Annotated in this window: 51 protein-coding genes; 21 read left to right on the top strand and 30 right to left on the bottom strand. The window is 72.1% G+C overall.

Annotated features, from left to right (window positions below; genetic code table 11):
- Positions 1–91: 91 nt before the first annotated feature.
- The 3 genes from ACFYUV_RS48100 to ACFYUV_RS48090 form a co-directional block, all read right to left on the bottom strand.
- Positions 92–490 carry an ASCH domain-containing protein gene (locus ACFYUV_RS48100; protein WP_387682112.1) on the bottom strand — a complete coding sequence of 133 codons (399 nt, stop codon included), beginning with the start codon at positions 488–490 and terminating at the stop codon, positions 92–94.
- A 9-nt stretch (positions 491–499) separates the two neighbouring features.
- Positions 500–1,522: a hypothetical protein gene (locus ACFYUV_RS48095; RefSeq protein ID WP_358298383.1), complete on the bottom strand. Its 1,023-nt coding sequence runs from the start codon at positions 1,520–1,522 to the stop codon at positions 500–502.
- Between the two features lie 95 nt (positions 1,523–1,617).
- Positions 1,618–2,625 carry a DMT family transporter gene (locus ACFYUV_RS48090; protein WP_387682108.1) on the bottom strand — a complete coding sequence of 336 codons (1,008 nt, stop codon included), beginning with the start codon at positions 2,623–2,625 and terminating at the stop codon, positions 1,618–1,620.
- Between the two features lie 253 nt (positions 2,626–2,878).
- On the opposite strand from ACFYUV_RS48090, the gene ACFYUV_RS48085 reads away from it, so the two are divergent.
- The 10 genes from ACFYUV_RS48085 (at position 2,879) to ACFYUV_RS48040 (ending at position 12,921) form a co-directional block, all read left to right on the top strand.
- Positions 2,879–4,282 carry a PLP-dependent aminotransferase family protein gene (locus ACFYUV_RS48085; RefSeq protein WP_387682105.1) on the top strand — a complete coding sequence of 468 codons (1,404 nt, stop codon included), beginning with the start codon at positions 2,879–2,881 and terminating at the stop codon, positions 4,280–4,282.
- 318 nt (positions 4,283–4,600) lie between these two features.
- Positions 4,601–4,753, top strand: a complete 153-nt coding sequence (locus tag ACFYUV_RS48080; RefSeq protein WP_387682102.1) for a CGNR zinc finger domain-containing protein — start codon at positions 4,601–4,603, stop codon at positions 4,751–4,753.
- A 164-nt stretch (positions 4,754–4,917) separates the two neighbouring features.
- Positions 4,918–5,406 (top strand): GNAT family N-acetyltransferase, encoded by a 489-nt coding sequence (locus ACFYUV_RS48075; RefSeq protein WP_352320766.1) that lies wholly within the window; start codon positions 4,918–4,920, stop codon positions 5,404–5,406.
- A gap of 12 nt (positions 5,407–5,418) precedes the next feature.
- Positions 5,419–6,294: a 1,4-dihydroxy-2-naphthoate polyprenyltransferase gene (locus tag ACFYUV_RS48070; protein ID WP_387682099.1), complete on the top strand. Its 876-nt coding sequence runs from the start codon at positions 5,419–5,421 to the stop codon at positions 6,292–6,294.
- Between the two features lie 252 nt (positions 6,295–6,546).
- Positions 6,547–7,896: a cytosine permease gene (locus ACFYUV_RS48065; RefSeq protein ID WP_364340261.1), complete on the top strand. Its 1,350-nt coding sequence runs from the start codon at positions 6,547–6,549 to the stop codon at positions 7,894–7,896.
- Positions 7,893–9,632, top strand: coding sequence for an adenine deaminase (locus ACFYUV_RS48060; protein ID WP_387682096.1), 1,740 nt, complete (start codon positions 7,893–7,895; stop codon positions 9,630–9,632). The genes ACFYUV_RS48065 and ACFYUV_RS48060 overlap by 4 nt, the downstream gene beginning before the upstream one ends.
- 2 nt (positions 9,633–9,634) lie before the next feature.
- Positions 9,635–10,633 (top strand): adenosine deaminase, encoded by a 999-nt coding sequence (locus ACFYUV_RS48055; protein ID WP_387682093.1) that lies wholly within the window; start codon positions 9,635–9,637, stop codon positions 10,631–10,633.
- A 101-nt stretch (positions 10,634–10,734) separates the two neighbouring features.
- The gene (locus tag ACFYUV_RS48050; RefSeq protein ID WP_387682090.1) at positions 10,735–11,457 is read left to right on the top strand and encodes a GAF and ANTAR domain-containing protein; all 723 of its coding nucleotides are present in this window, start codon (positions 10,735–10,737) and stop codon (positions 11,455–11,457) included.
- A gap of 7 nt (positions 11,458–11,464) precedes the next feature.
- On the top strand, positions 11,465–12,310 hold the full coding sequence (locus ACFYUV_RS48045) for an alpha/beta fold hydrolase (RefSeq protein WP_387682087.1): 846 nt from the start codon (positions 11,465–11,467) through the stop codon (positions 12,308–12,310).
- A 35-nt stretch (positions 12,311–12,345) separates the two neighbouring features.
- The gene (locus ACFYUV_RS48040; RefSeq protein ID WP_387682084.1) at positions 12,346–12,921 is read left to right on the top strand and encodes a helix-turn-helix domain-containing protein; all 576 of its coding nucleotides are present in this window, start codon (positions 12,346–12,348) and stop codon (positions 12,919–12,921) included.
- On the opposite strand, the gene ACFYUV_RS48035 is transcribed toward ACFYUV_RS48040, so the two are convergent.
- Genes ACFYUV_RS48035 through ACFYUV_RS48015 form a run of 5 tightly spaced genes read right to left on the bottom strand, consistent with a single transcriptional unit; the run spans position 12,918 to position 19,942 of the window.
- A complete protein-coding gene (locus ACFYUV_RS48035) occupies positions 12,918–14,666 on the bottom strand; it encodes an ABC transporter ATP-binding protein (protein WP_387682134.1) in 1,749 nt (582 codons plus the stop codon). The two genes, ACFYUV_RS48040 and ACFYUV_RS48035, sit on opposite strands and share 4 nt — an antisense overlap.
- A gap of 2 nt (positions 14,667–14,668) precedes the next feature.
- On the bottom strand, positions 14,669–15,511 hold the full coding sequence (locus tag ACFYUV_RS48030) for an ABC transporter permease (protein ID WP_387682081.1): 843 nt from the start codon (positions 15,509–15,511) through the stop codon (positions 14,669–14,671).
- Entirely contained in the window at positions 15,508–16,461 is a 954-nt protein-coding gene (locus tag ACFYUV_RS48025) for an ABC transporter permease (RefSeq protein ID WP_387682077.1), read from the bottom strand. The genes ACFYUV_RS48030 and ACFYUV_RS48025 overlap by 4 nt, the downstream gene beginning before the upstream one ends.
- On the bottom strand, positions 16,461–18,320 hold the full coding sequence (locus ACFYUV_RS48020; protein ID WP_387682075.1) for a prolyl oligopeptidase family serine peptidase: 1,860 nt from the start codon (positions 18,318–18,320) through the stop codon (positions 16,461–16,463). Before ACFYUV_RS48020 ends, ACFYUV_RS48025 begins: the two co-directional genes overlap by 1 nt.
- Positions 18,320–19,942, bottom strand: coding sequence for an ABC transporter substrate-binding protein (locus tag ACFYUV_RS48015; RefSeq protein WP_387682072.1), 1,623 nt, complete (start codon positions 19,940–19,942; stop codon positions 18,320–18,322). The genes ACFYUV_RS48020 and ACFYUV_RS48015 overlap by 1 nt, the downstream gene beginning before the upstream one ends.
- 72 nt (positions 19,943–20,014) lie before the next feature.
- On the opposite strand from ACFYUV_RS48015, the gene ACFYUV_RS48010 reads away from it, so the two are divergent.
- Positions 20,015–20,308 carry a glutaredoxin domain-containing protein gene (locus tag ACFYUV_RS48010; RefSeq protein WP_387682070.1) on the top strand — a complete coding sequence of 98 codons (294 nt, stop codon included), beginning with the start codon at positions 20,015–20,017 and terminating at the stop codon, positions 20,306–20,308.
- Here ACFYUV_RS48010 and ACFYUV_RS48005 read toward each other — a convergent pair.
- The 8 genes from ACFYUV_RS48005 to ACFYUV_RS47970 form a co-directional block, all read right to left on the bottom strand.
- Positions 20,295–21,833, bottom strand: a complete 1,539-nt coding sequence (locus tag ACFYUV_RS48005; protein ID WP_387682067.1) for a PucR family transcriptional regulator — start codon at positions 21,831–21,833, stop codon at positions 20,295–20,297. The genes ACFYUV_RS48010 and ACFYUV_RS48005 overlap by 14 nt on opposite strands.
- Positions 21,824–22,486: a TenA family protein gene (locus ACFYUV_RS48000; RefSeq protein ID WP_387682064.1), complete on the bottom strand. Its 663-nt coding sequence runs from the start codon at positions 22,484–22,486 to the stop codon at positions 21,824–21,826. Before ACFYUV_RS48000 ends, ACFYUV_RS48005 begins: the two co-directional genes overlap by 10 nt.
- Positions 22,487–22,495: 9 nt before the next feature.
- Positions 22,496–22,969, bottom strand: a complete 474-nt coding sequence (locus ACFYUV_RS47995) for a GNAT family N-acetyltransferase (RefSeq protein ID WP_387682061.1) — start codon at positions 22,967–22,969, stop codon at positions 22,496–22,498.
- A 146-nt stretch (positions 22,970–23,115) separates the two neighbouring features.
- Positions 23,116–23,853 (bottom strand): 4-hydroxy-tetrahydrodipicolinate reductase, encoded by a 738-nt coding sequence (dapB, locus tag ACFYUV_RS47990; RefSeq protein ID WP_357988077.1) that lies wholly within the window; start codon positions 23,851–23,853, stop codon positions 23,116–23,118.
- Positions 23,854–23,967: 114 nt separating this feature from the next.
- Entirely contained in the window at positions 23,968–25,275 is a 1,308-nt protein-coding gene (locus tag ACFYUV_RS47985) for a pitrilysin family protein (protein ID WP_358298418.1), read from the bottom strand.
- Positions 25,276–25,321: 46 nt separating this feature from the next.
- Positions 25,322–27,658 (bottom strand): polyribonucleotide nucleotidyltransferase, encoded by a 2,337-nt coding sequence (locus ACFYUV_RS47980; RefSeq protein WP_387682058.1) that lies wholly within the window; start codon positions 27,656–27,658, stop codon positions 25,322–25,324.
- A gap of 395 nt (positions 27,659–28,053) precedes the next feature.
- Positions 28,054–28,323, bottom strand: coding sequence for a 30S ribosomal protein S15 (gene rpsO, locus ACFYUV_RS47975; protein WP_090945762.1), 270 nt, complete (start codon positions 28,321–28,323; stop codon positions 28,054–28,056).
- 190 nt (positions 28,324–28,513) lie between these two features.
- Entirely contained in the window at positions 28,514–29,440 is a 927-nt protein-coding gene (locus ACFYUV_RS47970; RefSeq protein WP_358298422.1) for a bifunctional riboflavin kinase/FAD synthetase, read from the bottom strand.
- A gap of 102 nt (positions 29,441–29,542) precedes the next feature.
- Here ACFYUV_RS47970 and ACFYUV_RS47965 point away from each other — a divergent pair, with 102 nt between their 5' ends.
- Entirely contained in the window at positions 29,543–30,562 is a 1,020-nt protein-coding gene (locus ACFYUV_RS47965) for a TRM11 family SAM-dependent methyltransferase (RefSeq protein WP_387682055.1), read from the top strand.
- Positions 30,563–30,579: 17 nt separating this feature from the next.
- Here the strand turns inward: ACFYUV_RS47965 and truB are convergent, their stop codons facing one another.
- From truB to rimP, 8 genes are all read right to left on the bottom strand, one after another.
- A complete protein-coding gene (truB, locus tag ACFYUV_RS47960; RefSeq protein WP_387682052.1) occupies positions 30,580–31,452 on the bottom strand; it encodes a tRNA pseudouridine(55) synthase TruB in 873 nt (290 codons plus the stop codon).
- Entirely contained in the window at positions 31,434–32,471 is a 1,038-nt protein-coding gene (locus ACFYUV_RS47955) for a bifunctional oligoribonuclease/PAP phosphatase NrnA (RefSeq protein WP_364340294.1), read from the bottom strand. The genes truB and ACFYUV_RS47955 overlap by 19 nt, the downstream gene beginning before the upstream one ends.
- Positions 32,468–32,908: a 30S ribosome-binding factor RbfA gene (rbfA, locus tag ACFYUV_RS47950; RefSeq protein WP_358298430.1), complete on the bottom strand. Its 441-nt coding sequence runs from the start codon at positions 32,906–32,908 to the stop codon at positions 32,468–32,470. The genes ACFYUV_RS47955 and rbfA overlap by 4 nt, the downstream gene beginning before the upstream one ends.
- A gap of 39 nt (positions 32,909–32,947) precedes the next feature.
- Positions 32,948–33,244 (bottom strand): DUF503 domain-containing protein, encoded by a 297-nt coding sequence (locus ACFYUV_RS47945; protein ID WP_352320823.1) that lies wholly within the window; start codon positions 33,242–33,244, stop codon positions 32,948–32,950.
- Positions 33,245–33,364: 120 nt separating this feature from the next.
- Entirely contained in the window at positions 33,365–36,487 is a 3,123-nt protein-coding gene (infB, locus tag ACFYUV_RS47940) for a translation initiation factor IF-2 (protein ID WP_387682047.1), read from the bottom strand.
- Positions 36,488–36,612: 125 nt separating this feature from the next.
- On the bottom strand, positions 36,613–36,912 hold the full coding sequence (locus ACFYUV_RS47935; protein ID WP_352365338.1) for a YlxR family protein: 300 nt from the start codon (positions 36,910–36,912) through the stop codon (positions 36,613–36,615).
- Entirely contained in the window at positions 36,896–37,900 is a 1,005-nt protein-coding gene (gene nusA, locus ACFYUV_RS47930) for a transcription termination factor NusA (protein WP_387682044.1), read from the bottom strand. The genes ACFYUV_RS47935 and nusA overlap by 17 nt, the downstream gene beginning before the upstream one ends.
- 12 nt (positions 37,901–37,912) lie before the next feature.
- Positions 37,913–38,407, bottom strand: a complete 495-nt coding sequence (gene rimP, locus ACFYUV_RS47925) for a ribosome maturation factor RimP (protein ID WP_358298436.1) — start codon at positions 38,405–38,407, stop codon at positions 37,913–37,915.
- A gap of 284 nt (positions 38,408–38,691) precedes the next feature.
- Between rimP and ACFYUV_RS47920 the strand changes: the two genes are divergently transcribed.
- Positions 38,692–39,207, top strand: a complete 516-nt coding sequence (locus ACFYUV_RS47920) for a hypothetical protein (RefSeq protein ID WP_387682041.1) — start codon at positions 38,692–38,694, stop codon at positions 39,205–39,207.
- A 37-nt stretch (positions 39,208–39,244) separates the two neighbouring features.
- Entirely contained in the window at positions 39,245–39,721 is a 477-nt protein-coding gene (locus ACFYUV_RS47915) for a ferritin-like domain-containing protein (RefSeq protein ID WP_387682038.1), read from the top strand.
- A 261-nt stretch (positions 39,722–39,982) separates the two neighbouring features.
- Here ACFYUV_RS47915 and ACFYUV_RS47910 read toward each other — a convergent pair whose 3' ends face one another.
- The gene (locus ACFYUV_RS47910) at positions 39,983–41,725 is read right to left on the bottom strand and encodes a proline--tRNA ligase (protein WP_358298442.1); all 1,743 of its coding nucleotides are present in this window, start codon (positions 41,723–41,725) and stop codon (positions 39,983–39,985) included.
- A gap of 208 nt (positions 41,726–41,933) precedes the next feature.
- Entirely contained in the window at positions 41,934–42,605 is a 672-nt protein-coding gene (locus ACFYUV_RS47905; protein ID WP_387682035.1) for a hypothetical protein, read from the bottom strand.
- Positions 42,606–42,738: 133 nt separating this feature from the next.
- Here ACFYUV_RS47905 and ACFYUV_RS47900 point away from each other — a divergent pair, with 133 nt between their 5' ends.
- Positions 42,739–43,710 carry an acyl-CoA dehydrogenase family protein gene (locus ACFYUV_RS47900; RefSeq protein WP_387682032.1) on the top strand — a complete coding sequence of 324 codons (972 nt, stop codon included), beginning with the start codon at positions 42,739–42,741 and terminating at the stop codon, positions 43,708–43,710.
- 6 nt (positions 43,711–43,716) lie between these two features.
- Here the strand turns inward: ACFYUV_RS47900 and ACFYUV_RS47895 are convergent, their stop codons facing one another.
- Positions 43,717–44,190, bottom strand: a complete 474-nt coding sequence (locus ACFYUV_RS47895) for a hypothetical protein (protein ID WP_387682029.1) — start codon at positions 44,188–44,190, stop codon at positions 43,717–43,719.
- A 101-nt stretch (positions 44,191–44,291) separates the two neighbouring features.
- Here ACFYUV_RS47895 and ACFYUV_RS47890 point away from each other — a divergent pair, with 101 nt between their 5' ends.
- The 5 genes from ACFYUV_RS47890 to ACFYUV_RS47870 all read left to right on the top strand — a co-directional run bounded on the left by ACFYUV_RS47890 (position 44,292) and on the right by ACFYUV_RS47870 (position 50,577).
- Positions 44,292–45,359 (top strand): LLM class flavin-dependent oxidoreductase, encoded by a 1,068-nt coding sequence (locus ACFYUV_RS47890; protein WP_387682026.1) that lies wholly within the window; start codon positions 44,292–44,294, stop codon positions 45,357–45,359.
- Positions 45,356–46,432, top strand: coding sequence for a hypothetical protein (locus tag ACFYUV_RS47885; protein ID WP_387682023.1), 1,077 nt, complete (start codon positions 45,356–45,358; stop codon positions 46,430–46,432). Before ACFYUV_RS47890 ends, ACFYUV_RS47885 begins: the two co-directional genes overlap by 4 nt.
- Before the next feature lie 16 nt (positions 46,433–46,448).
- Positions 46,449–47,966, top strand: coding sequence for an AMP-binding protein (locus tag ACFYUV_RS47880; RefSeq protein WP_387682020.1), 1,518 nt, complete (start codon positions 46,449–46,451; stop codon positions 47,964–47,966).
- 173 nt (positions 47,967–48,139) lie between these two features.
- Positions 48,140–49,456: an FAD-dependent oxidoreductase gene (locus ACFYUV_RS47875; protein ID WP_387682017.1), complete on the top strand. Its 1,317-nt coding sequence runs from the start codon at positions 48,140–48,142 to the stop codon at positions 49,454–49,456.
- Positions 49,453–50,577: a DUF6986 family protein gene (locus tag ACFYUV_RS47870; RefSeq protein ID WP_387682015.1), complete on the top strand. Its 1,125-nt coding sequence runs from the start codon at positions 49,453–49,455 to the stop codon at positions 50,575–50,577. Before ACFYUV_RS47875 ends, ACFYUV_RS47870 begins: the two co-directional genes overlap by 4 nt.
- Positions 50,578–50,598: 21 nt before the next feature.
- On the opposite strand, the gene ACFYUV_RS47865 is transcribed toward ACFYUV_RS47870, so the two are convergent.
- The 3 genes from ACFYUV_RS47865 to ACFYUV_RS47855 all read right to left on the bottom strand — a co-directional run bounded on the left by ACFYUV_RS47865 (position 50,599) and on the right by ACFYUV_RS47855 (position 53,002).
- Complete coding sequence (locus ACFYUV_RS47865; RefSeq protein WP_387682012.1) at positions 50,599–51,279, bottom strand: copper homeostasis protein CutC; 681 nt, start codon at positions 51,277–51,279, stop codon at positions 50,599–50,601.
- A gap of 168 nt (positions 51,280–51,447) precedes the next feature.
- Complete coding sequence (locus ACFYUV_RS47860) at positions 51,448–51,984, bottom strand: GNAT family N-acetyltransferase (protein ID WP_358298461.1); 537 nt, start codon at positions 51,982–51,984, stop codon at positions 51,448–51,450.
- A gap of 265 nt (positions 51,985–52,249) precedes the next feature.
- A complete protein-coding gene (locus ACFYUV_RS47855; protein ID WP_352319883.1) occupies positions 52,250–53,002 on the bottom strand; it encodes a GntR family transcriptional regulator in 753 nt (250 codons plus the stop codon).
- Between the two features lie 138 nt (positions 53,003–53,140).
- On the opposite strand from ACFYUV_RS47855, the gene ACFYUV_RS47850 reads away from it, so the two are divergent.
- Positions 53,141–53,464: a hypothetical protein gene (locus tag ACFYUV_RS47850; RefSeq protein WP_387682008.1), complete on the top strand. Its 324-nt coding sequence runs from the start codon at positions 53,141–53,143 to the stop codon at positions 53,462–53,464.
- Positions 53,465–53,521 lie beyond the last annotated feature (57 nt).

Genomic DNA, 53,521 nt, shown 5'->3' with positions numbered 1-53,521 from the left:
GCTCCCACTCCGCGTTAGTTAAGTCACCTCGACCCATAGGCCAATCGTGACCGCCCAGGCACGATCAGTCAGCAGATCTAAGAAACAGCACCTAGGCGGGGAGTAGGCGGTAGTGGAGACAGACGATTGTGGAGGTGTCGTTCACCTCGTGGCCCAAGGATGACCAGTAGCGCTGGTGGACGTCCCGCCAGTGCTGGATCGAGGTGAATCCTTCGCCTTCCGCCTCGGCGAACTCCCACGGCACTTCGGCGAACGGCACCAGCGCCACTGAGGTGATCTCGATCGTGGCGGCCTTCTCGCCGGCGTCATCCACGAGGATCAGGTGTTCGCCGACGTGTTCGACCTCTTCGCCCTCCGCCTCGTAGTCGAGGGGCAGGAGACCGGCGGTGGCGGTCTTCGCGCCTGAGAGGGTGAGGTCGGTCAGCAGGGTGCGCACCTTGCCGGGCGTGCCGAGGACGAGGACTCTGCGTCCGTCGATGCGGGGCCACATACGCGCATCCTAGAAGACGGGGATGATCTCCTCCGGGTCGATGACGTTCACCTCGACGCCTTCCAGGTCCAGTTCGGGAATGGCGGGGAAGGCGATGCCCCATCGTTCGACGATCGCGCGGACCTTCGCCATGGCCACGCGCCAGTTCTCCTTCTGTTCCTCGTACGACAGCACGCCCAGTCCCGCTTCCCTGGCGTGGTCCATCAGGACGCGGTGGTTGTCGAGGAAGTAGGGCGGGAGTTCCCAGAAACCTTCCGGAGGCTCCCAGAGAATCATGGAGAGGAACACGAAACCGGCCCGCAGCTGGCGGGTGATGAGGCTGCGGGTCTCGTCGGTGAGGCCCGGCCATTCGTTCTCCAGAATGGTCATGCAGATTTGCAGATGACGGGACTCGTCGAGGCCGATGCGCTGGAACATCTCGCCGAAGACCGGATGCCGGGTGCCTGTGGCCATGCCTCTGAACAGCGTGGACGCGGCCATCTCGCCCATCATGAAACTCGTGAACAGGACCGGTAGCGAGTATCTTCCGACGGCGCTGGTGTAGCCGTTCCAGTAGCGGCCGCCGTTGTGGTAGAGCCAGCCGATGTTGTTGTGGGCGGCCTTTTCGAGATCGTCTTCAGGGGTCCAGTTCAGGGGGCCGCCGGGCCACAGCCGGGCTATGGTGCGCTGGCAGCACTCCTCATGGTTCATCTCGTCGCGGGTGATGGAGAAGAAGCACTTCCGGACCGGGTCTTCCTCGTGTTTCTCGAAAGCCTGGATGGTTGCGCGGGCGAACACGGCCGGGCCCGAGGCGTCGAAATTGGCGAGGACGGCGAACCAGTACATGATGCCCAGGCGTTGTTCGCGGGTGAAGTCGTCCGGGTCGAGGCCGTCCCATGGGAGGTCGGCCGGGTTCCAGAGTTTGCGCTTGGACTTCTCGTAGATGGCCGCGAGTTTCTCGGTCTCCACGCGCCATTCCATCGGATAGATGTTGGGCTGCGGGATCTCCGGCGCGGGCCAGAAGCCGCCTTCCGGGATCGTGAGGTCCGCCATGGTTGTGACACCTCCCCTGCCATCCTGCGTGGCGGCGTCACGCCATGCAAGCTTCGCCGCGGCTCGGTGCGCACGTCGTCGTGCCAGGTCTTTCCCTACGAGCGGGTGCGCTGCGTGACGGCGACGCAGGCCAGGACGGCGAGTGCGGCGGCCACGGTGGCCGGGCCGAAGCGTTCGCCCATCAGGACCCAGGCCCAGATGAGGGTCAGCAGCGGCTGCGCCAGCTGGGTCTGGCCGGCTCTGGCTATGCCGCCTCTGGCCAGGCCGGCGTACCAGGGGATGAAGCCGAGGAACATCGAGATCAGCGCCACGTAGGCGAAGCCGGCCAAGGCGGGGGCGGTCGGCGTGATGGGGGTGGTGAGGGCCAGGACCGCGGTGATCACGGCGGTCAGCGGGAGGGAGAGGACGAGGGCGTGGCTGATCACCTGCCAGCCGGGGGTCGTCCTGGTCAGACGGCCGCCTTCGGTGTAGCCGAGCGCGGCTGACAGGAGGGCGCCGACCAGGAGCAGGTCCGGCCAGGCGGCTCCGGCCTGGCCTCGGGTGAGGGTGAAGGCGATGATCGCGGCGGCGCCGGCGGCGCAGGCGGCCCAGAACAGGGGGCGGGGGCGTTCGCCGGCCCGTACGACGGCGCAGGCGGCGGTCGCGGCGGGGAGCAGGGCGATGACCACGGCGGCGTGGGAGGTGCTGGCGCCCAGATCGAGGGCGAGGCTGCTGAACACCGGGAAGCCGAAGACCACGCCCAGGGAGATCACGGCGTAGGAGGGCCAGTGGCGGCGTGGCGGGAGGAGGGGCAGGCGGGCGGCCTTGAGGCAGACCAGGGCAATGAGGCCGGCGACGGCGGCGCGGCCGATGGCGACCAGCCAGGGGTCGAAGCCGCGCATCGCGTAGACGGTGCCGGGGAAGCTGCCGGAGAAGGCCAGGACGCCCAGGAAGGCCAGCATCGTCCCTTGCCGGGCGCGGGCGGCTGCGCCGGTGCCCTTCAGGGCGTCGCGAAGGGTGGGGGCGCCGTTCGAGGTCGCAGCGCCGTTCGAGACCCCAGCGCCGTTCGAAGTCGTGGTGCCCTTGGAGATCTCGGCGCCGTTGGAGGTGGCGGGTCCCTTCAAGAGGGCCGGAGGGAAGGCGGGAGGGGCGGCGGGCTCCAGGACAGGAGCTGGGGAGGTGGAGGGTGAGGTGCTGGTCCTGTCGGACGGGCTGGAAGAGGTGGCGGGGTTCTGAGGGGTGGCTGGCTGGTTGAGGGTGGCGGGAGAGCCGGGGGCGGGAGAGCCCGGGGCGGGAGGTGGGGTGGGGGTTGTCTTGGGGCGAGGGGTAGGTGGGGGTGCTACTGCGTTTCGAGCGGTAGCGCTATCCTTGTCCTTCATGACCAACGATAGCAGTATCGCCCAGATTGCTGCGATATTGCGGGAAGAGGCCGCCCGTTTGGGGCCTGGTGCGCGGCTTCCGTCCAGCCGGGAGATCATGCGGCGGCACAACGTCAGCCCCGTGACGGTCTCACGCGCCATCGGCCAGCTCGCCGCCGAAGGGCGTGTGGTGTCGCGTCCGGGAAGCGGCGCGTTCGTGGCGCCGCGGCAGGTCGTGCAAGGTCAGGACCTTCTGGACCTGTCCTGGCAGACGGTCGCCCTCGGCGACCGGGTGGTGGACGACGGGCCGGTGGCGGCGCTGCTCGCGCAGCCGCCCGAGGAGGTGGTGCCGTTGACCGGCGGCTACCTGAACCCGGGGTTGAGGCCGGACAGGCAGCTCGCGGCGGCCGCCGCGCGGGCGGTGCGCCGTCCGGACGTCTGGGCGACGCCGCCGTTGAACGGCCTGCACGAGCTGCGCGGCTGGTTCGCCCGCCAGGCCGGGGGCGACGTGACGGCGGCGGACGCGCTGATCGTCAGCGGCGGCCAGGCGGCGCTGACGCACGCGTTCAGGGCGCTGGCGGCCCCCGGGACGCCGGTGCTGGTCGAGACGCCCACCTATCCCGGAGCGCTGGCGGCGGCCAAGGCGGCCGGGCTGCGGGCGACGGCCGTGCCGATGGACCGCGACGGCGTACGGCCGGACCTGCTCGCCGAGGCGTTCGCCGTCACCGGCGCGCGGGTGTTCTTCTGCCAGCCCACCCTGCACAACCCCACCGGCGCGACGTTGCCTCTGGAGCGGCGCACGCAGGTGCTGGAGGTGGCCAGGGCGGCGGGGGCGTTCGTGATCGAGGACGACTACGCCCGCTACCTGTCCCCCGCCGCTCCCCCGTCGCTGGCCTCCATGGACGCGCACGGCACGGTCGTCAACGTGGGCTCGCTGACCAAGATCCTGTCCCCCAGCCTGCGGGTGGCGGCGGTCGTGGCCCGTGGTCCGGCCGCGCACCGGCTGCGGGCCAGCCAGCTCGTCGAGTCGTTCTTCGTGGCGCGGCCGTTGCAGGAGACGGCGCTGGAGTTCGTGGGCTCGGCGGCGTGGGGCAGGCATCTGAACACCGTGCACGCCGAGATCGCGACCAGGCGGGACGCGCTCGCCGCGGCGCTGGCGGCCCACGTCCCGGGAGCGGAGGTGCATCTGCTACCGATCGGCGGCCTGCACCTGTGGCTGCGGCTGCCCGCGGAGGTGGACGAGAACGCCCTGGTCGAGACGGCCCGGCGGTACGGGACGCTGGTGAGCCCGGGGCGGATGTACTACCCGTCGGAGCCGCCGGGCCCGCGGATCAGGGTGACGCACATGGCCGCCGCCAACCTGACGGTCCTGGCGGAGGGGGTGCGGAGGCTCGGGCGGGCGCTGGACGCACAGGCCCGGTGATCGGACGCCCGGTCCAGTGATGGGACGCCCGGTCCAGTGATCAGATGCCGGTTCGGGCGACGCGGACGCGCCCGGGCCGCGCTCACCGCCGCATGGGCCGCCCCCGCCTCAGTCGGTGGGCGGGGATCGACACGCGCGGCTCGACACGCGCGGATGAGCGGGCGCGGATGAGCGGGCGCGGATGAGCGGGCGCGGACGGGCGGACGGGCGGACGGCGGGCGGGCGGACGGCGGGCGGAGGCTGGCGCGGCTGGGCGGACGGCGGCGGGCGGCGGCGGGCGGCGGAGGATGTTGGAGCGGTCGTCGTACGGGTGGAGGGATGTGTCGGTGGGTGTTCGGCGATGTGCCCGGGAATCGTTCGCGCTCATGGTGTTCGATCCAGGTATGCGGTGACAACACCAAGACACGCGCATACCGGGCGTGGAAGCGGGGTTCGCGTCATCTCCAAGGCTCAAACACCGATACGGTGTAACTCGTGCCTTGTGGCACGAACGGCAGGCGAAGGAGCGGGCCGAGATGGCAGACGTAGGCGTCCGGGCGGCCCGGCGCGAGGATGTTCTCCAGGTTGCGAATACTCAGATCCGCGCCTGGCGCTACGGATATCGGGAGTTCCTCCCGGAAGGCCCACTCGAGCAGATGACGGGGCCGGCGGCCGAGAAGATGTGGCTGCGTCAGTGGGACGAGGCGATCGTCGCCCCGCCCGGCCCCTCGCACCGGGTGCTGGTCGCGGTGGAGACCATCCTCGACACCGAGGGTTTCCCCGCGCTGGGTGCGGGCGGCAGCGCGGCGCTGACGACCCCGCGCGGCGGCGAGCGGGTGGTGGGGCTGGCCTCGCACGCCCCCGCCGAGGACCCCGACCTGGATCCGGGCAGGGTCGCCGAGATGCTGACGCTGCTGGTCGATCCCGACTTCGTCCGCCGCGGCCACGGCAGCCGCCTGCTCAACGCCACCGTCGACTACCTGCGTGAGGACGGCTTCCGCCAGATCGTCACCTGGGTGTTCGCCGACAACTACGCTGTGCTCGGTTTCCTGGAGTCGGCCGGCTGGGGCGAGGACATGGCCGAACGCGTCCTCGACATGGGCCGTCCGATCCGCATGGTCAGGCTCACCACGGATATCAGCTAGAGGTTCGACAGCATGGCAACCCCCGGTCAGTGGATCGCAGGCGCGCGCCCGCGCACGCTTCCCAACGCCGTAGTCCCCGTCATGGTCGGTACGGGCGTGGCGATCGGCGACGGCGGATTCGTCTGGTGGCGCGCGGTCCTGGCGCTGCTCGTGGCGCTGTCCCTGCAGATCGGCGTCAACTACGCCAACGACTACAGCGACGGCATCCGCGGCACCGACGACCAGCGCGTCGGCCCGATGCGGCTCGTGGGCTCGCGGGCGGCCACGCCCCGGCAGGTCCTGACGGCGGCGCTGGGCTGCTTCGCGGTCGCGGCGGTGCTCGGGCTGGTGCTGGTGGTCGTGACGCGGGCGTGGTGGATCCTGCTGGTGGGGGTCGCGTGCATCGCGGCGGCCTGGTTCTACACCGGCGGCAAGCGGCCCTACGGCTATCGCGGCCTGGGCGAGCTGGCGGTCTTCGTGTTCTTCGGCGTGGTCCCGGTGATGGGCACCGCGTACGTGCAGACCGAGCAGCTGAGCTGGACGGCCTTCCTGGCCTCGGTCCCGGTGGGGTTGTTGTCCTGCTCGATGCTGGTGGTCAACAACCTGCGCGACGTCCAGACGGACGGCACGTCGGGCAAGCGCACGCTGGCGGTGGTGCTCGGCGCCGAGCGCACCCGGGCCTTGTACGTGTTGTGCCAGGTGGTGCCGTTCGTGGTGGCGCTGGCGATGATCGCGGTCACGCCGTGGGCGGCGCTCGCGGCGCTGGCCGCGCCGCTCGCGGTCACGCCGATCAGGACCGTGCTGGGCAAAGCCGTCGGGCCGGCGCTGATCGCGGTCCTGCAGCAGACGGGCAAACTGCAGATGGCGTACGGCCTGCTGTTCGCGGTCGGCCTGGCGATCACCCTGTAGCCAGTCACAGCGGTCGGCCTGGCGATCACCCTGTAGCCAGTCACAGCGATCGGCCTGGCGATCACCCTGTAGCCAGTCACAGCGATCGGCCTGGCGATCACCCTGTGGCCAGGTACGGCAGTCGGCTTGACGATCACTTTGTAGCCGGGGCACAACTGGCTCCCAGCACGCTCGTATGTCCCGATAACTCCCCAGGTCACCCCCCTACGGTTCACTGTGTGCGCACACACCCAGCGACCCTCAGGAGGGGCCATGGAACAACGCGGGATCGAACTGGTCTCGGCCGGCGAAAGGTACGGCCGCCCGCGTGACCTGCTTTTCCTCTGGTCCGGGACGACGATGGGCATCTTCACCCTCGTCTACGGCATCACGATCGTGGCGGCGTTCCAGCTCAGCTTCACGCAGGCGGTCATCGCGATCGTCATCGGCAACCTGCTGTCGTTCCCGCTGGTCGGCCTGACCAGCCTGCAGGGCCCGGCCACCGGCACCTCCACCATGGCGGTCTCCAGGGCCGCCTACGGCCCCAAGGGCGCCCGCGTGCTCAGCTTCTTCGGCTGGCTCAACATGGTGGGCTTCGAGGCCGGCGGCATGGTGCTCATCACGTTCGCGGCGCTGTCGCTGCTGGAGCAGGCGGGGGTGAGCGACCAGGGGCTCGGGCTCAAGGTCGTGGTGATCCTGGTGGCGGCGGCGATCCAGCTCGTGCTGCCGCTGATCGGGCACGCCGCGGTGATGAAGGCGCAGAAGTACTTCACCTGGGTGTTCGTCGTGCTGTTCGGCCTGATGGCGATCCTGATCGCGCCCAAGGTGGAGCTCGGGGGCGGCGGCGGGTCGGCGGACTTCGCCACGTTCACGATGGCGATCGCGATGATCATGTCGGCGGGCGGGCTGTCGTGGGGGCCGCTGGGCGGCGACTACTCCCGCTACCTGCCGGCGAACTCCTCCAGGAAGGCGGTCTTCGGGTACGCGGCCCTGGGCGGGTTCGTGCCGTACGTGCTGCTGATGACGCTCGGGGCGGCCGTGGCGACCGTGGTCAAGGACAACACCGACCCGATCTCGGGGCTGCCGGGCGCGCTGCCGCAGTGGTTCGTGGTGCCGTACCTGCTGCTGGCGATCGTGTCGCTGTTCGCGGTCAACACCACCGACCTGTACTCCTCGGGGCTGAACCTGCAGGCGGCCGGGATCAAGGTCAAGCGCTGGGTGGCGGTCGTCGGCGACCTCGTGCTCTGCGTGCTCATCACGTTCGTGGCGGTCACCTCGAACAGCTTCAACACCATGCTCAACAACTTCCTCGCGCTGCTGATCATCTGGCTGGCGCCCTGGGCCGGGGTCTACATCACCGACTGGCTGCGCAGGAGGGGACGCTACGACGCCGAGGCGCTGTTCGACGAGCAGGCGCCCGGCCAGGTCCGGTGGCCGGCGATCATCGCGCAGGTCCTGGGCATGGTGGCGGCGGCCCTGTGGATCAACTCGGCCGTCTTCGTCGGGCCGCTGTCGGAGGCGACGGGCGGCAGCGACTTCAGCATCTTCGCGGGCTTCCTGGTGGCCGGTGCGGCGTACGCGCTGCTCGTGCCGCGGCCCGCCGTACGGACTGTGGAGGCATGATGGACCGCGACCTGCTGGACGTGGCGTACGGGCGGCGGCCCGCGGACACGATCATCACGAACGGCACGCTCGTCAACGTGCTGACCGGCGAGCTCTACCCGGCCGAGATCGGCATCGTGGGCGGCCGGATCGCCGCCGTCGAGCCGGTGCTGGAGCGCGGCCCGGACACCGAGGTGATCGACGCCCGCGGCGGTTACCTGGTGCCCGGCCTGATCGACGGGCACCTGCACATCGAGTGCAGCAAGTTGTCGGTCACCAGCTTCGCCGACCTGGTGGTGCCGTTCGGCACGACGAGCGTGGTGTCGGGGCTGGACCAGATCCTCGTGGCCGAGGGGCTGCCGGGCGTCCGGCGTTTCCTGGACGAGTCGGCGGCGACCGGCATGCGAATCTGGTGGGGTGCACCCGCCAAGGCGCCCTACACCGTGCCGGAGTCGACCGTCGGGCATCCGTTCGGTCCGGCTGAGCACAGGATCGCCCACGAATGGCCGGAATGTGTGGGGATCTGGGAGACCGTCCAGGAGATGGTGGAACACTCCGATCCTGCCGTCATGGAGGCCCTCGACCTGGCCCGGGAGCGGCGGCTGCCGGTGTTCGGCTGCGCGCCGCTGTCCGACCCGCGCCGGATCAGCGGGCTGGCGGCGGCCGGGGTGCGGCTCGACCACGAGTCGTACTCGCACGAGGAGATGCTGGAGAAGCTGCGCCGCGGCATGTACGGCATCATCCGCGAGTCCTCCGTCGCCCACTTCCTCGACGAGAACATTAAGGCCGTGGCCCTGGCCGGCGCCCGCAGGCTGGCGTTCTGCACCGACGACGTGCACGCCGCCGACGTGCTGGCGGGCGGCCACATGGACAAGCTCGTCCGGATGGCGGTCGCGGCGGGGGTCGATCCGATGACGGCGATCCAGATGGCCACGGTGAACTGCGCGGAGATGTACCGCATCGACCACCTGGTGGGCAGCCTGTCCCCCGGCCGGTTCGCGGACGTGCTGATCGTCGACTCGCTGGAGGACTTCCGGGTCCGCGAGGTGATCGCGGGCGGCGTGCCCGCCGCCCGCGACGGCCGGATGGTCACGCCGACGCCCGCCCCCGAGCGCGGCCCGGTCCGGCCGTTCCCGATCTCCCCGGTCACCGCCGGCGACCTGGTGCTGCGCGCCGAGGGCGAGCAGGCGACCGTGCTGACCCTCGGCTTCACCGAGCAGGTCTTCGTCCGCCGCAGGCGCGACGTGACCCTGCCGGTGACCGACGGCGTCGTGGAGCCGTCCGTGGAGCAGGACGCGCTGCTCGTCACGGTCGTCGAGCGCTACGGCAAGACCGGCAACAAGCCGGTCGCCATGGTCAGCGGCATGGGCCTGCGGGCCGGTGCGATCGCCACCAGCGCGGCGCCCGACGACAACAACATCATCTGCGTGGGCGCCTCCCGCGAGGACATGGCGCTGGCCGTCAACACCGTCGCCGAGCAGGGCGGCGGCCAGGCCGTGGTGGTGGACGGCGAGGTGCGGGCGCTGCTGCCGCTGCCGGTCGGCGGCATCGTCTCCGACCTGCCGGCCGCCGAGATGGCGGTGCTGGAGGAGCGGCTCGACGACCTGGCCCGCGAGCTGGGCTGCACGCTGCCGGCGCCGCTGATGTACCTGTTCTTCCTGTCGATCACCGCGATCCCCGACTACGCCGTCACCGACCTCGGGCTGGTCGACTGCGTACGGCTCGAGGTCGTCGACCCCATCCTCACGGAGGTTTGATCATGAAGGACTTCATCGCCGGTCTCCCCAAGTGCGAGCTGCACCTGCACATCGAGGGCACGCTGGAGCCGGAGCTCAAGTTCGACCTGGCCCGGCGCAACGGCATCGCGCTGCCCTACACGTCGGTCGAGGAGATGCGGGCCGCCTACTCCTTCGACGACCTCCCCTCCTTCCTCACGGTCTACTACGAGGGCATGCAGGTGCTGCGCACCGAGCCCGACTTCTACGACCTGGCCATGGCCTACCTGCGCAAGGCCGCCGAGCAGAACGTGCGCTACGCCGAGATCTTCTTCGACCCGCAGGCGCACACCTCGCGCGGGGTGCCGTTCGACGTGGTGATCCGCGGGCTGCGGCGGGCGCTGATCGACGCCGACCGGCAGCTCGGCGTGCGGGCCCAGCTCATCATGTGCTTCCTGCGCGACTTCCAGGCCGAGTACGCGATGGCGACGCTGCTGGAGTCGCTGCCGTACAAGGAGTGGATCGTCGGCATCGGGCTCGACTCCGATGAGAAGGGCAACCCGCCGGCCAAGTTCGCCGCCGTGTACGAGCGGGCCCGCCAGGAGGGCTACCTGCTGACCATGCACTGCGACGTCGACCAGGACAACTCGATCGAGCACATCCGGCAGGCGATCGAGGACATCGGCGTCGACCGGATCGACCACGGCGTCAACATCCTGGAGGACCAGCGGCTGGTGGACCTGGTGCTGGCCCGCGGCATCGGCCTGACCTGCTGCCCGATCTCCAACGGGTACGTCACCGACTCCATGAAGGCCGAGGGCATCCGCAAGCTCATGGAGCTCGGCGTGCGGGTGACGATCAACTCCGACGACCCGGCGTACTTCAACGGGTACGTGGGCGAGAACCTGGTGGCGCTGCAGGAGGAGCTGCAGCTCACCCGCGAGGAGCTGGCCCGGCTGGAGCGCAACGCGTTCGAGATCACCTGGCTGCCGCGGCACCTGAAGGACGCCTACCTGGCCGAGGTCGACGCCTACCTCGCCTGAGAAGTCCCGGGAAAACCTCCGGCGGGGCCCGCTTAGAACCCCGCTGGAGGGGCAGGCTGTCTGGTCGCAGGCGTGAGCCGCAGCCGAGCGCGAGGGATTTGTTGAACAGGACCGCTGTTCCGGCCGGAATCGACGAGTTCGAACGGGCACTGGCGCGGAGTGTCGTCATCGCCGCCCGGGCGATGCCCGACTCTCCGCTGGTCAGCGTGACGTTGTGCACCGAACGCGGCATCCGTTCGGCGGCGTGCGCGCACGCCCGCGCCGGGATGCTCGACGGCATGCAGTCGGCGGCCGGGCGGGGGCCGAGCTTCGACGCGATCGAGGCCGGGCGCGCGGTCACGGCGGCCGGCCTGGCGGCCGGCGACGCCCGCTGGGGGTCCTTCTGCCCGCAGCCGCACGGGATCCTCAGCCTGCACGCCGAGCCGCTGACCTCCCAGGGGCGGCTGCTGGGCACGCTCAACCTCTACTCGGCGGGCGCGGGCGGCTTCGCCGCGCGGACGCACGTCGCGGCGCAGGTGAGCGCCTCGACGATCGGCGTGCTGTTCGACGTGGCGATCGGCGCGGCCCGTACGCGAGAGGTGGCGGCGCAGCTGAAGGAGGCACTCGGCACCCGTCCGGTCATCGACCAGGCGATCGGGATCGTCATGGCGCAGCGCCGGTGCACCGCGCACCAGGCGTTCGAGATGCTGCGCAACGTCTCCCAGGACCGCAACCTCAAGGTGCACCACGTCGCGGCGACGATCGTCCGGTCGGTGAGCGGCGGCCCGCCGCAGCGGCCGCGGTTCGAGGATCCGCCGCCCGACGACCACGGGCACCCGGCATAATCGCCCCATGCCCTCCTTTCTCGCCCACGACGGGACCGAGCTGGCCTATCACGTAACCGGGACGGGCGAGCCGCTGGTGTGCGTGCCCGGCGGTCCGGGCCGCGCCTCCCGCTACCTGGGCGACCTCGGCGGCCTGCCCCGGCGGCTGATCCGGCTGGACGGCCGGGGCACCGGCGACTCGGCGACCCCGGCCGACCCCGGGACGTACCGGTGGGACCGGCTGGCCGAGGACGTCGAGGCGCTGCGGGAGCACCTGGGGCTGGACCGCATGGACCTGCTGGCGCACTCGGCGGGCGCGAACGTGGCCGTCCGGTACGCCGGGCTGCGTCCGGCCCGCCTGAGGTCGTTGTGCCTGGTCGCGCCCTCGCCGGTCGCCGTGGGTCTCACCCCGACGGAGGAGGACTGGCAGGCCGGTCTGGAGCTGCGCGCGCACGAGCCGTGGTACGCCGCCGCCCTGGCGGAGTTCCTGGCGGACGAGGGCGTGGAGCGCCACCGGTTCTTCTACGGCCCCTGGACCGAGCGCGCCGCGGCCCATTCCGCCGGGGCCGAGGAGGAGTGCGGCGAGGCCGCGGCGGACGGCTTCTACGCGCCGTCCCCGGTGACGCCCGAGGAGGTCAGGGCCGGGCTGGCCGCGCTGGACGCCCCGGCGCTGCTGCTGACCGGCGACCTGGACGTCCACCCCTGCCGCCTGCACGCGCGGCCCTTCGCCGCCCTGTTCCGCGACGCCACGCTGGTGACGCTGCCCGGCGCGGGGCACTTCCCGTGGGTGGACGACCTGGGCGCGTTCGTCTCCGCGGTGTCCGGCTTCCTGGACGAGCTCGCCGGACGAGACGGCCTGACGCGCAGGGCATGATGGGGGTGGACGCCGGGACAGGAAGGACTCACCACGTGCGGCAGGAACTCGCGGTCACCAACGGGCAGGCCGCCGGGGTGCGCGGCGCGCTGGCGGGCAACCTGCGGCGCACGCGGCTGGCCCGGGGGTTCAGCGTCCGCGAGCTGGCCGAGCTGACCGGGGTGAGCAAGGCGCTGATCTCACAGATAGAGCGCGGCGTGGCCAACCCGACGATCGAGGTGCTGACCCGGCTGGCGGGGGCGCTGGAGCTCACCTTCGCCGAGCTGACCCGTACCCGGCTCGCCGAGCCCGAGGTGCTGCGCAGGAGCGAGGGCCTGCCGGTGGCGGTGGGCGACACGACCGTGCGCGGCCTGTTCGCGGCGGCCGACCGGCGGCGGTTCGAGCTGGCCGAGGGCGAGCTGCCGCCGCTGACGCGCAGCGCCAGGAGCGCCCACGGGCACGGGTCAGTGGAGCACGCCTACGTGGTGTCCGGCGAGGTGACGGTCGAGAGCGACACGTGGTCGGTGCGGCTGGGCGAGGGCGACGCGGTGCGGTTCGGGGCCGAGGTCGACCACGTCTACGCAACCGGCGAGCGCGGCTGCCGGATGCTCACGCTGATCTCCTACGACTAGCCGGGCCAGCGGCTGCTTCCGTCGGGCACGCTGGCCAGCAGCTCGCGGGTGTAGGGGTGGGCGGGGGCGTCCAGCACCCGGTCCACGTCGCCGGTCTCGACGCATTCGCCGGCCCGCAGCACGTACAGGCGGTCGGCGAGCTGGCGGACGACGGCCAGGTCGTGGGTGATGAACAGCAACCCCATGCCCAGGCGTTCCTTGAGCCCGGCGAGCAGGGTGAGCACCTGCGCCTGCACGGAGACGTCGAGGGCGGAGACGGGCTCGTCGCAGACCAGCAGGCGGGGCTCGCCGGCCACGGCCCGCGCGATGGCCACGCGCTGCCGCTCGCCGCCCGACAGGCCGGCCGGGCGCTTGCGGGCGAGTGCGGGGTCGAGGCCCACCAGGCGCAGCAGCGCGCCGACGTCCGTGGGGCGTCCGTCGGCGGCGAGCGCCTCCTTGAGCGTCGCACCGACGGTACGCGCCGGGTTGAGCGTCGAGTACGGGTCCTGGAAGATCATCTGTGCCGTCCGGCGGGCCTGGCGCACCGCCTGGCGGGACATGCGGGTGGGGTCGGAGCAGTCGAGCCCGTCGAGGGTGACGACGCCCGCGTCGGGGCGTTCCAGGCCGGTGACGCAGCGGGCCAGCGTGGTCTTGCCCGACCCCGACTCGCCGACGACGGCCACGACCTCGCCCGGCGCCACGGTCAGGTCCACACCGGCCAGGGCCGGCCGCGACGCGCCCGCGTACGTCTTCCGCAGGCCCGTCACCGCCAGCAGGGGCGCGGCGGCGGTGCGCGGCGGCGACGGCACGCCCGGCGGGGGCGGCGGCGCCTCGGGCAGCGCGGCGGCCCGTACGCAGGCCGACAGGCGGACCTCCGCGCCCGGCACCGGAACCAGGGCAGGGACGCCCGCGCGGCACTCCTCCCCCGCGTGCGCGCACCGGTCGGCGAACCCGCAGCGCCCGGCCACCGCGTCGTGGGCCGGCACCGAGCCCGGCACGGACGGGATGACCGGCAGCCGCCGGTCGGCGGGCGGCTCGGCGGCCAGCAGCGCCCGCGTGTACGGATGCCGCTGCTCCTTGCGCAGCTCGGCGGCGCGCCCGACCTCCATGACCCGGCCCGCGTACATGACCACGACCCGGTCGCACATCGAGAACGCCAGCCGCAGGTCGTGCGTGATGAGCAGGAACGTCATGTCCCGTTCGCGCTGGATGCGGCGGATGAGGGCGAGCACCTCGCGCTGCGTGGTGGCGTCGAGGGCGGTGGTCGGCTCGTCGGCCAGCAGGATCCGCGGCGCGGCGGCCAGCGCGCAGGCCAGGCCCACCCGCTGCCGCATGCCGCCGGAGAGCTGGAACGGGTAGCGGCCCGCCACCTCGCCCGGCAGGCCCACCTCGGCCAGCAGCCGAGGCACCTCGGTCTTGGGGTCGGCGCCGTCCGGCAGGCCGTCGGCGATCTGCTTGCCGGCCCTGCGCAGGGGGTTGAGCAGCGTGAACGGGTCCTGCATGAGCAGCGAGATCGTGCCGCCGCGCTGCCGCCGCCTGGCCTTGAGGTCGTCGTCGACCCGCCGCCCGTCGATCTCGACCAGGCCGGTGGACTCCAGCCCGGCGGGCAGCAGCCCGAGCAGCGCGCGGACGGTCAGCGACTTGCCCGAGCCGGACTCGCCCACGATCGCCACCGACTCGCCGGCGGCGACCTCGAAGGACACCTGCGACAGCAGCGTACGGCCGGTGTCCGGCTGCCGTACGGTCAGGTCGGCCACCCGCAGCATGGTCACCGGGCCCTCCGCTCGAAGCGTTCGTGCAGCCAGTCGCCCACCAGGTTGAGCGCGGCGGCGGTGACGATCACGGCCAGGCCGGGCGCGATGACCGCCCACGGGTTGGCCAGCAGCTGGGTGCGGTTGTCGGCCAGCGTGCGCCCCCAGTCGGGCGATCCGGCCGGGACGCCCAGGCCGAGGAAGGACAACGACGACAGCGAGACCAGGGCGAAGGCGAAGTTCAGGAAGGCCGAGGCCAGGCTGACCGGGACGATGTTCGGCCAGATGTGCCGGGTCATGATCCGCCAGGACGACAGGTTCTTGAGCAGCGCCGCCTCGACGTAGGGCCGGTGCCGCTGCTCCAGGACCGCGCCGCGCACCACCCGCGTGTCGGTGGGCGCGAACAGCACCACCAGCACGGCGACGGCCAGGCCGTAACCGCCGCCCAGCACGCCCGCCACGACGATCGCGACCAGCAGCGCGGGCAGCGAGAACATCAGGTCGGCCCAGCGCATGACCAGGGTGTCCGGCCAGCCGCCGAAGTAGCCGGCGGCCAGGCCGAGCAGGTTGCCGATCAGCATGGACCCGGCGGCCACGGCGAACGCCCCCGGCACGGCGGTGCGGGCCCCCGCAACGAGCAGGCTCAGCACGTCGCGGCCCAGGTCGTCGGTGCCGAGCGGGTGGCCGGGGCCGGGCATGGAGATGCCGGTCATCAGGTCCTGGGCGGTGGCGCCGGGGACCAGCCAGGGCGCGAACGCGGCGGCGGCCACGACGACCACGAGCACGGCCAGCGCCAGCGGCACGGCGATCGGGAACCGGCGGATCACGGCACGCCCGCGCGTACGGGCAGGCGCGGTCACGACGGCCCCCCGCCGAGCCGCACGCGCGGGTCGGCCACCGAGTAGGCGACGTCCACCAGCAGGTTGACGGCGGCGATCAGGAGGGTGAGCAGCAGCGCGAGCGCCTGCACCACCGGCACGTCCTTGAAGGTGACCGAGTCGACCAGCAGCGACCCGAGCCCCGGCAGCGCGAACGTGACCTCCACCAGCACGGTCCCGGCGAGCATGCCGGTGACGACGAGCCCGGCCGCGGTCAGCACGGGCACCAGCGAGTTGCGCATGGCGTAGCCGAGCACGACGGGCGCGCTCAGGCCGCGGGCGCGGGCGAAGACCACGTAGTCCTGGTCGAGCTCGCGGACGAGCGCGGCCCTGCTGAAGCGCAGCAGCATCCCGGCCGCCCCGGCCGCCAGCGCGACGGCGGGCAGCGTCAGGTGCCACAACTCGCTCGCGAACCCCTCCCCCGTGCCGTAGACGGGGAACCAGCCGAGCCCGAGCGCGAACACCACGAGCAGCAGCAGGCCGACCGCGAACGGCGGCGCGCTCAGCCCCACCACCCCGGCGGTCACCACCAGGCGGTCGCTCGCCCGGCCCTTGCGCAGCGCGCCCAGCACGCCGAGCGGCAGGCCCGCCAGCGCGGCCAGGAGCGTGCCGTAGCCGGTCAGGACGAGCGTGCGCGGCAGGCGTTCGCCGAGCATCCCGGAGACCGGCTGGCCGGTCCTGATGGAGGTGCCGAGGTCGCCGCCGAGCACGCCGCCGAGCCAGCGCAGGTACTGGACGGCGACGGGGTCGTCGAGGTGGTAGCGGCCCCGCAGGGCGGCGATCGTGTCGGCGGTGGCCGGACGGGTGCCGAGCAGGGTCTGCTGGATGTCGCCCGGGGCCAGGTAGAGCAGGCCGAACACGCCGGCCGACAGCAGCAGCACGACGGCCGCGGTGCCCGCGGACCTGCGCAGCAGGAACCCGGCCCAGCCCATCACAACACCCCGCCCCCGGTCAGCCAGCCGATCACGCGCTCCGCCGCGTCCCTGCGGTGGGCGGGCTCGACCAGCTCGTGACCCTCCCGAGGGTAGAGGACCAGCTGAGTGCTCACGCCCGCCGCCGACCAGGCCCGATAGAGCTGTTCCGCCTGGCCGGGTGGGGTGGTGCGGTCGCGCTCGCCGTGCAGGATCAGGGTCGGGGTGGCGGCCTTGGCGGCGTGGTGCACGGGTGAGCGGGCGGCCAGGCGTTCGCGTCCCTCGCTGGTGGCCGGGTCGGCCCCGGCGTGGTAGAGCGGGTCGAAGCCGCCCGCGAGGTTGCTGGCGGTGGAGAAGCTCAGCCAGTCGCTCACGCCGGACATGACGACGGCGGCGCGGAAGCGGCTCGTGCGGGTGACGGCCCAGGCGGTCAGGTATCCGCCGTAGCTCAGGCCCATGACCGCGGTCCGGCCGGGGTCGGCGACACCCGCGGCGACCAGGTGGTCCACGCCGGCCAGCACGTCGTCCAGGTCCGCCGCGCCGACCTGGCCGATGACCGCGCGGGCGTAGTCCTGGCCGCGGCCGCTGCTGCCTCTGGGGTTCGGCAGCAGCACGGCGGCGCCGGCGTGCGCCAGCGGCACGGCGAGCTGGTTGGACTCGGCGGGCGCGAACGAGCTGGACCACAACCAGGTGGGCCCGCCGTGCACCATGACGACCAGCGGCCTGGGTCCCTCTCCGGCGCCGGGGGTGGTGAGCAGCAGGCCGCTGACCGGCAGGCCGTCGCGGCCCGTCCAGGTGATCTCCTCCTGGTGCGCCGCCAGTCCGGCCAGGCCGGCGTTGAGCGCGGTGACCGCACGCCAGTCGCCTTCCCGCAGGACGGCCACGGCGACCTCGGGCGGCTGCTCGGGGCTCTCCCAGCAGGCCGCGGCCACCGTGCCGGTGCGGTCCACGGACAGCGAGGGCTGGCCGTCGCGGCCGCCCAGCGTTCCCCGGGCCGTCCAGCGGCTCAGGACGCGGCCGTCGGCGGCGCTGAGCACCCCGCCGTGCACGCCGGTGCCCGACCAGCCGGTGAACCACAGGGTGTCGTCGTCCAGCCAGCCGAGGTCGGTGACGTCGTCCAGGTCGCCCAGGTAGGCGACCTGCCCCGTGACCAGGTCGGCCCGCAGGACGCGGCCCGAGACGATCGACAGCCCCTCGACCACCACGGCGGCCCGTCCGCCCGGGGCCAGCCGGGGCCGGGCGAGCTGCCAGGACGTGCGGTGCAACGTGCGCACCTCGCCGTCCTCGATCAGGTCGAGCCGGGGCCGGTAGTACCCGGCGGGCGTCTCGTCTTCCGAGGTCACGGCCAGGGCGCGGCGTCCGCGCCAGTCGGCGTCCCACACGGTCAGGCCGGGCAGCGCGAGCTCGCGCGGGCGGTCGTCGCCGATCTCGAACCAGGCCAGGCGGCGCAGCCGCCCGCCCGGCGTCAGGACGAAGGGGTCGGACGGGTCGTGCACGCGCAGGCCCAGGTGGCTGCCGTCGCGCTCGCTGCCGGGGTCGGCCAGCCGGACCAGGACGGTGCCGTCGTCGCCGGGGATCAGGTCCTCGATCTCGCCGTCGACGCGGGCCCGCCAGCCGTCGACGGCCAGCTCGGACGGCGACGGCGTGCGCAGCAGCCGCCCGTCGGGCAGCCAGCGGACCGGGCCGTGGCAGTCGCCCGCGGCCTCCATGGCGCCGTCGAGCCCGACGACGTACGCGACGCCGTCGATCACGCAGGCGACGCGGTCGCCGCCGGGGTGCAGCGACACCGACTCGGGATAACGCAACCCGGCCAGCGCCTGATGCACGTCGATGGGGGCGCGCGTGCCGGCCGCCCGGCTCGCGTGGATGGCGTCGGTCATCAGCGTGCGGCCACCTTCGTCGCCCACGGGCCGACGAAGAAGTAGGGACCGAAGCCCTCGGCGGCGACCGCCCTGCCGAACGCGGTGGCCGCCTCGCCCCACCACAGCGGCTGGTACGGCACGTCCGCCGCCGCCCTGACCAGCGCCTGGCCGAGCAGCTTGCCCCGGGCGGCGTCGTCGGTGCCCGCCTTGGCCTGGTCCAGCAGGCCGGTCACCTCGGCGTTGTCGTACTCGGCGATGTTGGTGCCGTTCTCGCCGGTGGCGCCGCCGTGCAGGAGCTGCTGGACGTACTCGGCGGGGTCGCCGGTGGTGGCGAAGTACCAGCCGAGGTAGACGCCGGAGCCGTGCTTGCCGAGGTCGGCGATCCACTGTTCGAGCGGCACCTCCTTGACCTCCAGCGTGATGCCGATGGTCTTGAGGTTCTCGGCCAGGGTGAGCGCCGCCCGCCCGAGCTGCGGGCCGCTGCTCGGGTACGTGAGCGTGTCGGCGAACCCCTGCGGCGTGGCCGACTTCGCCAGCTCGGCCTTGGCCTGGGCCAGGTCGAAGCCGTACTGGGGGATGGCCGCGTACAGGGCGGTGACCTCGGCCTCGTCCAGCACGCCGCCCCACTGGGCCGGGTCCGGGATGGCGGTGGCGACCTTGCCGTGGCCGCGCAGCACGCTCCTGACGATGCCCTCGCGGTCCACGGCGTGGGCGACGGCCCGGCGCACGTGCACGTCGTCCCAGGGCTTCTTGGCCGTGTTGAAGGCCAGCGTGACCAGCGAGCGGTCGGCGGCGGTCAGCACCTGCGCGCCGGGCACCGCCTTCCACTGGTCGATCTGCTCGGCCGGCACGTTGAGCGCGACGTCCACGTTGTCGCCGCGCATGGCCAGCAGCCGCGTGGACTCCTCGGGGATGAAGTCGATCCTGATCTGCCGGAAGGCCGGCTTGCCGCCCCGGTAGGCGTCGTTGCGCTCCAGCGTGACGTGCGAGTCGGGGGCGAACTCGGCCACCTTGTACGGCCCCGTCCCCAGCAGCTTGCCCTCCGGCGTGCCGATGCGCTCGCCGGTGGCCTCGATGAACTTCGCGCTGGTCACCAGCAGCGTGCCGGGCGTGGGCACCCACGCGAAGGCCGCGTCGGGGCTCTTGAGCTTGATCGTCACCTCGGCGTCGCCGGTGGCCTCGATCGTGTCCACGTTGGCGTAGGCGTAGGCGAAGGCGGTGGTCGAGCCCTTCTTGGCGTGCAGGTTCAGGCTGGCGACCACGTCGGCGGCGGTGAGCGGGCTGCCGTCGGAGAACGTCACGCCGGGGCGCAGCTTGTAGACGTAGGTGGTGGCGTCCTTCCTGGCCCAGGACTCGGCCAGGGACGGTTGGAGGCTGCCGTCCGGGCCGACGCCGACCAGGGACTCCTGCACGAGGAGGGCCACGACGTAGTTCATGATGCCCGCCTCCTTGGCCGCGTCCAGCGACCCGATGGAGGAGGGCAGCGCGACGCGCAGGACGTCGAGGCTCTTCTTGGCGGCCGTCCCCGCCTCCTGCTCGGCCGGCCCGCACGCCGACAGCAGGCCGGGCAGCACGGCGAGCGCCCCCGCGAAGGCGGCGGACCGCAGGACAGAACGCCGGGAGACAGGCAGATCGGTCACCGGGGACCCTACTTTCACACGACCGGTCAACCCGCCTAGCTGCAGTGTCTACCGGTAAACTCCAGTTGGCACATGAGAGTATTCGGCGTCTGCGCCACCAGTCAAACCCACCTAACGAATCGGAAATACATGATCACCGTGTACAGCGCTCCCTGGTGCGGTCACTGCCACCGGCTGAAGGCGCAGCTCTCCCGCGCCGGCATCCAGTACACCGAGATCGACGTGGACGAGACCCCCGGCGCCGTCGACCTCATCGCCGAGCTCAACGGCGGCTCCTGGCTCATCCCCACGGTCGTCTTCCCGGACGGCTCCGCCCTGGTCAACCCGGGTGTGGAGGAGGTGCGGGCGCGGCTCAGCGCATCCTGAGGGCCAGCATGAAGTCGACCCGCTCGTCCCAGGAGTTGAGCGACCTGCCGGTCAGCTCCTCGATCCGGCGCAGCCGGTAGCGCAGCGTGTTGACGTGCACGTGCAGGCGCTCGGCCGTGGCCGCCCACGAGCCCGACTCCTCCAGGTACGCCTGCAACGTCTCCAGCAGGTCCGTCTGGTTGGCCGCGTCGTACGACTCCAGCCGCCCCAGCAGCCGCGACCGGAACGCCCGGCGCAGCTCCCCCGGGATGGCGGCCAGCAGCGTGCGATGGGAGCTGACGTCGTCGCCGGTGATCACGCTGACCCGGTCGCCGCTCAGGCCGGCCAGCGTGAGCGCGTGCCTGGCCTCCTCGATCAGGCTGCTCAGCGCCGCCGGACCGGTCGTCACGCTGCTCACCCCGAGCGTGATGCGGCCCTGGCCGAGCCCCGCCTCCAGGGTGCGCGCGCCCTGGAGCACGTGGGCCGTCAGCTCGTCGGCCGTGTTGCCCGCCAGCGGGACGAGCGCGACCGCCTCGGCGGGGCCGGTGGCCGTGACGATGCCGGGCGCCAGCGGCCGCAGCAGCTCGTCCAGCACGGGCACGGCGACCTCGCCGCCGCCACCGTCGTCGAGCCGCGCCGACAGGGCGACGGCCAGCAGGCCGTGCTCGGTCTCCACGTGCAGCGTGTGCAGCCGCGACACCACGCCGGGCAGCGCCGCGTCGCCCGACTCCAGCAGCGTCAGGAGCTGGTCGAGCACCCGCCGCTCGATGCGCTGCGCCGCCTCCAGCCGCGAGCGCTCCAGCGCCACCAGCGCGGCCAGCTCGACGACCAGGTCCTCGTTCTCGCCCTGCACCTGCTCCCCCGCGTACGCCAGGAACCAGTTGGCGATGCGGTGGGGCGCCCCCTTGCTGACCGGGAACACCGACAGCGCCGTCCCGTCCTCCTGCGTCACCATCCCGGGCAGGAACCGCGCGGTCAGGAACGTGTGCGCCAGCCGCAGCCGGGCCGCGGCGTCCAGCGGCTGGGAGCCGACGACCACCCGGCCCGTGGGCGAGAGCACCCAGCAGGGCACGTCCAGCTCGCCCGCCACCGCCGTGACGAGCTTGGTGAGGCTGCCGCCGTCGACCAGGGTGCTGGCCAGCCGCCTGCGGGCGGCGTACGCGGGCCGCGGCGGCGTGCCCAGCTCGGCGATCAGGGCCCGCAGGACGTGCTCGGTGACCTGGCTGAACGGCACGTCCACCGGCAGGGTGAGCAGCGGCAGCCCGGCCTCGGCGCAGGCGTCGATCAGGTCGGCCGGCGGCACCTTGAGCGCGGTGCCGGCGACCAGCGCCGCCACGTCCCCGAGCTTGGCGACGAAGTCGCGCGAGGAGGCCGGGCCGGTGTGCCAGGTCAGCTCGGTGAGCACCAGCTCGCCCGCCTTGACGAACATGGCCGGGTCGGGCAGGTCGGTCGTGGCGACGCCGCGTACGCGCCGGTCGAGCAGATCATGCCCGGTCAGCACCTTCAGGGCGAGCTGGCCGGCCTGGAGGAGGTCCCTCAGCCGCATGGCCAGCCCTCCCGGCGCCAGGCCGCGTCCCAGAACATCCACTCGTAGCGGGCCGTGGTGAGCGCGCGGTCGAGCAGCCGCAGCCGCTCCTCGCCGGCCGGCGCCAGCCCGTCCAGCAGGTCGAGCACTCCCGCCACGGTCTCCTGGTAGCCCTCGCCGCCGTAGGTGTCGATCCACCAGGCGTAGAGCGGGTCGGGAGAGGACCGGCCGAGCAGGGTCTCGCCGACCCGGGCGTAGATCCAGTAACAGGGCACGATCGCGCCCAGCGCCTCCGGGAACGTGCCCAGCGAGCACGTGCGCACCAGGTACGAGGTGTACCCGACCGTCGTGGGCCCGGCGGGCGTCCTGCGCGCGTCGGCCTCGTCCAGCCCGAACGCGGCCAGCAGCTCCACCACGAGGCTGTGCTCCACCTCGACGGTCATGGCGGCGTCGCGGGCGAAACGCTGCACCCCGGACGGCTCCGGCGAACGCGCCGCGCACGCCGCCAGCGCCCTGGCGTAGTCGGGCAGGAAGTGCGCCTCCTGCACCACGTAGTGGCGGAACGCCTCCCGCGGCAGGGATCCGTCGGTCAGCCCCGACAGGAACGGGTGGGCCAGGATCTGGTCGTACACACCGCCGACGACCTGCCACAACTCATCACGAAACCGGCTCACCCGCCCAGGCTATCGGCGCATCACGACCCGCGGCGCCACCTCGATGCCCAGCTCGCGCTCGTGTTCCACCAGCGCCCGCAGCTCCGGCCCCCACTCGGCCTCGGGCAGCACCGCGAAGCCGTGCCGCTCGTACCAGGGGGCGTTCCAGGGCACGTCGCGGAACGTCGTCAGCGTGACCGCCGGCGCCCCGACCGCCCGCGCGTGGTCGGCCACCGCCTCCACCAGCCGCCCGCCGATGCCCTGCCGCATGTGGTCGGGGTGCACCGCGAGCTGGTCGAGATGCAGGTTGCCGTCGACCCGGCCGATCAGCGCGAACCCGGCCGGCGGGTCGCCCTCGACGAGCACCGAGGTCGCGTCCGTGACGTCCTCGACCATCGTCGTGCCCGCCGGGAAGACTATGCCGGCCTGCTCGAACAGCTTGTCGGCGGCCAGTTCCACAGAGATCAGCCCGGCCAGCTCGTCCGGGGCGGCCCATCGCACCATGACGACACGGTCTCATGTTTCGGGTGGACCACGCCGCTGGTATTAGTGTTGATGATCGTAGGCCCGGCTGTGCGGAGCCGGGACCCTCTCCTCACGACGTGCCCATGACCCCTGTCACATGCGGTCATGGGCACGTCGTGCAGCGGTCACAGGTCGAGCAGGGGCTCCAGGCCCACGGTGAGGCCGGGCAGCTCGCGCACCCGGCGCACGCCCAGCAGCACGCCCGGCGTGAACGCCGACCTGCTCATCGTGTCGTGCCGGATGGTGAGGATCTCGCCGTCGCCGCCGAGCAGCACCTCCTGGTGGGCGATCAGCCCGGACAGGCGCACCGCGTGCACGTGCACCCCGCCGACGTCGGCGCCGCGGGCGCCGTCGAGGGCGGTGCTGGTGGCGTCGGGCATCCCGCCGAGCCCGGCCTTGCCGCGCGCCTCGGCCACCAGCTCAGCGGTACGCCGGGCGGTGCCCGAAGGGGCGTCGGCCTTGTTCGGGTGGTGCAGTTCGATGATCTCGACGGACTCGAAGTGGCGGGCCGCCTGCTGCGCGAAGTGCATCATGAGCACCGCCGCGATGCCGAAGTTGGGGGCGATCAGGCAGTTGACGCCCGGCGAACGCTCCAGCCACCCGCGCACGGTCTCCAGCCGGCCGGCGTCGAACCCCGTGGTGCCCACCACCGGGTGCACGCCGTGGGCGATGGCCCATTCCAGGTTGCCCATGACCACGTCGGGATGGGTGAAGTCGACCACCACCTCGGCGCCTTCGAGCCCCTCGACGGGATCGTCCTTGTCGAGCGCGGCCACCAGCTCCAGGTCGTCCGCAGCCTCGACCGCCTTGCACACCTCGACGCCCACGCGACCACGCGCGCCCAGCACACCAACCCTGATCACGCCCCCAACCCTATTACGCCCGCCACCCCCTCCCAAGCACCCCCCGAACCGAGAAGGGGGAGAGCGGAATCCCGCTCTCCCCCTTCATGACAACCCCGGCCGGGGCGAACCCGGTCAGGCGATGGCCTCCGAGAAGTCCTTGTCCCCGTACGGCCCGATGACGGCCAGCGTGAGCGGCCGGTTCAGGACGTCACGGGCGACCTCCCCGATCTCGTCGGGGGTGACCGCCTCGATCCGGGCCAGCACCTCGTCGACCGACATCAGCTCGTCGTAGACCAGCTCGTTCTTGCCGATCCGCGACATGCGCGACCCGGTGTCCTCCAGCCCGAGCACGAGCCCGCCGCGCATCTGCCCCTTGCCGCGCATGATCTCGTCGGCGGTGATGCCCTCGGCCACCACCCGGGACACCTCGTCGCGGCAGATCTTGAGCACGTCGTCGATCTTCGAGGGCAGGCAGCCCACGTAGATCCCGAACTGCCCGGTGTCGGCGTAGGCCGAGGTGTAGCTGTAGGCCGAGTAGGCCAGCCCGCGCTTCTCCCTGATCTCCTGGAAGAGCCGGGAGGACATGCCGCCGCCCAGCGCGGCGTTGAGCACGCCGAGCGCGAACCTGCGGTCGTCGGTGCGGGACATGCCGGTCGTGCCGAGCACCAGGTTGGCCTGCTCGGTCGGCCGGTCCAGCACCCTGACCCCGGAACGGGTCTCGGCGCCCGGACCGCTGGTGCGCGGCGGGGCGAACTCGTAGGGGCCCTCCAGCGCGCCCGCCCGCTCGTACGCGCGGGCGACCAGCTCGACGACCTCCTCGTGCCGCACGTTCCCCGCCACCGACACCACCGTCGTACGCGGCCGGTAGTACCGGTGGTAGTACTCGGCGATGCGCTCCTGGCCCAGGGCGTTGATCGAGTCGACCGTGCCCAGGATGGGCCGGCCGATCGGCGAGTCGCCGTAGAGCGCGGCGGCGAACTGCTCGTGCACCACGTCGGACGGGTCGTCGTCGTGCATGGCGATCTCTTCCAGGATCACCCCGCGCTCGGACTCGACGTCCTCCTCGGTGATCAGCGAGCTGGTCACCACGTCGGCGAGCACGTCGACCGCCACGGGCAGGTCCTCGTCGAGGACCCGCGCGTAGTAGCAGGTGTACTCCTTGGCGGTGAAGGCGTTGATCTCTCCGCCGATGCCCTCGATGGAGGCCGAGATCTCCATCGCGTCCCGCGTGGGCGTGCCCTTGAACAGCAGGTGTTCGAGGAAGTGGGTGGCCCCCATGTGCTCGGGGGCCTCGTCACGCGAGCCGATGCCGACCCACATGCCGACCGCGACGCTCCGCACGGTCGGCATGGTCTCGGTCACCACACGGAGCCCGCCCGGCAGGACGGTGCGCCTGACGACCCCGGCTCCGTCCTTGCCGGGGTGCAGCGTGGTGGTCATCACGAGGCCTCCTGCTTCGGGGGTGCCGAGAACTGTGGTTGCCCGGTCACGAGTTGCGGTCGTCGCCCTCGTTGGGGCGGCTGGTGCGCACGCGGGTCCGGGTGCGGCGCGGCCGCTCCGGCTTGTCCTCGGCGGCGGCGGAGTCGGCCTCGGGCGCGGGAGCCTCGCCGTCCTCGGCGCCGGCCGCGGCCTTGGCCTCCTTCTCGGCGGCCTCCTTCTCGATGACCTCGACGGGCACGAGGGAGAGCTTGCCCCGGCCGTCGATCTCGGCGATCTCGACCTGGATCTTCTCGCCGACGCCCATGACGTCCTCGACGTTCTCGATGCGCTTGCCGCCGTGCAGCTTGCGGATCTGGGAGACGTGCAGCAGGCCGTCCTTGCCGGGCATGAGCGAGACGAACGCGCCGAAGGCCGCGATCTTGACGACCGTGCCCAGGTAACGCTCGCCGACCTCGGGCATGTGCGGGTTCGCGATGCCGTTGATCGCCGAACGGGCCGCCTCGGCGGAGGGCCCGTCGGTGGCGCCGATGTAGATCGTGCCGTCGTCCTCGATGGTGATCTCGGCGCCCGTGTCGTCCTGGATCTGGTTGATCATCTTGCCCTTCGGGCCGATGACCTCGCCGATCTTGTCGACCGGGACCTTGATCGTGATGATGCGCGGCGCGGTCGGGTTCATCTCCGCCGGGGAGTCGATCGCCTCCTGCATCACGTCGAGGATCGCCAGGCGGGCGCCCTTGGCCTGCTTCAGCGCGGCGGCCAGCACGGAGGCGGGGATGCCGTCGAGCTTGGTGTCGAGCTGCAGGGCGGTGATGACGTCCTTGGTGCCGGCGACCTTGAAGTCCATGTCGCCCATGGCGTCCTCGGCGCCGAGGATGTCGGTCAGCGTGACGTAGCTGCCGCCCTCGCTGATCAGGCCCATCGCGATGCCGGCGACCATCTCCCTGAGCGGCACACCGGCGTCCAGCAGCGCCATCGTGGACGCGCAGACCGAGCCCATCGAGGTGGAGCCGTTGGAGCCGAGGGCCTCGGAGACCTGGCGGATGGCGTACGGGAACTCCTCGCGCGAGGGCAGCACCGGGATGAGCGCCCGCTCGGCCAGCGCGCCGTGACCGATCTCGCGGCGCTTGGGCGAGCCCACGCGGCCCGTCTCACCGGTGGAGTACGGCGGGAAGTTGTAGTTGTGCATGTAGCGCTTGGTCCGCTCGGGGTTGAGCGTGTCGATGTTCTGCTCCATGCGCAGCATGTTCAGCGTGGTGATGCCCAGGATCTGGGTCTCGCCGCGCTCGAACAGGGCCGAGCCGTGCACCCGGGGCACCACGTGGACCTCGGCCGACAGGGCGCGGATGTCCTTGGTGCCGCGGCCGTCGATGCGGACGCCCTCCTTGACGACCCGCTCGCGCATGAGCTTCTTCATCACCGAGCGGAACGCGGCGGAGATCTCCTTCTCGCGCCCCTCGAACTCGGGCAGCAGCCGCTCGGCGGCCAGCGCCTTGACCTTGTCGAGCTCGGTCTCGCGCTCCTGCTTGCCGGCGATGGTCAGCGCGGCGCCCAGCTCGGTCTTGATCGCGGCCTCGACCGCGTTGTAGACGTCGTCCTGGTAGTCGAGGAAGACCGGGTACTCGGCGGTCTCCTTGGCGGCGACCTGCGCGATGCGGGACTGCGCCTCGCACAGCACCTTGATGAACGGCTTGGCGGCCTCAAGGCCCTGCGCGACGGTCTCCTCGGTCGGCGCGACCGCGCCGTCGGCGACCAGCTTGAGCGTGTCCTTGGTGGACTCGGCCTCGACCATCATGATCGCGACGTCGCCGTCGTCGAGCAGACGGCCCGCCACGACCATGTCGAACGTGGCCCGCTCCAGCTCGGGGTGCGTCGGGAAGGCCACCCACTGGCCCTCGATCAGCGCGACCCGCACGCCGCCGATCGGGCCGGAGAACGGCAGCCCGGCGAGCTGCGTGGACAGCGAGGCGGCGTTGATGGCGACCACGTCGTAGAGGTGGTCGGGGTTGAGCGCCATGACCGTGGCGACGACCTGGATCTCGTTGCGCAGGCCCTTGACGAACGACGGGCGCAGCGGCCGGTCGATCAGGCGGCAGGTCAGGATCGCGTCCTCGGACGGACGGCCCTCACGGCGGAAGAACGAGCCGGGGATGCGGCCCGCGGCGTACATGCGCTCCTCGACGTCGACCGTGAGCGGGAAGAAGTCGAAGTTCTCCTTGGGAGCCTTGGACGCGGTGGTGGCCGAGAGCACCATCGTGTCGTTGTCGAGATAGGCGACGGCGGAACCCGCCGCCTGGCGCGCGAGACGACCGGTCTCGAACCGGACCGTGCGCGTGCCGAAAGAGCCGTTGTCAATGACGGCTTCAGCGGTGTGGACACCCTCCACGGGGGACCTCCTTGTGGTCGGTCACCCGCGCCCTCTTTTCTCACCGGCACCCTCGTGCCTATGAAGGGACCCGCTCGTCAGACGGCCGCCCATCCGTCGTGCCCGGTGGCACGGCGGCGGCGATCCGTCAGCGTGTCCCCCATAGAAGGTGCAGCGCCGGTCTTCGATCGAAGCGCCCGGTCGTTCTTACCGGAAGCCACTACCGAGGACCGGCCCGCAGGCGTCGCGGGTCGCATGGTGCTGAATCGGACGCGGGGGCTGTGTGTCTCGGATATTCAGTTGTACGCCGACGGCGCGGCGGCTCGCCGCCACGACGCGCCGGTCGTGTGTGCTCCTACCCACATGGGCGGAGCCATATGAGAAGGGAGCGGCGCCGGGCGCCGCTCCCTTTCATGCTATCGGCGCAGACCGAGTCGCTCGATGAGCGAACGGTAACGCTGGATGTCGACCTTCTGCAGGTACTTCAGCAGACGACGCCGGCGACCGACGAGCAGAAGCAGGCCACGACGGCTGTGGTGGTCGTGCTTGTGCGTCTTCAGGTGCTCGGTGAGCTCGCTGATGCGCTTGCTGAGCAGCGCGATCTGCACCTCGGGCGAACCGGTGTCGCCTTCGGCCGTCGCGTACTCACTGATGATGGTCTTCTTGGCAGCGGTGTCGAGGGACACGGCTCTCCTTCGATCTACGGACACGCGCGAATGAGATGAGAGTGCGAACGACCGTGCGTGCCTACAGTCGCCGCGTGAAGGCCGTCATGGGCAGCGCAGCAGCGCCACCGTTACAGAGCCGACATGCAAGGTTACCATCGGAGTCAAGCGTTTCGCGCCCGCGAACGTTCCGCGCCCGCCGCGGCCGGTGTCACGACGTGATGCGGCGGGCGGCGTCGACGTCGGCGTGGATCTGGTCGATCAGCGCCTCGATCGACTCGAAACGGGTGTTGCCCCTGAGCCGGGCGGCGAACTCCACCGCCACGTGCACCCCGTAGAGCTCCAGGTCGTCGCGGTCGAGCGCGTACGCCTCCACGGTACGCGGCACGCCCTCGAACGTCGGGTTCGTGCCCACCGAGATCGCCGCCGGCCACCGCTCGCCCTCGTACGGCGCGGGCAGGTTGGCCACCGGGACGCACTCCAGCCACCCCGCGTAGACCCCGTCGGCCGGGATGGCCGTCTGCTGCGGCGTCTCGACGTTGGCGGTCGGGAAGCCGAGCTGCCGCCCGCGCTGGTAGCCGCGCACCACCACGCCCTCCACCCGATGGGGACGGCCCAGCTCGGCCGCGGCGCCCTCGACGTCACCGGCGACGATCAGCTCGCGCGCGGAGGTCGAGGAGACGCCGTCGAGCAGGGGCACCACCTCGACCTCGAAGTCGTACTTGTCGCCCAGCGTGCGCAGCGTCTCGACGTCGCCGGCGGCGTGGTGCCCGAACGTGAAGTCCGCACCCACCACGACCACCGCCGCCCCGAGGCGCTCGCTCAGCACGCCCTGGGCGAAGTCGTCGGGGCTCGTCCTGGACAGGTCGAGGGTGAACTCCACCACCTCGACGTCGTCGATGCCCAGCTCGGCCAGCAGCTCGGCGCGCCGCTTGAGCGTGGTCAGCCGCGCCCGCCGGGTGCCCGGCCGCACCACCTCGTCGGGATGCGGCTCGAACGTGACCGCCACGCTGCGCGCCCCCCGCTCGCGGGCCAGCTCGACCGTCCGCTCGATCACCTTGCGATGCCCGCGATGGACCCCGTCGTACACGCCGATGGTCACCACAGACCTTCTCGAACCCCGCACGCTAGGCCCCATTCGTTCGTGGCAGATCAATCCGACACAAGCCTGCCATGCACCTCCCGCTCACCTCCAATCGAGGGGCGGAGCGCGGTATTCCCGCAAGTAGGATGAGCCATCATGCCTCGATACGCGCTCCTGATCCTGCCCGCCTTCAACCGGGTCTACGGCGAGAGCTCCCCACGTCTGACCAGGGGCGAGCTGGCCGTCTTCAGCGACCACGCCATCGAGAACACCGTGCTGGACAGCGCGGAGACCACCATCGGCGGCGTCCCGTACATCACGTTCGAGACCGCCGAGCCGCTGTCGGAGTCCGACGTCGCGCTGCTGTCCAACCTGTCCTCCGTCTACGCGGTCTTCGGCGTCGAGGGCGACCTGCTGCGCCCGCTGGCCATGCGCCCCCTCGACCGGCTGAGCAGCGACCTGCTGACCATCCAGAAATACGCCGGCAAGACCAACGAGCACTTCACCAAGCTGCTGCTCAACGTCACCGTGCTCGCCTCCGACCGGCCCATGTCCGGGAAGTTGTCGGTGTTCGACCCGATGTGCGGCCGCGGCACCACCCTCAACCAGGCCCTCATGTACGGCTACGACGCCTACGGCCTCGACGTCGACGGCAAGGACTTCGAGGCGTACACGACGTTCATCAAGACCTGGCTGCGCAACAAGCGGCTCAAGCACACCGCCGAGACCGTGCCGGTGCGGCGGGCGCGGGCGCTGGTGGGGCGGCGGCTCAACGTCACGTTCGGGCTGTCGAAGGAGGCCGTCAAGGCGGGCGACGTGCAGCAGCTGGCCGTGGTCAACGCCGACACGCTCAAGAGCCGCGAGTTCTTCAAGCCCCGCACGTTCGACGTCGTCGTGACCGACGCCCCCTACGGCGTCCAGCACGGCAGCAAGGGCGGCGGCGGCCTGTCCCGCAGCCCGCTGGAGCTGCTGCGGCAGGCCGTGCCGGTCTGGGCCGAGCTGCTGCGCCCCGGCGGCGCGATGGGCATCTCCTGGAACACCTACGGCGGCAAGAGCGCCGAGCTGGCCGCGATCCTCACCGGCGCGGGCCTGGAGGTCATGGACTACCCCGACTTCGAGCACTGGGTCGACCAGGCGATCGTCCGCGACATCCTGGTAGCCCGCAAACCCGCCTGACAAGCGAAGGCCGCGGCTCAGCCCGCGAACACGGCCAGGGGCTTGGCGATCCGGCCCTGCTCCTCCACCAGCGCCAGCAGCTCGCCCGCCGGACCGAACACGCCGATCGGCCCGGCTCCGAGCCCGGCCGCGGGCAGCCGGCCGCCGTGGCCGATCACGCGCGCCTCCTCGGCGGTCACGTCCCGGCGCGGGAACGCCGCCGACACCGCCTCGCCGATGGGCAGCACCACGCACTCCTCGGCGAGCTGGTCGATGCCGCGGGCCAGCGACAGGTCGTAGGGGCCGACCCGGGTCCGGCGCAGGCTCGTCAGGTGGCCGCCGACGCCGAGCGCGGCCCCCAGGTCGCGGGCCAGGGCCCGGATGTAGGTGCCGCTGGAGCAGGTGACGACCGCGTCGACGTCCACGACGTCGCCGGCGGCCCTGATGTCGAGCACGTCGAAGCCGTACACGGTGACGGGCCGGGCCGCGAGCGCGACCTCCTCGCCCGCGCGGGCCATCTTGTACGCCCGCTGCCCGTTGACCTTGATGGCGCTGACCTGCGGCGGCACCTGCATGATGGCGCCGGTGAGCGCCTCGACGCCCTTGTGCACCTCGGCCGCGCCCACCTCCGCCGCCGACGCCGTGGCCACGGTCTCGCCCTCGGCGTCGTCGGTGTTGGTGGACACGCCCAGCCGGATCGTGGCCTCGTAGACCTTCTCGGTCAGCGCCAGGTGCCCGAGCAGCCGGGTCGCCTTCTCCACCCCGATCACCAGCACGCCCGTGGCCATCGGGTCGAGCGTGCCGGCGTGCCCGACGCGGCGGGTGCCCGCGATGCGCCGCATCTTGGCCACCACGTCGTGCGAGGTCCACTCGCCCGGCTTGTCGACGATGATCAGACCGCTCTCGGCCATCCAGCCTTCCCCAGCTCTCGTCTGAACTTGGCCATGGTCTCCTCCACGCTGTCGTAGGAGGTGAACCCGGCCGCGTTGTGATGCCCGCCGCCGCCCAGCGCGGCGCACACGGCCGCCACGTCGACCCCGCCCTTGGACCTGGTCGACACCTGCCAGTCGCCGTGGTCGTCCTCCTTGAGCACGACCGCGATCTCGGCCTCGTCGGTACGGCGGACGATGTCGATCATGCCCTCGATCTCCGAGTACGGCAGCCCGTACGCGGCCCGGTCGACCCGCGGCACGTACGTCCAGACCATCGAGCCCTCCAGCTGCACCCGGTCGAGCGCCCTGGCCAGCACCTTGAGGTAGCCGAACGGCGAGCGGTCCCACAGCTCGCGGGCGATCTCGTCGGTGTGCAGGCCCGTGGCCACCAGCCGGGACGCCATCCGGTGCACGGCCGGCGTGGTCGAGGCGTAGCGGAAGGAGCCCGTGTCGGTCACCAGGCCGGTGTACAGGCAGGTGGCGATGTCCCGGTCGAGGCTGCCGCCGAGCCGGTAGATGAGCTGCTCGGCCAGCATGGCCGTGGCCGCCGCCCGCGGGTCGATGAGGCTGTGCGTGCCGAACCCGGCGTTGGACGGGTGATGGTCGATCACGATGACCTCCTCCGCCCTGGCCGCGTTGGGGCTGAGCAGGCCCAGCCGCTCGAACGTGGAGGAGTCGAAGGTGATCATCAACGCCGGGGCCTCGGGATAGTCGGCCGGCGGGCACAACATCTCCTGCCCCGGCAGGAACCGCAGGATCCGCGGGACCGCGAAGTACTGGTCACCGAAGGAGGCCACGACCCGCTTGCCGATCGAGCGCAGCACGTAACCGACGGCCAGCATCGAGCCGAGCGCGTCGCCGTCGGGCGACACGTGACAGGCCAGGGCGACCTCGTCGACCTGGCCGATGAGCTGGACCGCGCGCTCCCAGGCGGCCTCGGGGATGTCCGTGGCCTCCTGGGAGGGCTGCTCGGCTCGGGCGCGCACGTGCGACGTCACGCCTGGTCGTCCTCACCCTCATCGGGCTTCTTGTAGGGGTCGGCCTCGCCGGCGTAGGCCGCGCCCTCGGCCCGGCGCGCCACCTCGGCGTCCCGCGCCCTGGCGGCGTTGATCAGGTCGTCGAGCTGGCGGGCGCTGTCGGGCAGCGGGTCGTGCCGGAACGTCAGCGTCGGGGTGAAGCGCACGCCGGTCTGGCGGCCCACCTCGGCGCGGATGATGCCCTTGGCACTCTCCAGGGCGGCCGCGGTGTCGGACCGCTCCGCGTCGGAGCCGAACACTGTGTAGAACACCGTCGCGTCACGCAGGTCAGCCGTGATCCGCGTGTCGGTCACGGTGACGAAGCCCAGGCGCGGGTCCTTGATCCGGCGCTCCAGCATCTCGGCGACGATCTGCTGGATGCGGTCGGCGAGCTTGCTCGCTCGTGCGGCATCCACCATGTTCGCTCCCCCTCACGCACGACCTGGCCGTGCTGTCGTTCAATCTTCGTCGTTGTAGAGGCGCTGTCTGGCTGACAGCAACTCGATCTCAGGGCGGAAGGCCACCATCCGCTCGCAGGCGTCCATCACCTCTTTGCAGTTACCCGCGGAGGCGGAGATCACCGCGACGCCCACCTCGCACCTGCGATGCAGGTCAAGATGGCCGGTCTCGGCCACCGCGATGGACGGGTAACGTCGCTGCAGCTCGGCGATCAGAGGCCGGACGACAGAGCGCTTCTGCTTCAGCGAACGCACGTCGCCGAGCAGGATGTCCAGGGTCAGAGCACCCACATACATCGTGTGAAACCACCGCTTGGCCTGGTGGGGTGGAAGCACGACCGGCCCGCTGCGGTGGGAAGGGGGCCCGGGCGTGCGAGAGGCGCCCGGCGGAGGTTCCGCCGGGCGCCCGGCCGCGGGTCAGGCCCGCGGCTTCTCCCGCATCTCGAACGTCTCGATCGTGTCGTCGATCCGGATGTCGTTGTAACCGACACCGATGCCGCACTCGAAGCCCTCGCGGACCTCGGTGGCGTCATCCTTGAAGCGACGCAGGGACGAGACGGTCAGGTTGTCGGCGATGACGACGCCATCGCGGATCACCCTGGCCTTGCTGTTGCGGACGATCGTGCCGGAGCGGACCAGCGAACCGGCGACGTTGCCGATCTTCGGCACCTTGAAGACCTCGCGGACTTCTGCGGTGCCCATCTGGACCTCTTCGAACTCGGGCTTGAGCATGCCCTTGAGCGCCGCCTCGATCTCCTCGATCGCCTGGTAGATGACCGAGTAGTAGCGGATGTCGACGCCCTCGCGCTCGGCCAGGTCGCGCGCCCGAGGCTCGGGGCGGACGTTGAAGCCGATGATGACCGCGTTGTCGTCGGCGACGGCCAGGTTGACGTCGTACTCGGTGATGGCGCCGACCGCGCGGTGCAGGACACGGAGCCTGACCTCGTCGCCGACGTCGATCTTGAGCAGGGCGTCTTCCAGGGCCTCCACCGAACCGGACACGTCACCCTTGATGATGAGCTTGAGCTCGTCGACGCGACCCTTCTCAAGGTCGCTGAACAGCTCTTCGAGGGTGCGGCGACGGCTCGACTTCGCCATGTCGGCGCTGCGCTTGCGCGCCGCGCGCTGCTGGGCGATCTGGCGGGCCATCCGGTCGTCGGTGACGACGATGAAGTTGTCACCGGCGCTCGGCACGGCCGTCAGACCCATGACCAGGACCGGACGGGACGGCGTGGCCTCCTCGACCGGGTCGCCGTTGTCGTCGAGCATCGCGCGGACGCGGCCGAAGGCCTCGCCACACACGATCGAGTCGCCCACGCGCAGCGTGCCGCGCTGGACCAGGACGGTCGCGACGGGGCCGCGGCCCTTGTCGAGGTGCGCCTCGATCGCGATGCCCTGGGCGTCCATCGTCGGGTTGGCCCGCAGGTCGAGCTCGGCGTCGGCGGTGAGCAGGATCGCCTCGAGGAGGTTGTCGATGCCCGTGCCGTTCTTCGCCGAGATGTCGACGAACAGGGTCGAGCCGCCGTACTCCTCGGCGACCAGGCCGTACTCGGTGAGCTGGGCGCGGACCTTGTTGGGGTCGGCACCCTCCTTGTCGACCTTGTTCACCGCGACCACGACCGGCACGTCGGCCGCCTGGGCGTGGTTGAGCGCCTCGATCGTCTGCGGCTTCACACCGTCGTCGGCCGCGACCACCAGCACCGCGATGTCGGTGGACTTGGCGCCTCGGGCACGCATGGCAGTGAACGCCTCGTGACCCGGGGTGTCGATGAAGGTGACCTTGCGGTCTTCGCCCTCGTGCGTCGTGGCGACCTGGTAGGCACCGATGTGCTGGGTGATGCCACCGGCCTCGCGCGCCACCACGTTGGTCTTGCGGATGGCGTCGAGCAGCTTGGTCTTACCGTGGTCGACGTGACCCATGACGGTCACGACCGGCGGACGCGCGGCGAGGTCGCCCTCGTCGCCCTCGTCCTCGCCGAACTCGATGTCGAAGGCCTCGAGAAGCTCGCGGTCCTCCTCCTCCGGGCTGACGACCTGGATGTTGTAGTCGAGCTCCGCGCCGAGGAGCTGCAACGTCTCCTCGTTGACCGACTGGGTCGCGGTCACCATCTCGCCGAGGTGCAGCATGATCTGCACGAGCGAGGCGGGGTTCGCGCCGATGCGGTCGGCGAAGTCGGACAGCGACGCGCCGCGCGGCAGGCGGATCGTCGCGCCGTTGCCGCGAGCGACCTGCACACCGCCGATCGCCGGCGCCGACATGTTGTCGAACTCCTGGCGCCTCTGACGCTTGCTCTTACGACCACGCGCGGGACGGCCGCCGGGACGCCCGAACGCGCCCGCCGTGCCACCGCCGCGACCACGGCCGCCGCCACCCGGACGACCGCCGAAGCCACCGCCGCCGCCACCGGGACCACCGGTGCCGGTACGGGGACCTGCGCCGCCGCCACCGGGACGACCGGCGAAGCCGCCGCCGCCACCGGGACGACCGCCGCCACCGCCGGGACGGCCACCGCCGCCACCGCCGCCGGGACGACCGCCACCGCCGCCGCCACCAGGACGCGGGCCACCGCCCGGACCGGCGGGACGACCCTGCGGCATCATCATCGGGTTGGGACGCGGCCCACCCGGACGCGGACCACCGGCGCCGGGACCCGGACGCGGACCGGCCGCACCGGGCGGACCGGGACGCGGACCCGCGGGACGCGGACCGGCCTCGCCGCCGCCACCGGGACGCGGCGGACGCGGCATCGCGCCGTCACGCGGCGGACCCTCACGACGCTCGCGCTGGCCGGGGCCACCGCCGTCGCGGTTGCCGCCGGGACGCGGCGGACGCGACTGGCCCATGCCGCTGGCGTTGGACGAGAACGGGTTGTTACCCGGACGCGGGCCACGCGGACCCGGCTTGGGACCGGGACCAGGACGCGGGCCGCCGCCTGCGGGCGCACCCGGACGCGGGGCCTGCTGCTGACCGCCGCCGCCACCACCGGAAGGCTGCCCGGGACGAGGCGCCGGACCGGGCTTGGGACCCGGACGGGCGGCGGGACCCGGACGCGGCCCCGGAGTCGGACGGGCGGGCGCGCCGGAACCGGCCGCGCTCTCGAAGCGGGCCTGCGGAGCCCCGGAGGTCTCGCCGCGCGCAGCCTCGGGCTGCTGCTGCGGCTGGTGGGGCATCGGCACCGGCGGACGCGGCTGCGCGCCGCCCGCGGGACCCGCGGGGCCGGGACGCGGACCTGGCCGCGGAGCCGGACCCGGACGCGGAGGAGTAGGGGTCGGCGCCTCCGCGGCGCCGTTGCCGGCCTGGTGTTCTGCCGGACGGGGCGCAGCCTTGGGCGGCTGCGGCCTGTTGGACGACGAACCGCCGCCCCTGGAGGGCCCACCCTTCGATGCGCCCAGAGCTTCGGTGAGCCTGCGGACCACCGGCGCCTCGATGGTCGAGGACGCCGAACGGACGAACTCCCCCATCTCTTGGAGCTTGGCCATGACGACCTTGCTCTCTACGCCGAACTCCTTAGCGAGCTCGTATACCCGGACCTTCGCCACTGCACTCCCTTACTCGGCCCGGGAGGCTGGCTGTGCCGTCCGGACCGTCGTTAACTTGACGTCTTCATCGCCGCGTGCTCATCAGGCGCTCATAGCAATCTGACTCCGCCCATCAACTCGGCGTCCTACATGACATTTCGTGATTCCTCCTCCAGGTGTGCCCGCACTCGCGAGACGTCAAGCGGCCCCGGCACGCGGAACGCGCGCGGGAACGCTCGGCGACGCTCGGCGAGCTCCAGACAGCTCAAGGACGGATGCAGCGATGCACCGCGGCCAGAAAGCCGTCCTCGCAGATCAGGGACCAGATGGTCCTCGATCCGCACCAGGCGGAGCAGCTCGGACTTAGCCGTGCGAACCCTGCAGCCCACACAGGTGCGCTGTGGGGCCGCGTGGCCACCATATTCCAGCTTACCGTGTTGACGCATCTACGGAACCGGCGGCATCCTCGGCTTGTGTGTCAGGCCGGATGTCAATGCGCCATCCGGTGAGCCTGGCGGCAAGCCGGGCGTTCTGCCCTTCCTTGCCGATGGCCAGCGAAAGCTGGTAGTCGGGGACCGTCACCCGTGCGACCCGTCCTTCGAGATCGAGAACCTCGACATGGGAAACACGGGCCGGCGACAGCGCATTCCCGACGAACTGCCCGGGATCCTCGGACCAGTCGATGATGTCGATCTTCTCGCCGTGCAGCTCGGCCATCACGCTGCGGACGCGCGAGCCCATCGGGCCGATGCAGGCGCCCTTGGCGTTGACGCCCGGCTTGCGCGACCGGACCGCGATCTTCGTGCGGTGGCCGGCCTCGCGGGCCACCGCGGTGATCTCCACGGTGCCGTCGGCGATCTCGGGCACCTCCAGCGCGAAGAGCTTCTTGACCAGGCCGGGGTGGGTGCGCGACAGCGTCACCGACGGCCCCTTGTGGCCCTTCTTCACCTGCACCACGTAGGCGCGGATGCGCTCGCCGTGCACGTAGTCCTCGCCCGGGACCTGCTCGGCGTGCGGCAGCACGGCCTCGATCTTGCCGAGGTCGACCAGCACCACGCGCGGGTCCTTGCCCTGCTGGATCACGCCCGAGACCAGCTCGCCCTCGCGGCTGGCGAACTCGCCGAAGTTGATCTCGTCCTCGGCGTCGCGGAGCTGCTGCAGGATGACCTGCTTGGCGGTGGTCGCGGCGATCCGGCTGAAGTTGCCCGGAGTGTCGTCGAACTCCCTGACGACGTCGCCCTCGTCGTCGAGCTCGGCCGCCCAGATCGTGACGTGGCCGCTGCCGCGGTCGAGCTGGGCGCGCGCCTTGGGCGCCGCGCCCTCGGTGCGGAAGTAGGCGATCAGCAGCGCGTCCTCGATCGCCTTGACGACCAGGTCGAAGGAGATGTCCTTCTCCCGCTCCAGGCTGCGCAGGACGCTCATGTCGATGTCCACGAGGCTTCCCCCTTAGCCTTCGTCGCCGTCGACGTCGTCGGTGTCGTCGATCCGGCGGAACTCCACCTGCACCCGGCCTCGGGTCAGGTCCTGGTAATCGAGCCGGCGGGCGGAGCCGGCGACGTCGAGGTCGACGCCGCTCTCGTCCGCCGCCAGAACGCGGCCCTCCACCACGGTGCCGTCTCTCATCTCGGCCTTCACCAGCCGCTTGGCGGCACGGCGCCAGTGGCGCGGCTCGGTGAGCGGGCGGTCGACGCCCGGAGAGGAGACCTCAAGGGTGTACGCGGCCTGCCCCATCACGTCGTCCTCGTCGAGCGCCGTGGAGACGGCCTGGCTCACGTCGGCGATGTCGTCGAGGCTCACGCCGCCGTCGCGATCGACGATCACGCGCAGCAACCGCCTCTTGCCCGCCTGGGTGACGGTGACGTCCTCCAGATCGAGGCCCTCCGCGCCGACCACGGGCTCCAGGAGCTTCATCAGGTGGTCGCGGGATGATGCGCTGCCCATATCGACCTCCCCTATTGTCATGTCTCAGCCGGGCGGACCTCGCCACTGGCTCTCCGCCGTCTGGCTGTGCAGCCAGCGACGACAGTTGACACCCTATCTGTACGGAGGCACGGAGAGAGCGCCACTCGTCGTGGTCGAGTGGCGGAGCGTCGCCTGACGGCGTTCCCGGGCACCAGCCCGTACGATGCTATCTGCGTCCGCAGTCACCTGGAGCCGTCGCCGTCGGCGCCCCGGTCACTGGGGTCCCTCGTCACCGGGTCCGTAGTCACCGGAGGTCCAAGCCCGTGCGCCCGCGTCACCTCTCCAGGCGAGCCGTGCTGGCGGGCGGAGCGGCCGCCCTGACGGCCTGCAGCGCCTCGGGTCCCGCCGGGCCCGCGACCCCGGCGCCCGACTCGCCCGAGACCGTCCTGCTGCGGCAGGTGGTCGCCGACAAGGAGCGCACGGTCGCCCTCTACTCGGCGCTGATCGCGGGCGGCGCCGACTCCCTGGAGCCCTTCCGCGCCCGGCACCAGGCGCACCTGGCGGAGCTGCGCAAATACCTGCCCGCCGGCCCGCCGCCCGTCTCGTCGCCCGCCTCCTCGCCCGCCGTGTCCGCGCCCGCCTCGCCGGGCGCGTCGCCCAGTGCCACGCCGTCGAAGTCGCCCAAGCCCACGCTGTCACGGCTGCGGGACGTGGAGCGCCGGGCCGCGGCGCAGCGGCCCCGTCAGCTCGCCGGCCTGTCCCCCGGCGTGGCCCAGCTCCTCGCCAGCATCGGGGCGTGCGAGGCGGTCCACGCCGTGTCGCTGCCCAAGTCGTCGTGAACGGGATCGTGATGAACAGGATCGTGGTGGCAGCGTCGTGACGGCCGGGGACGACGTCGAGAAGCTGCGCAAGGCTCTGGCCGCCGAGCACGCCGCCGTGTTCGCCTACGGGCTCCTGGGGGCGCGTACGACCGGCTCCCTGCGGGACCTGACCGGCGCCGCGTACGAGGCCCACCGGGCCCGCCGCGACCAGCTCCGCAATCTGATCATCGGCCGCGGGAGCCGCCCGAACGAGTCGGAGCCCTCCTACGCGCTGCCGTACGTGCCCACCGGCGCCGCGCAGGCCGCCCGGCTGGCCGTGCAGCTGGAGAACGGCGTCACGGCCGCCTACCTGGAGCTGGCCGCCGCTGCGGACCCGGCGCTGCGCAAGTACGCCGCCCTGGCCATGCAGGAGTCGGCGACCCGCGCCTACGCCTTCCAGCCGGCACCGCCCGCGGCCTTCCCCGGCATGCCGGGCAGCACCCCGCCCGCGACGCCGCCTCCCACGCCGGCACCGTCCCGCTCCGGCAGCTGACGACACCACGCCCGGCCCGGCACCACGGGCCGCCCCAACGCGCAGCCAGGACAGCAGCCCACCCCCGAAAACGCAAGGCCGGCCCAACGGCTCGCCCCCTCGCAGAGCCAGGACAGCGGCCCGCCCTCATCGTGACGGGACCGGACAGCGGCCCGCCGTGACGGGACCGGACAGCGGTCCCGGCCCCATCACGGGAGCCGGGACAACGGACCAGTCCCATCACCGGAGCCGGGACAGCTACCCGGCCCGCGGGGGGGTGGGTCAGCGGCAGGCGGCCAGGATGCGGGTGGCGGCCTCGGCGAGGGGGATCTCCTCCTTGACGCCGGTCACCCGGTCGCGCAGCTCGATGACGCCCTGCGACAGCCCGCGCCCGATCACCACGATCGTGGGCACGCCCAGCAGCTCGGCGTCCTTGAACTTGACGCCCGGCGAGACCTGGGCGCGGTCGTCGACGAGCACCCGCAGCCCCTGCGCCTCCAGCTCGCCGGCCAGCTCAAGGGCGGCCTCGACCTGGTTCTCCTTGCCGGTGCCGACGATGTGCACGTCGGCGGGCGCGACCTCGCGCGGCCACACCAGGCCGAGCTGGTCGTGGGCCTGCTCGGCGATGACGGCCACGGCCCGCGAGACGCCGATGCCGTAGGAGCCCATGGTGATGCGGACGGGCTTGCCGTCGGGGCCGAGGGCGTCGAGGCCGGCGGCGTCGGCGTACTTGCGGCCGAGCTGGAAGATGTGGCCGATCTCGATGCCGCGGTCGATGGACAGCGGGGAGCCGCACCGGGGGCAGGGGTCGCCGGCGCGCACCTCGGCGGCCTCGATCGTGCCGTCGGGGACGAAGTCGCGCCCGGCGACCACGTCGGCGGCGTGCTTGCCGGGCTCGTTGGCGCCGGTGACCCAGGAGCTGCCGGTGACGACGCGGGGGTCGACGAGGTAGCGGATGCCGAGCTCGCGCAGGATCTGCGGGCCGATGTAGCCGCGGACGAGGCCCGGGTGGGCGGCGAAGTCGGCGGCCTCGAAGATGGCGGGCTCGCCGGGCGCGAGCGCGGCCTCCAGGCGCTTGAAGTCGACCTCGCGGTCGCCGGGCACGCCGATGATCAGCGTCTCGACCTTGTCGGAGCCGGGGGTGGTGACCTTGACGACGACGTTCTTCAGCGTGTCGGCGGCGGTGACGGACAGGCCGTGGCGCTCGTTGACGTAGGACACCAGGGACTCGATGGTCGGGGTGTCGGGCGTGTCGAGGACCCGCATCGGCGCGGCGCCGTCGAGGTCGCGGGCGGGCGGCGCGGTGGTGGTGACGGCCTCGGCGTTGGCCGCGTAGCCGCAGGAGTGGCAGGCCACGAACGTGTCCTCGCCGGTGGGGGTCGGCGCCAGGAACTCCTCGGAGGCCGAGCCGCCCATCGCGCCCGAGGTGGCGAACACGATCTTGTACTCGATGCCGAGCCGCTCGAACGTGCGGATGTAGGTCTCGCGGTGCTGCTCGTAGGAGCGCTTGAGGCCGTCGTCGTCGAGGTCGAAGGAGTAGGAGTCCTTCATGAGGAACTCGCGGCCGCGCAGGATGCCGGCCCTGGGCCTGGCTTCGTCGCGGTACTTGGTCTGGATCTGATAGAGCGTGACCGGGTAGTCCTTGTACGAGGAGTATTCGCCCTTGACCATGTCGGTGAAGAGCTCCTCGTGCGTGGGGCCTAGGAGGTAGTCGGCGCCCTTGCGGTCCTGGAGCCGGAACAGGGTGTCGCCGTATTCGGTCCAGCGGCCGGTGGCCTCGTAGTACTCGCGGGGCAGCAGGGCGGGGAAGAGCACCTCCTGGCCGCCCATCCGGTTCATCTCCTCGCGGACGATCCTGGTGACGTTCTCCAGCACCAGCTTGCCGAGGGGCAGCCACGAGTAGATGCCGGGGGCCACGCGGCGGACGTAGCCGGCGCGGACGAGGAGCTTGTGGCTCGGCACTTCCGCGTCTGCCGGGTCGTCCCGCAGGGTGCGAAGAAACAACGACGACATGCGCAGCAACACGGCTACTCCTTGCTCGGGCCTGGATCTGAAGGATTACAGGCTATCGACTCGGGGAGCCGCGCCGCGCGGCGTTAATCGGGCGCGGGCCCGGATCGGCCCGGATCGCCGGGTTCGCGGCCGGTACGCCCGCTCAGACCGAGAGGGGCCGGTACGCCGCTCAGGCGAGAGAGCCGGTACGCCGCTCAGGCGAGAGGGCCGGTACGCCCGCTCAGGCCGAGAGGGGCAGCCAGCCGCCCACGAAGACGCCCAGGCAGACGGTGAGCAGTCCGGCGAAGACGGCCGAGACCGCCAGGGCGCGCACGCGGGCCCGCCGGTTCCTGCGCAGCACCACGACCAGGGCCACGGCCAGCAGCGCGACCACCATGGCGGGTCCGGGCCAGAACGACTGCTCGCTGTCGATGAAGCCGGGGGTCGCCCGGTCGACGACGTCGGCGATCAGCAGCGCGCCGATCGCGCCCGCGGCCAGGTCGCCCCAGCGGTCCCGCCTGCGGGTGACGTAGGCGAGCAGGCCGAGGCCGACCAGCAGGCCGACCGTCCAGTTCAGCCCGGCGACGCCGCCGCCGATGACGTCGAAGCCGTCCACACCGCGCAGGGCGCCCGCGCCCATGGCCGCGACCACGGTGGACACGGCCGCGAGGAACGTGGTCAGCAGCGCCCAGCCGAACCCCGACGCGGTGGCGCCCACGACCATCGCGAGGGCCAGGTAGGCGTACGGGTCGTAGAGCTGGCCGAACCATTCCGGGCCCTTGCCGGCGGTGAGCATGCCGATGAGGCCGACGGCCAGTCCTGCCAGGAAGGCCGCCAGCACATGGCGTTCCATGCGGCGCAGCCGCCGGTCGCATTCGGCGAAGTCGGCGTACTCGATTGCGGTGTGGTTCATCTTCATTCCCTGGTCAATCCCTCCCCCGGAAATGTCTAGGGATGACCGCATCCAGATTATGTATCCATCCAAAAAAGGCAAATTTCGGTCATCCGTATCTAAGGCAAGCAATCGCTTGGTTTACCATGCTCGGGTGACCCTCTCCGATGAGCTCGGCGCCGTCGTCCGTGCCTACCTCGCCGACCGGCCGGACGCGACGTGGCAGGCGTTCGCGCGGGACGTGGGCGCGGCGGGGCTGCTCGTGCCCGAGCGGTACGGCGGCGCGGGCTGCGGCCCGGCCGAGGCGGCGGCCGTGGCCGAGGAGCTGGGACGCGCGCTGTCACCCCACCCGTTCCTCCAGTCGGCCGTGCTGGCCGTCGGCGCGCTCATGGCCGACGGGGACGAGGACGCGCGGGCCCGGCTGCTGCCGGAGCTGGCCTCGGGCGCGGCGACGGCGACCGTCGTGCTGCCGGGCGACGGGGACCTGGCGCTGGCGGACGACCGGCTCTCCGGCTCGGCGCCGTACGCGCTGGACGGCGAGATCGTGCTCGTCTACACCGGCGGGCACCTGGTCGAGGCCGAGCCGACGCGGCGGACGGCGTACCCGACCATGGACGAGACCCGCCCCCTGGTCTCCCTGACCTTCGACCGCGCACCCGTACGAAGGCTGGGCCCGGGGACGTCGTGGGCCCGCGTACGCGACCTCGGGATCGCGGCCCTGGCGGCCGAGCAGACCGGCGGCGCGGCGCGCTGCCTGGAGATGGCCACCGAGTACGCGCGCTCGCGCCGGCAGTTCGGCCGGCCGATCGGCTCCTTCCAGGCGATCAAGCACAAGCTGGCCGACGTCCTGCTGCTCGTGGAGTCCGCCCGCTCGGCGGCACGGGCGGCGGCGGAGGCGGCGTCGGAAGCAGAGGCGGAGGTCTTCGCGGCCGTCGCGGGGTCGTACTGCGCCGAGGCCTACCTGACGGCGGCGGGCGAGAACATCCAGGTGCACGGCGGGATCGGGGTGACCTGGGAGCATCCGGCGCACCGGTATCTCAAGCGGGCCACGTCCGACGCCCAGCTCCTGTGCCCGCCGCGGACGCACCGCGCCCGCCTGGCCGCGCACGTCTTCGGCGAGGCGTGAGGCGGCTCAGCCGCCGAGCAGCTCCTCCCACGGATGGCGGGTGTTGGTGCGGCGGGTGGTGTCGAGCGCCTCGGCCAGACGCCACAACCCCGGCCGCGCGCGCACCCGCGCCCGGCCCATGGGGTCGATCGCGCGCAGCTCGAAGCGCACCCCCAGCACCTCCAGCACCGCCGAGCCCGCGCCCGCGGGGCCGGCGGCCGTGAGCGGCGCGCCGCCGGCGTCGCCGACCTGGCCGGCGAGCAGCGCGGCCACCTCCGAGGCGTACGGCCCGTCGCGCCACTCGATGTGCCAGCTCCGGTCGGCGCCGCGCCACCACGTCAGGTCGCGGCACGACTCGATGACGTCGGCCTCGGTCGCGAGGGCGGCCATGACCCGGCCGAAAGCCTCGTAAGCGCGCGCGTCGGGGAGCGAGGGATCGTCGTCGCCATGGTCGTGGAACGTGCCGTCCTTCGACCGCCGCAGCGCGTGCTTTCGCCTCACGAGCAACCACTCTGATCGGCGGCGCGCCCTTCCCGCAAGTGTTCGGCCCTGATACGCTCTACCAAGCGAGCGCTTGGTTCACTACTTTCGCCGGAGGCGCGATGACGTCCCTACGGATCAGCCTGGGGTACGAACTGGAGGTCCGCGGCCGCACCCGCGGGGTCGAACGACAGGCGTTCCAGAACGTGATCGAGCAGGTCGTCCTCGGCGATCGGCTGGGGTTCGACACGGCCTGGTTCGTCGAGCACCACTTCACCAGGGGCTTCTCCCACTCCTCCGCCCCCGACCTGGTCCTCGCGGCCATCTCGCAGCGCACCGAGCGCATCCACCTCGGGCTCGGCGTGGTGCTGCTGCCGTTCCAGTCGCCCATCCGCACCGCCGAGCGGGTCGCCACCCTCGACGTGCTCAGCGGCGGCCGGGTCGAGTTCGGCACCGGACGCGGCGCCTCCCCCCTGGAGTACCAGGCCTTCCAGCGGCCGTTCGAGAAGTCGCGGCAGATCTGGGAGGACTCGCTGGAGGCCACCCTCGCCATCTGGCGCGCCGACGGCGAGCCGATCAGCAGGTCGAACGAGTTCTTCGAGATCCCTGACGTGGCCGTCTACCCCCGTCCGGTCCAGGAGCCGCACCCGCCCGTGTGGGTGGCCTCCACCTCGCTGGAGGGCTACCTGGCCGCCGCCCGGCATGGCTACAACCTGCTGGGCATGACGATGCTCAAGGGCATCGACGACGTCGCCGCCGACATCGCGAAATACCGGGAGTGCCTGGCCGAGAGCGGTTTCGACCCCGCCTCCCGGCGCGTGGCGCTGATGATCCCCTGGTTCGCCGCCCCCACCCGGGACGAGGCCACCGCCACCGCCGCCGACGCCGTCCTGTGGTACATCCGCCGCCAGGTCAACCTGGTCACCCCGCCCGACTACTACGACGCCCGGCACGCCACCCACCGCGTGCTGGGCCAGCTCGCCGCCGGGATGCCGCCGGAGGAGGCGATGGCCACCCTGCGCGAGCACCTCATGGTCGTGGTGGACGACGTCGAGGGCTCGCGCAAGGCCCTGGTCAGGATCGCCGAGGCCGGGGCCACGGACCTGATCATCCAGGCGCAGGTCGGCGGGCTGGCCCACGAGAAGGTGTGCGAGTCGATGACGCTGTTCATGAACGAGGTGGCCCGTTGACCGCCGCCCGCTGGCTGACCCGCGACGACCTCGCCTCGTCCGCACGCACCGCCGAAGGGCTGCTGCTCGTGGCGCCCGACCTGTCCAGCGTGTTCCCGCTCGGCCCCGAGGACGCCGCCGCCGCGACCGGGCTCACCGCGGCGGCGCTGCGCGCGGCCGGCGTCGGCGGGCGCGACCGGGTCGTGGTGGCGCTCGCCGAGCCCGCGGGGGCGCTGTGGACCGCCGCCGCCGCGCAGGTCGCGCGGGCCGCCGCCGCCGTCGGGCCGCGCGGCCGCCTGCGCCTGCACCACGCGCTGACCGCGCTCGGCGCGACCACGCTGGTCAGCACCCCGACGGGCGCGATGGACCTGCTGGCCCGCCTGCACCTGGAGTTCCTGCTCGACCCGCTCGACCTCGGGCTCGACCACATCGTCCTGACCGGCGAGATCGCCTCCAGGCGGACGATGGGTCATCTGGCCGGCGAGTTCGGCTGCGCCGTCACCGAAGTGCTCGCCAGCCCGTTCGGCGGGGCCGCCCTCGCGTTCAGGGCCGCCGAGGACGCGCCGCTCACCCCGCTCGCGGACGGCGTGCTGGGCCTCGCCTCGCTGACCAAGGACGACCTGGCCGGCCCGCAGGACGCGCTCGCCGAGCTGGTCCTCACGCCGTCCGGGCACTCCACGCTGGGCGACGCCGTGCTCAGGACCGGCCTGGTGGCCAGGGCCGACGGCTCCGGCGGCGCCGGGCTGCCCGCGCCCGCGCACACCGTCGGCGACCACGTGCTGGTCAGGGGCGTGTGGCTGGCGTTGCCGCGGGTCGAGAAGGCGCTGTCGAAGATCGACGGCGTGACCGGCTGGGAGCTGTCGGTCGAGCGCCAGGGCACCCTGGACGCCGCCGCCCTGACCGTCTCCTTCGGCCGGGAGAGCCTGGTCAGGAACCCGATGTGGCGGTCGAGGATCGAGCAGGCCGTGCGCGCCCTGACCCCGATCTCGATCGACGTCCGCATCGCCCAGGACGTCCTGGAGACCCCCGTGCCCGGCACGGTGGACGACCGGCGCGGCCACCATCTCGGCCGGGACAGGGCCCTCGTCAGCTAGCGCGACGGAGTAGCCGATGGCATCGATGCCCGACTGGGGGACGCTCCCCCGCATGCTGCGCGACCAGGCCGCACGCCATCCGGACACCGTCGCGGTCGTCGAGGGCGGCGCGCGCGTCACGCTGTCGGAGCTCAGGACGGGAGCCGCCGAGGTGGCCCGCGGGCTGATCGCCCTCGGCGTGGAGCCCGGCGACCGGGTGGCGATCTGGGGCCCGAACTCGGCGTCGTGGGTGCGGCACGCGTTCGGCGTCTGGGACGCGGGGGCCGTCCTCGTGCCGTTGTCGTCGCGGTACAAGGGCATCGAGGCGGCCGGGCTGATCGGCCGGACCGGGGTGAAGGTCGTCATCGTCGGCGATCCGCCGCTCGCCGGCCTGCTGCCTCCCATGGACGCCCGGGTGGCCGTGCGCGCGGCCGGCGACCTGGAGGCGGGCGGGGTGAGCGGACGGGCGGTCGAGGAACGGGCGCTGGCGGTCGGGCCCGGCGACCTGTGCGAGATCATGTCCACGTCCGGCACCACGGGCACGCCGAAGGGCGTGATGCTCGACCACGCCCAGGTCCTGCGCGGCTACTGGGACTGGGCGGAGATCGTCACGCTGGACGAGGACGACCGCTATCCGGTGATCGCGCCGTTCAACCACGGGTTCGGGCTGAACGCCGGGCTCGTCGCGTGCGTGCTGCGGCGGGCCACGATGTTGCCGATCCCGGTGTTCTCGCCGGACGCGCTGATGTCGCTGATCTCCTCCGAGAAGGCGACGATCCTGGCCGGGCCGCCCACCCTGTTCGCCCGGATCCTGGACGAGCTGGACCGCGCCGACTGGGACGTCTCCTCGTTGCGGGTGGCCATCTGCGGAGCCGCCTCCGTGCCCGCCACGCTGATCACCCGGCTGGCCGAGCGGGTCGGCCTGGAACGGATGATCAACGCGTACGGGCTGATGGAGGGCACGGTCGTGTCCATGACCCGGGCCGGCGACCCCATCGACGTGATCGCGAACACCACCGGCAGGGCCGTCCCGGGCATCGAGGTCAAGATCGTGGACGACGACGGCAAGGAGGTCGCGCCCGGCCGGCGCGGCGAGATCCTGCAACGCGGCTACGGCGTCATGCGCGGCTACTGGGACGAGCCCGCCAGGACGGCCGAGGTGATCGACGCCGACGGCTGGCTGCACACCGGCGACGTCGGCGTGCTGGACGAGGCGGGCAACCTCGCCATCGTGGACAGGAAGAAGGAGCTCTACATCGTCAACGGGTTCAACGTCTCCCCCGCCGAGGTCGAGTCGCTCCTGCTGCGCGAGGGCTCGCTGGCCCAGGCCGCCGTGGTCGGCGTGCCCGACCCGGTCTCCGGCGAGGCCGGCGTGGCGTACGTGGTGCCCCGGCCGGACGCCCGCGTCACCGCCGACGCGCTGCTGGCCTGGGCGAAGGCCAACATGTCCAACTACAAGGTGCCCAAGCGCGTCGAGGTGGTGGACGCGCTGCCCGTCAACGTCAACGGCAAGGTCGACAAGCTCGCCCTGCGCTCGCGGGCCGTCCCCGGATAGCGGCGTTTCAGGGGCTGCCATGAGGGGCCCCGTGAGCGAGAATCCGGTTGGACGGGTATTCACGGGAGACGGGTTCACCTGCGGGCGACCGGGGATACATCGAGCACACGGGCCGGTTGCACCTCTTGGGACGCGTCCTCCGCGTCGCACCTTCACCGGCATGAGGAGGCAGCGTGGCGTTGCACGTGGCGGTCATCGGGTCCGGCCCGGCCGGGATCTACACAGCCGAGGCGCTGGTCAAGCAGTCGGCCGAGCCTGTGCTGGTCGACGTCCTGGAACGGCTGCCCACGCCGTACGGGCTGGTCAGGTACGGCGTGGCGCCCGACCACACCTCGATCAAGTCGATCGCGAACTACCTGCGCAGGGTCCTCGAACTGCCCCAGGTGCGCTTCCTCGGCGGCGTCACGCTGGGCGCCCATGTCTCGGTCGCGGACCTGCTTCGCGTCTACGACGCGGTCGTCTACTGCACGGGCGCGATGGTCGACCGGCGGCTCGGCATCCCCGGCGAGGACCTGCCGGGCAGCGTGGCGGCCACCGACTTCGTCAACTGGTACTGCGGCCACCCCGACGTCGATCCCGGCCGCTTCACGCTGGACAGCTCCGAGGTCGCGGTGATCGGGGTCGGCAACGTGGCCGTCGACGTCGTGCGCGTGCTGGCCAAGACCGCCGACGAGCTGCGGCACACCGACGTGCCCCACGACGTCCTCGACCGGCTGAGCCAGAGCCAGGTCAAGGCGATCCACATGGTCGGCAGGCGGGGGCCCGAGCACGCCAAGTTCACCCTGAAGGAGCTGCGCGAGCTCGGCGAGCTGGCCAACGCCGACGTCTGCGTGCGCCCCGACGAGGCGGCCGTCCTCGGCGCCGACTTCCCGCGCCAGGTCCAGGGCAACATCAAGGTCCTGCAGTCGTGGGCCGGCCGCGAGCCCGTGGGCCGGCCGCGCCGCCTCGACGTGCGCTTCTGGCTGCGGCCGGTGGAGATCCTGGGCGCCGACCGGGTCGAGGGGCTCCGGCTCGAACGCACCCGCCTGTCGGAGGAGGGCCGCGTCGTCGGCACCGGCGAGTACGAGACGCTGCCCGTCGGCATGGTGCTGCGCTCGGTCGGCTACCAGAGCGTCCCGCTGCCCGGCGTGCCGTTCTCCGAGCGGACCATGACCGTGCCCAACGAGGCGGGCCGGGTGCGTCCGCGCGAGTACGTGGCGGGCTGGCTCAAACGCGGGCCGACCGGCGTCATCGGCACCAACAAGTCCGACGCCGCCGAGACGGTCCGCACGCTGCTGGCCGATCTGGAGGGCGAGTCCGGCGGCGCGCGGGCGTCGCGGCCGACGGTCGAGTCGCTGCTGGCCGAGCGGGGCGTGCGGCCGGTGACCTACGACGACTGGCTGGCCATCGAACGGGCCGAGGGCGAGCTGGCCAGGTCGCTCGGCCGCGGCGAACGCGTCAAGCTGGTCGGCGTCGACACCATGCTCCGCGCCTGCGCCCACCCGGAATGAGCCCGTACGCGCACGACGAGCCCGTGCCCGGTTTCGCCGAGGTTCACGCGGCGCAGCAGGCCCGCTACCCCATGGCCGAGCCGGGCCGGCAGCCGGTCCACACCGTCTACGTGCCGGCCGACCGTTTCTCCGCCTCGACCGTCGCCGAGTGGGGAGGGCGGGCGCTGTCGCTGGCCGAGGCGCATCTGGAGGCGTTCGCGCCCGGCGTGCGCGACCGGGTGCTCGGCAAGCTGGCCCGCGAGCCGGTCGAGGACCTGCGGATCGACTTCGAGGACGGCTACGGCGTGCGCCCGCACGAGGAGGAGGACGGGCACGCCGAACAGGCCGCGCGGGCCGTGGCCCGCCTGCACGCCGCCGGGACCTTGCCGCGGCGGTGGGGGCTGCGGGTGAAGTCGTTCGCCGACGGCGACCCGGCGAGGTCGGTGCGCACGCTCGGCGGCTTCCTGACCGGGGTGCTGGAGCGGGCGGGCGAGCTGCCGGCGGGGTTCACGGTGACGTTCCCCAAGGTGCTGATGGAGGCGTACCTCGGGCAGTTCGCGGGCGTGCTGGAACGGCTGGAGGCGCGGCTCGGCCTGTCCGGGCTGCGCTTCGAGATGCAGGTGGAGGCTCCCCAGACGCTGCCCTTCCTGCGGGCCGAGCTGCCCTTGACGCTCGGCGGGCGGCTGGCCGCGGCGCACTTCGGCGTGTTCGACTACACCGCCGCCATCGGCCTGCCGCCGCACGAGCAGCGGCTCGACCATCCGGCCTGCGACCACGCCAGGCATGTGATGCAGACGGCGTTCGCGGGCACGGGCGTCGAACTGTCCGACGGCTCGCTGGCCGCCGGGCCCGCCTCCGACCGGGCGGACGACGTCCACGCCCTGTGGGGCAGGCACGCCCGGCTGGTCGGCCACTCCCTGGCCCACGGCTTCCACCAGGGCTGGGACATGCATCCGGCGCAGCTCGTCAGCAGGTTCGCCACCGTCTACGCCTTCCACCTCGCCCACTACGACTCCTACCGGGAGCGCGTACGGGCCTGGGAGGAGCGGCGGGCGGCCGGGGGCGGCGTCATGGACGAGCCGGCCACCGTCAGGACGCTGGCCGCCGCCCTCCGGCGCGCCGACGCGGTCCTTTTCCCCTGAGCCGCGCCACGGGGTGGGGGCTCAGTCGCGTTCGACGAGGGAGCGCCACTGGCGGACCAGCCGCCACTCGACGGGGTCCGTCCAGCTCGCCCGTACGGCCGAGCCCACGTGGAAGGCGCGGATGCCGTAGTCCAGCAGGTCGGGCACGTGAGCGGGCTTGAGCCCGCCGCCGGCCAGGATGATCGACCCGTCGCCGGCCTCGGCCCTGGACCTGAGCGTGGACAGCCCCGCGCCGACGCCCTGGGGGGAGCCGGAGGTGAGCACGGTGGCCAGGTTGGGCAGCAGCCGCACGGCCCGCCAGGACGCCTGCACGTCGGCGGCGTGGTCGACCGCGCGGTGGAAGGTCCACGGGAGCGGCGAGACGGCGTGGATGAGCGCCTCGGTGGCCGCCAGGTCGACCGCGCCCGCGTCGTCGAGGAAACCGAACACGAACCCGGCCGCGCCGGCCTGCGCGAGCGCCTTGGCGTCGCGGCGCAGCCGGTCCAGGACGTCGGGGTCGGCGGTGAAGTTGGCCTCGCAGCGCAGCATCACCATCTGGGGAAGGGGGCACTCCGCGGCGATCGCGGCGACCGTCTCCGGTGCAGGGGTGAGCCCGTCGGCCGCCATGTCGGCGACGACCTCCAGGCGGTCGGCGCCGCCCTGCTCGGCGGCCACGGCGTCGCGCACATTGAGCGCGATCACCTCAAGGAGGGATCCGGTCATGGCAAAGAGGTTATATGGCGCTCTGTCCACTTGCGCCGGAAACGCACGTGCCCATCGGGGCCACTGCGGTACATGCCGACGAGGTGACCTGCCGCCTGACGTGAGGTGGCGCGCGACCACCGGCCGGGCCCGGCCCCCTTCCGGACCGGGTCCGGCCAGAGGGGTTCGCTAGGCGCTGATCAGCTCCGCGACCGTCAGGTCACGGAAGGCCGTCGTGGACAGGTCGCGCGACGGCCGCTGGAACAGCGCCCCGGACGAGCGGTGCGGCAGGTCCACGGTACGGACGTGCCGGAAGCCGCGCATGCGGTAGTACTCCTGCAGCCGCGGGTTGGCCTTGGCGCAGTCGAGCCGGAGCCAGGGCAGCCCGGCGGAGCGGGCCGCGGAGCAGGCCCAGTCGAGGAGCGCGTCGCCGAGCCCGCTGCCGGACCACGGCCTGGCCACGGCCAGCTTGTGGACGTAGAGCGCGGCCCCCGGGTCGTCGGCCGGGGTCCAGAACTCCGGGTCGGCGTTGCCGTCGAGGGCGATGGTCGCCACGGGCGGGGCCTGGACGTCGGGGTCGAGATAGCGCAGCTCGTCGTCGAGCAGGTACAGGACCCGCTCCTCGATGAGCGGCTCGATCCGCTCGGGGCCGAATCCCTGCCGCGGCCACTGCCGCACTCCCTGGGTGTGCAGCCACTCGGCGGTGTCCGCGAGAAGCCTGAGCACGCCGGGAAGGTCCGCGGGCTCCGCGCGCCGGAGTGCGAGCGGGTGAAGGAGGGTGTTTGTGTGCATAATACAGCCCTTCGATGCGTTGGGTGCCCATGCCGACACACAGCGTGATGACGCAATGTCGCGCAGGGGCGATATGGGTCCTCAACCCGATATATATGGATAAATGGCGATTTAGGGGAGTATGCACGACTCCCCTAGGCCAGCGAGGCGGCTTTCTCGCTGCGCCCGGCCGGCGGGATCACCCCTTCAACCGAGCCCGTCAGCGGCGACGATCGAGCTCGTATCTGATCAGATGTTTGTCGGCGGGCAGCACCGACACAGCGACACGCACTGGCATGTCGGCCCCGTCGTATCCGACTCGGACGTAGACCATGACTGGCGTGCCGAGTTCGAGTTGGAGGCGCTCGGCCTCCTCCTGGTTGGGCATACGGGCCCAGATGTCGTCGACGACGCGTATCTGCGCGTGCCCGAGTTCTTCCAGAACCCTGTTCGCCCCGCGCGCGATGTCTCCGGGCCTGGCGATCTCGGAGTCGGCGACCAGATCACGGGGGAAGTAGGAGTCGTTGGTGTTGTACGGCTGGCCGTCGACGAACCGCAGGCGGCGACGCACGACCGCCAGCTCTCCGTCGGCCAGTTCCAGCCTGCTGGCGATCTCCTCGACGGGAGAAACCGTCAGCACTTCAATGTACTGGCTCGGGGCCCGGCCTTCCTGCGCAACGGCGTAGGCGAAGGCCTCCTTCAGTTCTCCGGTGGGCTGCGGCTCCAGCTCGCGCTGCGGGTAGATGAGCAGCGGCCTGCGGTCGCGGACCACCGTGCCGCGCCTCGGCGTGCGCGTGACCAGCCCCTCGTTGACGAGCTCCCCGAGAGCCAGCCTGACGGTGTTCCTGCTCACCCCGTGGTCTTCCATGAGCTGTGCCTCGGTCGGCAGCTGCGCCCCGGGGCCGAGGACACCCGAGTAGATGGCTCGACGCAATTCCGCCGCCACCTGCTGATACAGCACCGACCTTGCCACTTTCACCCCTTTTGTTCCAACAATTTAGACGATCTGGTTCTAGCAGGCCACAACCCCTTGACCGAAGCCCCTCGACCGGCCCATCATCCATTCGTTGGTACAAATCCATCTAAAGGCCGGTGAGGGGGTGGAGGCCAAGTGTTGCCGGTTCTCTCGGACACGCCGTTCCTGCCCTGGCAGGACCCCCGCGAAGCAACTCGTTTACTGCGTTACGCGTTGCGGCGCGACGGGTTCTCCCACAAGCACCAGAGCAAGGAAAAGGCGATGTCCGTGCTCTCGGTGTCGACCGAACCGACCGTGTGGTGCATAGACGGATCCTTTGTCTGGAACGAGGAGGGTGGCGCCCCCGTCACGCACCCCATCGATGACCCTGTCGGCGCGGCTCGACGCAGCACCGTTCGTCACCGGCGGCACGTGCCTTCGCTCACCCCCACCGACTCCGTGCGCGAACTCGCGGCCTAGGACTCCATCCCTCGCCGGAGTCCTGGCGTCGCCGCGCACGGGGCAGGAAGCGCGTCC

The sequence above is a fragment of the Nonomuraea sp. NPDC003560 genome, assembly GCF_042878785.1.
Taxonomy (GTDB): Bacteria; Actinomycetota; Actinomycetes; order Streptosporangiales; family Streptosporangiaceae; genus Nonomuraea.
This window is presented reverse-complemented; position numbering and strand designations above follow the sequence as displayed.

Bases quoted from the DNA above. Each gene is read 5' to 3' on its own strand.
- ACFYUV_RS48070 (WP_387682099.1), top strand. From the start codon at position 5,419: ATGGCAACCCCCGGTCAGTGGATCGCAGGCGCGCGCCCGCGCACGCTT.
- truB (WP_387682052.1), bottom strand. From the start codon at position 31,452: ATGGCCGAGAGCGGTCTGATCATCGTCGACAAGCCGGGCGAGTGGACC.
- ACFYUV_RS47995 (WP_387682061.1), bottom strand. From the start codon at position 22,969: ATGGTGCGATGGGCCGCCCCGGACGAGCTGGCCGGGCTGATCTCTGTG.
- ACFYUV_RS47905 (WP_387682035.1), bottom strand. From the start codon at position 42,605: ATGAACCACACCGCAATCGAGTACGCCGACTTCGCCGAATGCGACCGG.
- ACFYUV_RS47865 (WP_387682012.1), bottom strand. From the start codon at position 51,279: ATGACCGGATCCCTCCTTGAGGTGATCGCGCTCAATGTGCGCGACGCC.
- ACFYUV_RS48075 (WP_352320766.1), top strand. From the start codon at position 4,918: ATGACGGGGCCGGCGGCCGAGAAGATGTGGCTGCGTCAGTGGGACGAG.
- rimP (WP_358298436.1), bottom strand. From the start codon at position 38,407: ATGGGCAGCGCATCATCCCGCGACCACCTGATGAAGCTCCTGGAGCCC.
- ACFYUV_RS48065 (WP_364340261.1), top strand. From the start codon at position 6,547: ATGGAACAACGCGGGATCGAACTGGTCTCGGCCGGCGAAAGGTACGGC.
- ACFYUV_RS48005 (WP_387682067.1), bottom strand. From the start codon at position 21,833: ATGCGGCTGAGGGACCTCCTCCAGGCCGGCCAGCTCGCCCTGAAGGTG.
- ACFYUV_RS48095 (WP_358298383.1), bottom strand. From the start codon at position 1,522: ATGGCGGACCTCACGATCCCGGAAGGCGGCTTCTGGCCCGCGCCGGAG.
- ACFYUV_RS48035 (WP_387682134.1), bottom strand. From the start codon at position 14,666: ATGCTGCGGGTGGCCGACCTGACCGTACGGCAGCCGGACACCGGCCGT.
- ACFYUV_RS48025 (WP_387682077.1), bottom strand. From the start codon at position 16,461: ATGGGCTGGGCCGGGTTCCTGCTGCGCAGGTCCGCGGGCACCGCGGCC.
- ACFYUV_RS48010 (WP_387682070.1), top strand. From the start codon at position 20,015: ATGAGAGTATTCGGCGTCTGCGCCACCAGTCAAACCCACCTAACGAAT.
- ACFYUV_RS47890 (WP_387682026.1), top strand. From the start codon at position 44,292: ATGACGTCCCTACGGATCAGCCTGGGGTACGAACTGGAGGTCCGCGGC.
- ACFYUV_RS48020 (WP_387682075.1), bottom strand. From the start codon at position 18,320: ATGACCGACGCCATCCACGCGAGCCGGGCGGCCGGCACGCGCGCCCCC.
- ACFYUV_RS48060 (WP_387682096.1), top strand. From the start codon at position 7,893: ATGATGGACCGCGACCTGCTGGACGTGGCGTACGGGCGGCGGCCCGCG.
- ACFYUV_RS47965 (WP_387682055.1), top strand. From the start codon at position 29,543: ATGCCTCGATACGCGCTCCTGATCCTGCCCGCCTTCAACCGGGTCTAC.
- rbfA (WP_358298430.1), bottom strand. From the start codon at position 32,908: ATGGTGGATGCCGCACGAGCGAGCAAGCTCGCCGACCGCATCCAGCAG.
- ACFYUV_RS48045 (WP_387682087.1), top strand. From the start codon at position 11,465: ATGCCCTCCTTTCTCGCCCACGACGGGACCGAGCTGGCCTATCACGTA.
- ACFYUV_RS47880 (WP_387682020.1), top strand. From the start codon at position 46,449: ATGGCATCGATGCCCGACTGGGGGACGCTCCCCCGCATGCTGCGCGAC.
- ACFYUV_RS47985 (WP_358298418.1), bottom strand. From the start codon at position 25,275: ATGACCACCACGCTGCACCCCGGCAAGGACGGAGCCGGGGTCGTCAGG.
- ACFYUV_RS48100 (WP_387682112.1), bottom strand. From the start codon at position 490: ATGTGGCCCCGCATCGACGGACGCAGAGTCCTCGTCCTCGGCACGCCC.
- ACFYUV_RS47935 (WP_352365338.1), bottom strand. From the start codon at position 36,912: ATGCGTCAACACGGTAAGCTGGAATATGGTGGCCACGCGGCCCCACAG.
- ACFYUV_RS48055 (WP_387682093.1), top strand. From the start codon at position 9,635: ATGAAGGACTTCATCGCCGGTCTCCCCAAGTGCGAGCTGCACCTGCAC.
- ACFYUV_RS48085 (WP_387682105.1), top strand. From the start codon at position 2,879: ATGACCAACGATAGCAGTATCGCCCAGATTGCTGCGATATTGCGGGAA.
- ACFYUV_RS47945 (WP_352320823.1), bottom strand. From the start codon at position 33,244: ATGTATGTGGGTGCTCTGACCCTGGACATCCTGCTCGGCGACGTGCGT.
- ACFYUV_RS48080 (WP_387682102.1), top strand. From the start codon at position 4,601: ATGTGTCGGTGGGTGTTCGGCGATGTGCCCGGGAATCGTTCGCGCTCA.
- ACFYUV_RS47870 (WP_387682015.1), top strand. From the start codon at position 49,453: ATGAGCCCGTACGCGCACGACGAGCCCGTGCCCGGTTTCGCCGAGGTT.
- ACFYUV_RS47970 (WP_358298422.1), bottom strand. From the start codon at position 29,440: ATGGGGCCTAGCGTGCGGGGTTCGAGAAGGTCTGTGGTGACCATCGGC.